General features: G+C 71.5%; 48 protein-coding genes and 1 rRNA gene (1 of these 49 running past the window's edge). 16 read left to right on the top strand and 33 right to left on the bottom strand.

Annotated features, from left to right (window positions below; translation table 11 throughout):
• Both QSK31_RS40425 and QSK31_RS40420 read right to left on the bottom strand, forming a co-directional pair.
• On the bottom strand, positions 1–1,617 hold the 5' portion of the coding sequence (locus QSK31_RS40425) for a ComEC/Rec2 family competence protein (protein WP_285690101.1). It extends 645 nt beyond the left edge of the window; 1,617 of the gene's 2,262 nt are visible here — the first part of the coding sequence; the start codon lies at positions 1,615–1,617; its stop codon lies off the left edge, out of view.
• Positions 1,614–2,522, bottom strand: a complete 909-nt coding sequence (locus QSK31_RS40420; protein WP_285690099.1) for a ComEA family DNA-binding protein — start codon at positions 2,520–2,522, stop codon at positions 1,614–1,616. Before QSK31_RS40420 ends, QSK31_RS40425 begins: the two co-directional genes overlap by 4 nt.
• 107 nt (positions 2,523–2,629) lie before the next feature.
• Here QSK31_RS40420 and QSK31_RS40415 point away from each other — a divergent pair, with 107 nt between their 5' ends.
• Positions 2,630–3,385 (top strand): putative protein N(5)-glutamine methyltransferase, encoded by a 756-nt coding sequence (locus QSK31_RS40415; RefSeq protein ID WP_285690097.1) that lies wholly within the window; start codon positions 2,630–2,632, stop codon positions 3,383–3,385.
• Positions 3,386–3,416: 31 nt separating this feature from the next.
• Positions 3,417–4,589: a DUF1444 domain-containing protein gene (locus tag QSK31_RS40410; RefSeq protein ID WP_285690095.1), complete on the top strand. Its 1,173-nt coding sequence runs from the start codon at positions 3,417–3,419 to the stop codon at positions 4,587–4,589.
• A 523-nt stretch (positions 4,590–5,112) separates the two neighbouring features.
• On the opposite strand, the gene QSK31_RS40405 is transcribed toward QSK31_RS40410, so the two are convergent.
• The 7 genes from QSK31_RS40405 to pepN form a co-directional block, all read right to left on the bottom strand.
• On the bottom strand, positions 5,113–5,958 hold the full coding sequence (locus tag QSK31_RS40405) for a DegV family protein (RefSeq protein ID WP_285690092.1): 846 nt from the start codon (positions 5,956–5,958) through the stop codon (positions 5,113–5,115).
• 23 nt (positions 5,959–5,981) lie between these two features.
• A complete protein-coding gene (locus QSK31_RS40400; RefSeq protein ID WP_285690090.1) occupies positions 5,982–6,392 on the bottom strand; it encodes a hypothetical protein in 411 nt (136 codons plus the stop codon).
• Between the two features lie 135 nt (positions 6,393–6,527).
• On the bottom strand, positions 6,528–7,163 hold the full coding sequence (locus QSK31_RS40395; RefSeq protein WP_285690088.1) for a histidine phosphatase family protein: 636 nt from the start codon (positions 7,161–7,163) through the stop codon (positions 6,528–6,530).
• Positions 7,160–7,558, bottom strand: coding sequence for a ribosome silencing factor (gene rsfS / locus QSK31_RS40390; protein ID WP_285690155.1), 399 nt, complete (start codon positions 7,556–7,558; stop codon positions 7,160–7,162). The genes QSK31_RS40395 and rsfS overlap by 4 nt, the downstream gene beginning before the upstream one ends.
• Before the next feature lie 39 nt (positions 7,559–7,597).
• Positions 7,598–8,206 carry a nicotinate-nucleotide adenylyltransferase gene (gene nadD / locus QSK31_RS40385; RefSeq protein ID WP_285690086.1) on the bottom strand — a complete coding sequence of 203 codons (609 nt, stop codon included), beginning with the start codon at positions 8,204–8,206 and terminating at the stop codon, positions 7,598–7,600.
• A gap of 14 nt (positions 8,207–8,220) precedes the next feature.
• The gene (locus QSK31_RS40380) at positions 8,221–9,354 is read right to left on the bottom strand and encodes an ATP-binding protein (protein ID WP_285690084.1); all 1,134 of its coding nucleotides are present in this window, start codon (positions 9,352–9,354) and stop codon (positions 8,221–8,223) included.
• A gap of 47 nt (positions 9,355–9,401) precedes the next feature.
• Positions 9,402–11,906, bottom strand: a complete 2,505-nt coding sequence (gene pepN / locus QSK31_RS40375; RefSeq protein WP_285690083.1) for an aminopeptidase N — start codon at positions 11,904–11,906, stop codon at positions 9,402–9,404.
• Between the two features lie 243 nt (positions 11,907–12,149).
• Between pepN and trpS the strand changes: the two genes are divergently transcribed.
• Positions 12,150–13,130: a tryptophan--tRNA ligase gene (gene trpS, locus QSK31_RS40370; protein WP_285690082.1), complete on the top strand. Its 981-nt coding sequence runs from the start codon at positions 12,150–12,152 to the stop codon at positions 13,128–13,130.
• 19 nt (positions 13,131–13,149) lie between these two features.
• Here the strand turns inward: trpS and QSK31_RS40365 are convergent, their stop codons facing one another.
• The 7 genes from QSK31_RS40365 to QSK31_RS40335 all read right to left on the bottom strand — a co-directional run bounded on the left by QSK31_RS40365 (position 13,150) and on the right by QSK31_RS40335 (position 20,317).
• Complete coding sequence (locus QSK31_RS40365; RefSeq protein WP_285690080.1) at positions 13,150–13,422, bottom strand: GNAT family N-acetyltransferase; 273 nt, start codon at positions 13,420–13,422, stop codon at positions 13,150–13,152.
• Positions 13,423–13,478: 56 nt separating this feature from the next.
• Positions 13,479–14,972, bottom strand: coding sequence for a GTPase ObgE (obgE, locus tag QSK31_RS40360; protein WP_285690077.1), 1,494 nt, complete (start codon positions 14,970–14,972; stop codon positions 13,479–13,481).
• An 83-nt stretch (positions 14,973–15,055) separates the two neighbouring features.
• Entirely contained in the window at positions 15,056–15,313 is a 258-nt protein-coding gene (gene rpmA / locus QSK31_RS40355) for a 50S ribosomal protein L27 (protein WP_285690075.1), read from the bottom strand.
• 10 nt (positions 15,314–15,323) lie between these two features.
• On the bottom strand, positions 15,324–15,638 hold the full coding sequence (rplU, locus tag QSK31_RS40350) for a 50S ribosomal protein L21 (RefSeq protein ID WP_249608913.1): 315 nt from the start codon (positions 15,636–15,638) through the stop codon (positions 15,324–15,326).
• Between the two features lie 180 nt (positions 15,639–15,818).
• Complete coding sequence (locus QSK31_RS40345) at positions 15,819–16,319, bottom strand: hypothetical protein (RefSeq protein WP_285690069.1); 501 nt, start codon at positions 16,317–16,319, stop codon at positions 15,819–15,821.
• 134 nt (positions 16,320–16,453) lie between these two features.
• Positions 16,454–19,444, bottom strand: coding sequence for an Rne/Rng family ribonuclease (locus QSK31_RS40340; RefSeq protein ID WP_285690067.1), 2,991 nt, complete (start codon positions 19,442–19,444; stop codon positions 16,454–16,456).
• A gap of 132 nt (positions 19,445–19,576) precedes the next feature.
• Positions 19,577–20,317, bottom strand: coding sequence for a TIGR03936 family radical SAM-associated protein (locus QSK31_RS40335; RefSeq protein WP_285690154.1), 741 nt, complete (start codon positions 20,315–20,317; stop codon positions 19,577–19,579).
• 165 nt (positions 20,318–20,482) lie between these two features.
• Here QSK31_RS40335 and QSK31_RS40330 point away from each other — a divergent pair, with 165 nt between their 5' ends.
• Positions 20,483–21,550, top strand: a complete 1,068-nt coding sequence (locus QSK31_RS40330; RefSeq protein WP_285690064.1) for a glucose-1-phosphate thymidylyltransferase — start codon at positions 20,483–20,485, stop codon at positions 21,548–21,550.
• Complete coding sequence (gene rfbB, locus QSK31_RS40325) at positions 21,547–22,497, top strand: dTDP-glucose 4,6-dehydratase (protein ID WP_285690062.1); 951 nt, start codon at positions 21,547–21,549, stop codon at positions 22,495–22,497. The genes QSK31_RS40330 and rfbB overlap by 4 nt, the downstream gene beginning before the upstream one ends.
• Before the next feature lie 40 nt (positions 22,498–22,537).
• Here rfbB and QSK31_RS40320 read toward each other — a convergent pair whose 3' ends face one another.
• From QSK31_RS40320 to QSK31_RS40310, 3 genes are read right to left on the bottom strand one after another with little or no spacing between them, the layout of a single operon-like run.
• Positions 22,538–24,406: a hypothetical protein gene (locus QSK31_RS40320; RefSeq protein ID WP_285690060.1), complete on the bottom strand. Its 1,869-nt coding sequence runs from the start codon at positions 24,404–24,406 to the stop codon at positions 22,538–22,540.
• Positions 24,403–24,819 (bottom strand): GtrA family protein, encoded by a 417-nt coding sequence (locus QSK31_RS40315; RefSeq protein WP_285690058.1) that lies wholly within the window; start codon positions 24,817–24,819, stop codon positions 24,403–24,405. The genes QSK31_RS40320 and QSK31_RS40315 overlap by 4 nt, the downstream gene beginning before the upstream one ends.
• Positions 24,816–25,526, bottom strand: coding sequence for a class I SAM-dependent methyltransferase (locus tag QSK31_RS40310; protein ID WP_285690056.1), 711 nt, complete (start codon positions 25,524–25,526; stop codon positions 24,816–24,818). The genes QSK31_RS40315 and QSK31_RS40310 overlap by 4 nt, the downstream gene beginning before the upstream one ends.
• Before the next feature lie 95 nt (positions 25,527–25,621).
• Between QSK31_RS40310 and QSK31_RS40305 the strand changes: the two genes are divergently transcribed.
• Together QSK31_RS40305 and QSK31_RS40300 are read left to right on the top strand one after the other, a co-directional pair.
• Positions 25,622–26,575: a glycosyltransferase family 2 protein gene (locus QSK31_RS40305; RefSeq protein WP_285690054.1), complete on the top strand. Its 954-nt coding sequence runs from the start codon at positions 25,622–25,624 to the stop codon at positions 26,573–26,575.
• Positions 26,576–26,586: 11 nt separating this feature from the next.
• Positions 26,587–27,024 (top strand): GNAT family N-acetyltransferase, encoded by a 438-nt coding sequence (locus tag QSK31_RS40300; protein WP_285690053.1) that lies wholly within the window; start codon positions 26,587–26,589, stop codon positions 27,022–27,024.
• Here the strand turns inward: QSK31_RS40300 and QSK31_RS40295 are convergent.
• Genes QSK31_RS40295 through QSK31_RS40270 form a run of 6 tightly spaced genes read right to left on the bottom strand, consistent with a single transcriptional unit; the run spans position 27,015 to position 36,182 of the window.
• Positions 27,015–29,495 (bottom strand): hypothetical protein, encoded by a 2,481-nt coding sequence (locus tag QSK31_RS40295; RefSeq protein WP_285690052.1) that lies wholly within the window; start codon positions 29,493–29,495, stop codon positions 27,015–27,017. The genes QSK31_RS40300 and QSK31_RS40295 overlap by 10 nt on opposite strands.
• A complete protein-coding gene (gene rffA / locus QSK31_RS40290; RefSeq protein ID WP_285690051.1) occupies positions 29,492–30,628 on the bottom strand; it encodes a dTDP-4-amino-4,6-dideoxygalactose transaminase in 1,137 nt (378 codons plus the stop codon). The genes QSK31_RS40295 and rffA overlap by 4 nt, the downstream gene beginning before the upstream one ends.
• A gap of 24 nt (positions 30,629–30,652) precedes the next feature.
• Positions 30,653–32,605 carry a TIGR03960 family B12-binding radical SAM protein gene (locus tag QSK31_RS40285; RefSeq protein ID WP_285690050.1) on the bottom strand — a complete coding sequence of 651 codons (1,953 nt, stop codon included), beginning with the start codon at positions 32,603–32,605 and terminating at the stop codon, positions 30,653–30,655.
• A 20-nt stretch (positions 32,606–32,625) separates the two neighbouring features.
• The gene (locus QSK31_RS40280; protein ID WP_285690049.1) at positions 32,626–32,961 is read right to left on the bottom strand and encodes an STAS domain-containing protein; all 336 of its coding nucleotides are present in this window, start codon (positions 32,959–32,961) and stop codon (positions 32,626–32,628) included.
• Entirely contained in the window at positions 32,958–35,372 is a 2,415-nt protein-coding gene (locus tag QSK31_RS40275; RefSeq protein ID WP_285690048.1) for an ATP-binding SpoIIE family protein phosphatase, read from the bottom strand. The genes QSK31_RS40280 and QSK31_RS40275 overlap by 4 nt, the downstream gene beginning before the upstream one ends.
• A gap of 18 nt (positions 35,373–35,390) precedes the next feature.
• Positions 35,391–36,182, bottom strand: a complete 792-nt coding sequence (locus tag QSK31_RS40270) for an alpha/beta fold hydrolase (RefSeq protein ID WP_285690046.1) — start codon at positions 36,180–36,182, stop codon at positions 35,391–35,393.
• A 169-nt stretch (positions 36,183–36,351) separates the two neighbouring features.
• Between QSK31_RS40270 and QSK31_RS40265 the strand changes: the two genes are divergently transcribed.
• Together QSK31_RS40265 and QSK31_RS40260 are read left to right on the top strand one after the other, a co-directional pair.
• Entirely contained in the window at positions 36,352–37,455 is a 1,104-nt protein-coding gene (locus QSK31_RS40265) for a hypothetical protein (protein ID WP_285690044.1), read from the top strand.
• 10 nt (positions 37,456–37,465) lie between these two features.
• Positions 37,466–38,926 (top strand): cryptochrome/photolyase family protein, encoded by a 1,461-nt coding sequence (locus QSK31_RS40260; protein WP_285690043.1) that lies wholly within the window; start codon positions 37,466–37,468, stop codon positions 38,924–38,926.
• Between the two features lie 44 nt (positions 38,927–38,970).
• Here QSK31_RS40260 and QSK31_RS40255 read toward each other — a convergent pair whose 3' ends face one another.
• The 3 genes from QSK31_RS40255 to QSK31_RS40245 all read right to left on the bottom strand — a co-directional run bounded on the left by QSK31_RS40255 (position 38,971) and on the right by QSK31_RS40245 (position 44,686).
• Positions 38,971–39,648: a lysophospholipid acyltransferase family protein gene (locus QSK31_RS40255; RefSeq protein WP_285690042.1), complete on the bottom strand. Its 678-nt coding sequence runs from the start codon at positions 39,646–39,648 to the stop codon at positions 38,971–38,973.
• A 112-nt stretch (positions 39,649–39,760) separates the two neighbouring features.
• Positions 39,761–42,895, bottom strand: a complete 3,135-nt coding sequence (ileS, locus tag QSK31_RS40250) for an isoleucine--tRNA ligase (protein WP_285690041.1) — start codon at positions 42,893–42,895, stop codon at positions 39,761–39,763.
• A gap of 234 nt (positions 42,896–43,129) precedes the next feature.
• Positions 43,130–44,686: an alkaline phosphatase D family protein gene (locus tag QSK31_RS40245; RefSeq protein ID WP_285690040.1), complete on the bottom strand. Its 1,557-nt coding sequence runs from the start codon at positions 44,684–44,686 to the stop codon at positions 43,130–43,132.
• Between the two features lie 69 nt (positions 44,687–44,755).
• On the opposite strand from QSK31_RS40245, the gene QSK31_RS40240 reads away from it, so the two are divergent.
• Genes QSK31_RS40240 through QSK31_RS40220 form a run of 5 tightly spaced genes read left to right on the top strand, consistent with a single transcriptional unit; the run spans position 44,756 to position 48,784 of the window.
• A complete protein-coding gene (locus QSK31_RS40240; protein ID WP_285690039.1) occupies positions 44,756–45,763 on the top strand; it encodes an ArsR/SmtB family transcription factor in 1,008 nt (335 codons plus the stop codon).
• 27 nt (positions 45,764–45,790) lie between these two features.
• Positions 45,791–46,762, top strand: a complete 972-nt coding sequence (locus tag QSK31_RS40235; RefSeq protein WP_285690038.1) for an ABC transporter ATP-binding protein — start codon at positions 45,791–45,793, stop codon at positions 46,760–46,762.
• Positions 46,759–47,529: an ABC transporter permease gene (locus tag QSK31_RS40230; protein ID WP_285690037.1), complete on the top strand. Its 771-nt coding sequence runs from the start codon at positions 46,759–46,761 to the stop codon at positions 47,527–47,529. The genes QSK31_RS40235 and QSK31_RS40230 overlap by 4 nt, the downstream gene beginning before the upstream one ends.
• Entirely contained in the window at positions 47,526–48,311 is a 786-nt protein-coding gene (locus QSK31_RS40225) for an ABC transporter permease (RefSeq protein ID WP_285690036.1), read from the top strand. Before QSK31_RS40230 ends, QSK31_RS40225 begins: the two co-directional genes overlap by 4 nt.
• Positions 48,312–48,346: 35 nt before the next feature.
• A complete protein-coding gene (locus tag QSK31_RS40220) occupies positions 48,347–48,784 on the top strand; it encodes a carboxymuconolactone decarboxylase family protein (protein ID WP_285690035.1) in 438 nt (145 codons plus the stop codon).
• Between the two features lie 9 nt (positions 48,785–48,793).
• Here QSK31_RS40220 and ndk read toward each other — a convergent pair whose 3' ends face one another.
• Positions 48,794–49,216: a nucleoside-diphosphate kinase gene (ndk, locus tag QSK31_RS40215; RefSeq protein WP_285690033.1), complete on the bottom strand. Its 423-nt coding sequence runs from the start codon at positions 49,214–49,216 to the stop codon at positions 48,794–48,796.
• A 140-nt stretch (positions 49,217–49,356) separates the two neighbouring features.
• Here ndk and QSK31_RS40210 point away from each other — a divergent pair, with 140 nt between their 5' ends.
• Positions 49,357–51,933, top strand: a complete 2,577-nt coding sequence (locus QSK31_RS40210) for a VOC family protein (RefSeq protein WP_285690032.1) — start codon at positions 49,357–49,359, stop codon at positions 51,931–51,933.
• Between the two features lie 125 nt (positions 51,934–52,058).
• Here the strand turns inward: QSK31_RS40210 and QSK31_RS40205 are convergent, their stop codons facing one another.
• The 3 genes from QSK31_RS40205 to QSK31_RS40195 all read right to left on the bottom strand — a co-directional run bounded on the left by QSK31_RS40205 (position 52,059) and on the right by QSK31_RS40195 (position 56,591).
• A complete protein-coding gene (locus tag QSK31_RS40205) occupies positions 52,059–52,544 on the bottom strand; it encodes a DUF4233 domain-containing protein (RefSeq protein WP_502873087.1) in 486 nt (161 codons plus the stop codon).
• Positions 52,541–53,866, bottom strand: a complete 1,326-nt coding sequence (locus QSK31_RS40200) for a bifunctional folylpolyglutamate synthase/dihydrofolate synthase (RefSeq protein WP_285690030.1) — start codon at positions 53,864–53,866, stop codon at positions 52,541–52,543. The genes QSK31_RS40205 and QSK31_RS40200 overlap by 4 nt, the downstream gene beginning before the upstream one ends.
• 85 nt (positions 53,867–53,951) lie before the next feature.
• A complete protein-coding gene (locus QSK31_RS40195) occupies positions 53,952–56,591 on the bottom strand; it encodes a valine--tRNA ligase (RefSeq protein WP_285690029.1) in 2,640 nt (879 codons plus the stop codon).
• 91 nt (positions 56,592–56,682) lie between these two features.
• Here QSK31_RS40195 and QSK31_RS40190 point away from each other — a divergent pair, with 91 nt between their 5' ends.
• Positions 56,683–57,480, top strand: coding sequence for a hypothetical protein (locus QSK31_RS40190; protein ID WP_285690028.1), 798 nt, complete (start codon positions 56,683–56,685; stop codon positions 57,478–57,480).
• Between the two features lie 113 nt (positions 57,481–57,593).
• On the opposite strand, the gene rrf is transcribed toward QSK31_RS40190, so the two are convergent.
• Positions 57,594–57,671: ribosomal RNA gene (gene rrf, locus QSK31_RS49320) — 5S ribosomal RNA — on the bottom strand; the annotation flags it as partial.

Raw genomic sequence — 57,671 nt, 5'->3', positions numbered from 1 at the left:
CGGGCCGGCGTCGACCACCACGGCACGGCCGTCCCCCGCGGGCAGCACGACGGCGTCCCCCTGTCCGACGTCGCAGGCCACGACCAGCCAGCCGGGCGGCGGCCAGCCGGAGGCGAGGATCCGGACCGGCAGGGCGCCGAGCACGCCGCCCAGGGCGATCACCGCGACCAGCCGCCGTACGACCGCCCGCCGCGCCGCCACCAGCAACGCCACGGTGATCACGCCGAGAAGCACCGCACCCGTGACGCCGCCCGGCCACGGCAGTGCCCCGGCCGGCACCCGCGCGCCGAAGCCGGCCACCCACACCAGCCACGTCGCCGGCCAGTGCCCCAGCCACGCCACGAACTCCGCGCCGCCCGGCCAGACCGGCGACAGCACCGCGGCGGCGATCCCGAGCAGCGTGGCCGGTGCGATGGCCGGCACGGCGAGCAGATTGGCCGGTACGGCGACCAGGCTCACCGAGCTCGACAGTCCCGCCACCACGGGTCCACACGCGACCTGCGCCGCGGCAGGCACGGCCAGGGCCTCGGCGGCGACGACGGGCCAGCCGCGGCGGCGCAGCGCGTCCCGCCATTTCGGGGCGAGCAGCAGCAGGCCGCCGGTGGCCAGCACGGACAGCGCGAACCCGGCGTCCCCGGCCAGCTCCGGGTCGGCGATCACCAGCACGGCCACACCGGCGGCCAGGGCCGGTAGCGCCGCTCGCGGCCGGCCCGCCGCGAGTCCGATCAGGCCGATCGCGCCCATCGCCGCGGCCCGGACGACGCTCGGCGAGGGCCGCGCCAGGATCACGAAGCCGACCAGCGCCACCGCGCACACCAGCGCCGCGACGACCGGCCCGGCCCGCAGCCGGCGCGCCACGAACAGGACGACGCCCAGGACAATAGCGACATTTGCCCCGCTGACCGCGTTGAGGTGGGTCATCCCGGTCGCCTGGAAGTCCGCTTCCAGGCCCGGATCGAGGCGGCTGGTGTCGCCGACCACCAGGCCGGGCAGCAACCCGCCGGCCTCGTCGGGCAGCGGCTCGCACGCCCGCTGCAGCCCGTCGCGCAGGACGCCGGCCGCACGCTGCGCCCAGGACGGTCTGCCGTGCGGCTGCGGCGGCTCGCGGACGGACAGGACCGCGGCGCTCAGGTCGCCGCCACGCGGGGGCAGCAGCCGGCCGGTCGTCGTGAGGCGCTGGCCGGGAAGCAGGCCGCGCCAGGCCCCGTGGCTGCCGAGGACGATGCCGCGGGCGTTCAGGCGGACATCGCGCACGCGTACGACCTCGACGGCGACCAGGTAGGTCGGCGGCTGTCCCGCCGATCTCGCCAGCGATCGAGGGTCGTCGCGCACGATCAGGTCGGCGGTGACGGTCTCGCCCTCCCCCACCGGAACCGCCTCCTTCGCCAGCACCCGGGCGGCCGTGGCGACGGCGCCGCATCCGGCCCCGAGCAGGAGCCCGATCACGATCCAAGCCATCCCGCGCGGCCGGCGGCGAAAGATCACGGCGCCGCTGGCGGCGAGCACGAAGGCCGCCCCGGCCAGCGCGAAACCGAGTCTCGCCGAGGCGTACAGGCAGCCCAGCGCGGACAGCCAGGTGGCCACCGCGAACCCGGCCAGGCGCAGGTCGGGCGTCACACCGTCACCAGGTCCTTGAGCTGCTCGTACCGGGAACTGCCGATGCCACTCACCTTGCGCAGGTCGCTGACGGCCTTGAAACCGCCCTGCGCGTCGCGCGCCTCGAGGATCCGCTGTGCCAGCACCGGCCCGACGCCGGGCAGAGTGTCCAGGTCAGCGAGGGTGGCGGCGTTCAGATTCAGAGGGCCGCCCGGTGCGTTCAATGCGGCGGCCGCGGACGGTGGCGGCGCCCCGACCATGATCAGCTCGCCGTCGACCACCTTGCGGGCGAGGTTGAGCGGACCCGGGTCGACCCCGCGCAGCGCGCCACCGGCGGCGGTCAGCGCATCCGCGACCCGCGCGCCGGCGGGCAGCGTGACCAGGCCAGGCTTGGCAACCTTCCCGGCCACGGCCACCACGACCTGGGCGGACGCCGACCCGCTCGGTGCCGGGACGGCCATCGGGTCCTGCTCGTCCTGCTTCACCGAGGCGGGCACGGGCGGCTCGCCCGGCGCCACGGTCTCGGTGTGCGGGCGCGCCCGCCAGGCCAGGAAGCCGGCGATGATCACGACCAGTGCGGCGACCGCGGCCAGCGCCTTCACGCCGGGCCGCCCCAGCTCGAACACCGCCAGCCGGCCACCGAACGCCCCGGCTGTCCCCAACGCCGGCGGCTCCGGCTCGGGCTCCGGCTCGGGCGTGGCCTGCCACGGCTCGCGGACCGCCAGGTCGACCGGCGCCGCGCGGGCGGGTGGCGGCGCCACGGAAACGTCGTCGGGCAGGTCGACGTCGTCCGGCCAGCTCGGGATGAGCTCGGACCACGCCACCGGGCTCCGGTCCGCGAAGGCCTCGCTGATGGGCGGGTCGGTGGCCAGCACCGACCGAAGCCGGGCCTCCACCACCTCGTCGTTGTCTTCACGCTTGGGCACGCGGCGAAAGCTAGGCAAGTTTCCGAGACGCGGACGCCGGCCCTGTGGACAACCCTCGACTGTGGATAACGTCGATCGGCTCTTGCCGAGGTGCTAAACCTGTGGCCATGACCGAGGACCAGGTGGTGACCGCGCTGCGGGCGGCGGGGTGCGTGTTCGCGGAGGACGAGGCCGCGGCGCTGATCAAGGCCGCGCCCGACGACTCCGCTCTCGCGGAGATGGTCGCGCGGCGTGCGGGAGGCGAGCCGCTCGAGCAGGTGGTGGGTTTCGCCGACTTCGCGGGGGTACGCGTACGGCTACGTCCGGGCGTCTTCGTCCCGCGGGTCCGCAGCGAGCTCCTGGTCCGCGAGGCGGTCCGGCGCACCGCCGAGCATGCCGTGGTCGTCGACCTGTGCTGCGGCTCCGGCGCGCTCGGCCTGGCCGTGGCCCGGCATCGTCCCGAGGTCACGCTCTACGCAGCCGACGTCGATCCGGTGGCCGTCGCCTGCGCCCGGGACAACCTGGCCGGCCGTGGCGAGGTGTTCCAGGGCGACCTCTACGACGCGCTCCCCGAGCCCTTGCCGATCGACGTCCTGCTGGCGAACGTGCCCTACGTCGCGACCCGGCACATCCCGCTGCTGCCGGCCGAGGCCCGCGACCACGAGCCGCACACCGCGCTGGACGGCGGCGGCGACGGGCTCGACGTCTTCCGCGCCGTGGCCGCCGGAGCGTCGCGGTGGCTGACTCCCGGCGGGGTGCTGCTCTCCGAGATCACCGAGGCTCAGATCGAGGCGGCGACGGCGACGGCCAAGGGGTCCGGCCTGCGTCCGGAGGTGGTGAGCGACGACGATCTGGAGGCGACGGTGATCGTGGCGGTGCGGTAGGGTCTGCGGCCTGTCAGAGAGGGGCCGCGCCGTGGGGCTGTTGCACCGGATCGCCCGCGCCCGGCTGGCCAGCCAGGTCATCCGGCGGCTGCGGCGAGCCGGGGTGGCCGACGCGCGGTACCAGTCGGCGGCGTTCACGGTGCGGTTCACCCGGCCGGGGGCCGACGAGGTCACGGTGCTCCCGCTGGAGCCGCTGCTGAAGTCGCAGTCCGACCGCCGGGTCCAGGCGGTGCCACGGACGGGGAGCAGACGGGCACGGTGGGCCGAGACGCCGCCGGGGAGCAGACGGGCACGGTGGGCCCAGGCGGTGCCGCGGCCGAGAGGCAGGCGGGCGCGGCGGGCCAGGGTGGACGCCTTCGTCGCCGGTTTCCTGAGCGAGCCCAGCCTGCCGCGGGAGTGGTCCGAGGTGTGCCCGATGCTGCGGCCGCTGCTCCGGCCGGCGCACCTGCGCGGCGGCGTCCCGGCCAGTGGGCCGGACGCGCCGCTGCGGCGGTCACGGTTGCCGTTCCTGTCCGAGTTCGTGGTGGTCGATCAGCCCGAGACCATGACGTACGTGGGTGCCGACCAACTCGCCGGGTGGGGCGTGACCGCCGACGAGGTGTTCCGGGCGGCGCGCGGCAACCTGTCCGGGGCGGTGCTGCACGGTGTCACGGACGAGCCGGTGATCGTGCAGTTCGCCGGGGACGACAACGCGTACTGGACGTCGCACCTGCTGCTGGACGGCTGGCTGGCGAAGCTGTCCGGGCAGGTGGGCGGGGAGCCGGTGGCGTTCGCGCCGGACCACGCGACGTTGATCGTGGCGGCGGACGGGAGCGCGCACCTGCCCGAGCTGTTCGCGCGGGCCGAGGTGATGTACCTGGCGTCACCGCGGGCGATCACCCCCATGGCGTACGTGAGTGACGGCGACGGGCGCACGGTGCCCTATCGCGCGGCGCCCGGGCATCCGCTGCACGACTGTGTGCGGCGGGCGGAGACGATCCAGCGGGTCCAGGAGTACGCGCGGCAGGCCGAGACGCTGCCCGGCGCGGCTTCGCTGACGCTGGTGGACGGCCTGCGCACGCGGACGGTCGCCGCTGTCGGCGCGCTGCTGCCGTCGGCGGACGAACTCGACTGGGACGGCACGACCCGCCCCTGGTCCGACGCCGTCGACGACCTGGACCCGGTCCCCGACCTCGACCCGCCCCGCTGGACCCGCCCGTCCTAGGCCGGTCCCAAGCCAGATCGGTCCCGGGCCAGATCGGTCCCGGGCCAGATCGGTCCCAAGCCAGATCGGTCCCAAGCCAGATCGATCCCGCGCCAGATCAAATTTCGCCGCGCATCAAATTTCGCCGTGAGGGCGCCGCCACCTCCCCCACCCCGGCACTGGGTGGGCATGAAGGTAGCGCTCGGGTACGACATTTTTCGGGCTTGTCCACAGGCTCAGTGCGCGATGGACGACCACGCCCGCGGCGCGGCCGGCGTGACCAGCGCGCAACGGGCCACCACGCCCACGGCGCAGCCGGCGTGACCAGCGCGCAACGGGCCACCACGCCCACGGCGCGACCGGCGTGACCAGCGCGCAACGGGCCACCACGCCCACGGCGCGGCCGACGTGACCAGCGCGCAACGGGCCACCACGCCCACGGCGCGGCCGACGTGACCAGCGCGCAACGGGCCACCACGCCCACGGCGCGGCCGGCGTGACCAGCGCGCAATGGGCCACCACGCCCACGGCGCGGCCGGCGTGATCAGCGGCGGTGGACGACCACGCCGGCTACACCGGGGCCTACGTGGGCGGCGACCACCGCGCCGATCTCGGTGAGGTAGCAGTCGCGTAGGCGGTCGCCGAGGCGCATCGAGACGGCGTCGGCCAGCGCCGCCCCGCGGTCCGGCATGCCCAGGTGGTGCACGGCGATGTCGACCTCGCCGGTGCCGGAGGCCTCGACGGCCAGGTCGACCAGCTTGGCCAGGGCGCGGCCGGCCGTGCGGACCTTGTCGCGCATGACGATCGCGCCGTCGACGACGTGCAGGATCGGCTTGACCGAGAGGGCCGTGCCCACCAGGGCCTCGGCGGCGCCGATGCGGCCGCCCCGGCGGAGGAACTCCAGCGAATCCACGTAGAAGAGGGTGCTGGTCCGGGCCGTGTGGTCGACCGCGCACCGGCGGACCTCGGTCAGCGAGCCGCCGGCGCGCGCCACCGTCGCCGCGCCGAGGGCCACGAAGCCCAGGCCCATGCCGGTCGTCTTGCTGTCCACCACCTGGACCTGGTCGCCGACCTCGGCCGCGGCCAGGCGGGCCGCGTCGTAGGTGCCGGACAGCTGCGCCGACAGGTGGATCGAGACCACGCCGTCGGCGCCCGCGTCCAGGAGTTTCCGGTACGCCTCCGCGAACTGCGCGGGTGACGGCCGGGACGTGCTCACGTCGGACCGCCTCGCGTGCAGCGCGCGGGCCACCTGGGCGGGGGTTATCTCGCTGCCCTCGAGACCCGAATCGCCGTTGATCACCACGGTCAGGGGCACGACGGTCAGGTCATACGTGCCGCTCAGCTCGGCCGGCAGGTACGCGGTGGAGTCGGTGACGACCGCGACGGTCATGCGGGCACGGTAACCGATGAACCTCAGGCCGGCCGGACAGCGGTCACCAGGAAGGGCGTGCCCTGCTGGCAGGTGGTCATCAGGCCGGGGTCGCTGCGGCCGGTGACGACGACCGTGGCGCCCTCCTTGGCCTCCGACTTCAGCGCCGCGTCGTCGAAGATCAGCAGGTGGCTCTTGCCGCCGCCGGTCAGCACCACACAGCCGGGCTCGACGCCCGCGGACACCGTGCCGGTGATGGTCTGCGCGCCGGTGTCGCCGGGCTCGGCGCCCTTGCTCGGCTGGGGCAGGTCGGAGGAGGTCGGCAGCTCGGGGGACGCCGACCCGGCCGGTGCGGCGCCGGGCTGGGTGGACGAGGTGTCGCCGTCGCGGGCGCAGCCGGAGGTGGCCAGCGCCGCCACGACGGCGACCAGAAGAAGGGATCGAGTGATCTTCATCGGGATGAGACGCTACGGCACGGACGACGGTTCCGCCCGAGAGCGCCGGGCGGAAGCGGGCCGGGGAAGCAGGCCGGGCGGAAGCGGGCCGGGGAAGCGGGCCGGCCGGAGAGGGCCGGGCGCAAGCGGGTGGGGTCAGACGGGCGGCGGGACGGGGCGGTCGGAGAAGACCCCCACGTTGTACGCGGCCAGCTGCCAGCCACGCGAGCCGCCGTCGTGGGTCAGCTCGACCCAGTGGCAGTTCTGCAGGGCGCGCCACGTGCGGAGCTGCTCGCGCGGCCAGCCCAGCAGGTGGCCGACGCCGGAACGGGCCGCCGCGCCGTGCGTCGCCACGACCACGGTACCGCCGGCCGGCGCCAGGGCGGCCGCGTCACGCAGCGCCTCGCTCATGCGTTTGCCCAGGTCGTCGAGGGTCTCGACGTCGCCGCCGACGACGTCCTCGCCGGCTTTCCACCGGGCGTACTCCTCGGGGCGCTGCTCGGCGACCTCGGTCATCAGCAAACCCTCCCAGAGCCCGAAGAAGCGCTCCCGGAGACGTGGGTCGTAGCTGACCGGCAGGTCGGTCACCGCCGCCAGCGCCGCCGCCGTGTCCGAGGCACGGCGGAGGTCGCTGGCGACGATGGCGTCGGGCTTGAAGCGGACGAGGAGCGCCGCGGCGTCGACCGCCTGCTGGCGCCCGAGCTGGTTGAGCGACACGTCGCTCTGGCCCTGGACGCGATTTCCCGCGTTCCAGTCCGTGTTGCCGTGGCGCCAGACGATGAGCCGGGTCACGCCGCGCCGGTGGCCTCGGCGTCGGCCATGTCACGGTCGACGTAGTTCAGCGACGGGCAGTCTTTCCACAGCTTGTCGAGGGCGTAGAACTCGCGCTCCTCGGCGTGCTGGATGTGCACCACCACGTCGATGAAGTCGAGGAGAACCCAGCGACCCTGCCGTTCGCCCTCACGGCGGACCGGTTTCGCCTTTTCCGGAAGGTTGAGAAGTGCCTCCTCGACGGCGTCCACGATCGCGGACACCTGCCGTTCGTTGGAGGCCGAGGCGATCACGAAGGCGTCGGTGATGGCGAGCTGTTCGCCCACATCGATGATGACGATGTCTTGCGCCTTCTTGTCCGCGGCGGCCTGGGCGGCCGCCATGGCGAGTTCCAGAGCGCGTTCGGTGACGGGCAAGAGCATCCCCTCTGATAAAGGTCCAGGGGAACAAGCGTCTCACACGGGTGTGACATTCCCCGAGTCCCGATACAGCCCGCGCTTGGCGATGTATTGAACGACACCGTCCGGCACCAGGTACCACACGGGTTTCCCGGACCTCACCCGGTTGCGGCAGTCACTCGAAGAGATGGCCATCGCGGGCACCTCGACCAGCGTCACCTTCCCCGGCGGCAGGTGTTTGTCGGTCAGCTCGAACCCCGGCCGGGTGACGCCGACGAAGTGCGCCAGGGAGAAGACCTCCAGCGCGTCCTTCCAGGAGAGGATCCGCGCGAGGGCGTCGGCGCCGGTGATGAAGAACAGCTCCGCCTCGGGACCGTAGACGGCCCGCAGGTCACGCAGGGTGTCGACGGTGTAGGTCGGCCCGGACCGGTCGATGTCCGCCCGGCTGACCTGGAACTGCGGGTTCGACGCGGTGGCGATGACCGTCATCAGGTACCGGTCCTCGGCGGGTGTCACGTCCGGTGGTTTCTGCCACGGCTCGCCGGTGGGCACGAAGACCACCTCGTCCAGCCGGAACCGGGCGGCGACCTCGCTCGCCGCGACCAGGTGACCGTGGTGGATCGGGTCGAACGTGCCGCCCATGATCCCGATCCGCTTGCCGCCCACGCACGAAGAATAGATCAACCATCGAGACGCTTGCGTACGGCGCTGAGCAGGTCACCGGCCGTGAAGGGCTTCTCCAGCAGCGCCACGCCCGGGTCGAGCGTCCCCTGCGAGGCGAGCACCGGCTGGGCGTACCCGGACATGAAGAGCACCCGGGTGCCGGGCCGGATGTCGGTCAGCCGCTCGGCCAGCTCGTTGCCGAGCATCCCGGGCATCACCACGTCGCTGACCAGCAGGTCGATGTCGCCCTCGTGCAGCGCGGCCAGTTCCAGCGCCTGCCGGCCGCCGTCCGCGCTGAGCACCCGGTAGCCGGCGCCGGCCAGGATCCGCCCGGCCACGTCGCGCAGGCCCGCCTCGTCGTCCACGACCAGCAGCGTCTCGCCGTGCCCGTTGGTCGTCGGCGGCGCCGAGGTCAGCGGGTCGGCCTGCTCGGAGGAGCCGACGGGCAGCAGCACGGTCACCGTGGTGCCGACGCCCGGCTCGGAGGTCAGCGTCACGATGCCACCGGCCTGACCGGCGACGCCGTAGACGGTGGCCAATCCGAGCCCGGTCCGCTCGGGCCGGGTGCTGTAGAACGGCTCGAACGCGCGCTCGGCCACCTCGGGCGGCATGCCGGTGCCGGAGTCGCCGACCCGGAGCCGTACGTAGTCGCCGGGGTCCAGCTCGGGGTGTCCCTCGCTGATCCTCTGGTACGCGGTGTCGATCACGAGCTCGCCGCCGTCCGGCATGGCGTCCCGGGCGTTCGCCGCCAGCTTGGTGACCATCTGCTCGATCTGGCCGGGGTCGCAGGTCACCGGCGGCACGCCCGGACCCGGGCGTACGGTCAGCGTGATCCGGTCCCCGATCACCTCGTGCAGGGTCGCCTCGAGGCCGGTGATCACCTCGTTGAAGTCGACCACCCGCGGGCGCACCACCTCGCGCCGGGCGAAGGCCAGCAGCTTGGTGGTGAGGTCCTTGCCGCGCTCGCCGGCCCGGACCACCTGCCGCGCGTCGTCGGCGATGGCGGCCAGGTCGGGCTGGGGCGAGGTCGCCTCCTCGACCACGAAGCTCGCGTAGTTGAGGATCACGCCCAGCAGGTTGTTGAAGTCGTGCGCGATGCCACCGGCCAGCCGTCCAAGACTATCCAGGCGCTCGGCCTTCTCATTCGCCACATAATCAGCGTAAAGGTCGGAACCGGGCGGAATGGGAGAAACGCTGATCAACCTCGCGCGAGCAGCGCCTTCCGCATGTCGTCGTCGCTGTCGATCACCGTGCGGCGCAGGGTCGCGTTCAGGTCGGGCTCGGCGAGCAGGCCCGCCGCCAGGTCCCGGGTGGACTCCGCCACGGCGAAGGACGGGTACAGCGAGATCGAGATGACCTCCGCCCCGATGCCCCCGCGCACCCGGAACATCTCCGGCATCTCCGCGAAGTAGCGGGCCACGTAGGGATCGGTCAGCGCGGTCTGCTCCGGCTGCCAGAAGCCCGCCGCGGCCGCCTCGGCCATCCGCGCCGAGGTGCCGTCCGCGTCGGCGATGATCTTGTGCCACGCGGCGGCCTTGGCCTCGGCGGTGGGCAGCGCCGCCCGGCAGCGCAGGGAGAACCGCTCGCCGGTGGCGGTGCGGTCGCGGGCGTACTCCGCCTCGATCTCCGCCTCCGCGGCGGCGCCCAGCTTCACCAGGCGGTAGAGGATCAGCCAGCGCAGCTCGGCGTCGACCGCCAGGCCCTCGGGGGCGCCCTCGTCCGACAGCCAGCCACGGATCCGGGCGGTGTCCACGGTCGACGCGATCAGCGCGCGGGCGGCGGCGAGCTGCTGGGAGCCGCCCGCCTCGGCGACGGTCAGCAGCCGGTCACATGCCTGCGCCAGCAGCTCCAGCGCGGCCGGGCGGGTCTCCGGGGTGGCGTACCGGTCGACCAGGTTGCGGGTCATCGCCAGCACGTCCTCGACGACCACCACCTCGGTCTCCATCGGCAGCGCGGCCAGCACCAGCGTGACCAGCTCGGCCACCGGGCGCTCGCCGTCCTTGACCGCGTCGATGATCGCGCTCCAGATGACCGCGCGGGCCAGCGAGTCGCCGAGCAGCGGCAGCATCATCGGCACGTTGGCCAGTGAGGCGTCGTCCAGGCGGATCTTCGCGTACCCGAGGTCGCCGTCGTTGAGCAGCAGCAGGTCGGCGGCCGGCGCCCCGGTCAGCTCGGGCAGCACGGTCCGCTCGACGCCGGCCGGCAGGTCCACCTCGATCAGCTCGCGGCGGCCGACCGTGCCGTCGGCGGCCCGGTCGTAGACGCCCAGCGCGAGCCGGTGCGGGCGCAGCACCGGGTACTGCTCGTGCGCGGTCTGCACCACCGCCACCTCGGCGTACGTGCCGTCGTCGGCGAGCGACACCTCGGTACGCAGGACGTTGACCTGGGCGGTGCGCAGCCAGGCCTCGGCCCAGGCGGAGAGGTCGCGGCCACTCGCCGTGGTCAGGGCGTCGAGCAGGTCGGCCAGCGTGGCGTTGCCGAACCGGTGCGCTCCGAAGTGCGCGTTCACCCCGCTCAGGAAGGCCTCGTCACCGAGGAAGGCGACCAGCTGCTTGAGCACGCACGCGCCCTTCGCGTACGAGATGCCGTCGAAGTTGAGCAGCGCCAGCTCGGTGTCGTCCACCCGGGACGGCGCCACCGGATGCGTGGACGGCCGCTGGTCGGCGCGCAGCCCCCAGGACTTCCGCCCGACCGCGAAGCTGGTCCACGCGCCGGAGAACCGGGTCGCCTCGGCGGTGATCCGGCTGCCCATGTACTCGGCGAAGGACTCGTTCAGCCAGAGGTCGTCCCACCAGGTCATGGTCACCAGGTCGCCGAACCACATGTGGGCCATCTCGTGCGCGATCACGTTCGCCCGCATCGCCCGCTCGCTGTCGGTCACCGCGGACTCGTAGATGAACTCGTCCCGGAACGTGACCAGGCCCGGGTTCTCCATCGCGCCCGCGTTGAACTCGGGGACGAACGCCTGCTGGTAGTGGCCGAACGGGTACGGGATCTCGAACAGCTCGGCGTACCGGTCCAGGCACTGCTTGGTGATCTCGAAGAGCTCGGCGGCCTCGGCGTCCAGGTGCTCGGCCAGCGACTGCCGCGCGTAGATCGCCAGCGGCAGGCCGGCGTGCTCGTCGCGCGCCACGTGGTACGGCCCGGCCAGCAGCGAGACGAAGTAGGTGGCCAGCGGGGCGGTCTGCACGAACTCCCAGCGCCCGTCGGCCGACCGGGCGACCTCGCCGTTGGCGGCCACTGTCCACTCCGGCGCGGCGGTCACCCGCAGCGTGTAGGGCGCCTTCAGGTCGGGCTGGTCGAAGCAGGCGAACACCTTGCGGGCGGCGTCCAGGAACAGGTTCGCGTAGAGGTAGGTGCGCTTGTCGCTGGGGTCGACGTACCGGTGCAGGCCCTCGCAGTCGTTCGAGTACCGCATCCGCGCCTCGACCACGAGCTCGTTGGCGGCGGCCAGCCCGGTCAGCGGCAGGCGCTTGTCCGCCAGCGTGGCCGGGTCGATCGGCGAGCCGTTGAGCGTGGCCGCCACCAGCTCGGCCGGTTCCAGGTCGGCGAAGGTCGAGCTGCCCGGGGTCGCGGTGAACCGGACCGTGGTGCGGGACAGGAACGAGCCGGCGGGATCGGTCAGATCAAGGTCGATCTCGTACGACTCGACATCGATCGTCGCGGCCCGCTCGGCGGCCTCGGCACGGGTCAGGCTCGGCATGCCGACCATCATGCCGGTACGGCGGGTCACCGGCGCCGGGCCCGGCCCTCGCCACGCCCGCGAGTTACGAGATACCCTCTTCGGTCATGCGCGTGTGCATGTTCGCTTGGTGGCTGCCCTGAGGGCGGCCCACCTCCACACGCGAAACTGACGCATCGGCCGCCTCACGCAGGCGGCCGTCCCTGTGTCACAAGCCGGTGCCTTTCGTGAGGACGTCCTCCGTACCTCAGAAAGGTTTTGATCATGAGAAGGCTGACCGGTTTTCAACCCACGGGGCGCCTCCACCTGGGCAACCTCCTCGGCGCGATGCGGCCGTTGATCGCGGCGCAGCGCACCACCGAGTCCCTGGCGTTCATCGCCGACCTGCACGCGATGACCGTCGACCACGATCCGGCGCGGCTGCGCGAGCTCACGCTCGAGACCGCGACCGTGCTGCTGGCCGCGGGCGTCGACCCGGAGCGCACCGCGCTGTTCACGCAGTCGTCGATGCCGGCCCACTACGAGCTGCACTACCTGCTCGAATGCACGACCGGCTACGGCGAGGCGGCGCGGATGATCCAGTTCAAGGAGAAGTCGTCGGCTAGCTTTTCCGGTCGCCCGGGGGCCGGCGGGCCGGTGCGGCTCAGCCTGCTCACCTATCCGGTGCTGATGGCCGCCGACATCCTGGTGCACGACAGCGACGAGGTGCCGGTCGGCGACGACCAGAACCAGCACCTCGAGCTGGCCCGGACGGTCGCGCAGCGGTTCAACCGGCGGTACGGCGAGACGTTCCGGGTGCCGGCCGGTGTGCTGCCGGACGGCGTCGCGCGGGTCATGGACCTGGCCGAACCGAGGAGGAAGATGAGCAAGAGCACGAGCACCGACGCGGGCCGGATCGGGCTGCTGGACCCGCCGGGCACGGTGCGGAAGACGATCATGCGCGCGGTCACCGACACGATCGGCACGGTTCGCCACGACCCGGCCGGCCAGCCGGGAGTCACCAACCTGCTGACCATCCTGGAGGCGTGCGGCGGCTCGGCGGACGACTTCACGTCCTACGGAGCGCTCAAGACGGCGGTGGCCGACGCGGTCGAGGAGGTCCTCGCGCCGATCCGGGCGCGGCACGCCGAGCTGGTCAAGGACCCCGGCCACGTCCGCTCGGTCCTCGACGCGGGGCGCGAGCGGGTGCTTCCGAGAGCAGAGGCGACGGTACGCCGGGCGCGAGAAGCGATCGGCCTGATGTAGGCCGTGTTCAGAACCCGGCTCAACCCGGGACCGCTTCGAGCGCGAGGGTCAGCGCCCCCGCGACGTCCTGGCCGCGGAAGGACGGGCGGACGTACAGCCGCTTGATCTCGGCGACACCGTCCTCGGTCGGCTGCCACGCCGCGCAGCCGACCGCACGGCCGCCGACCACCGCGACCAGATAGCGCACATCGCCCGGCTCGGGGAACACACCGGACTCGGCCAGCTCGCGCTGCTGCGCCGTGACCAGCGCGACGACCTCCGGGTCGAGCGCCTCGCGAGCCTGGATCAACACACCCGCAGTCTAGGTCTCGTCCCTTTCGCGCGGGTTGCGCCGAGCTGACCGGGAATCTATTCCTCGGTGTCGTCGCCCTCCACCAGGACCGGCCGGTTCGCGTTCGCCACGGTGCTGACCTTGCCGTCCGCGGACATGTGCAGCAGTTCGTCGTCGGAGCGCACCCGGCGCGCCTTGCGGGCGGCCAGGCGCTGGGCGGCGGTCAACCGGCCGGTCTTCTCCTCCAGGCGGGCGTCGGTGCCGCGCGGGCCCTGCACGAAGTCGCCCGACGTCGGGTGCCAGTCGAACTCCTGCTGGCCGATGCGCACCGGGTCGCCGGGCTGCGCGCCCTTCTTGGTCAGGGCGGCCTCCACGCCGAGGCGCTCCAGCCGGTCGCCCAGGTAGCCGACGGCCTCGTCGTTGTCGAAGTTGGTCTGCAGGATCCAGCGCTCGACCTGCTTGCCGCGGATGACGTACACGCCCTCGGCGTCCTGTTCGAGCGTGAAGCCCTGCTCGTCGATCGCGCGGGGCCGCACCACGACGCGGGACGGCTCGGCGGGCGGCGTGGCCAGCCGGTGCTCGTCGACCGCCGCGGACAGGGCGAAGATCAGCTCCTTGAGCCCCTCGCGGGTCACCGCGCTGACCATGAACACCTGGTAGCCGCGGGCCTCCAGGTCGGGTTTGACCATCTCGGCCAGATCCCGGCCGTCCGGGATGTCGATCTTGTTGAGCACCACCATGCGCGGCCGGTCCTCCAGCCCGCCGTACGCGGACAGCTCCGCCTCGATCGCGTCCAGATCGCCGACCGGGTCGCGCTCGATCTCCAGCGTGGCGGAGTCGAGCACGTGGAGCAGCACGGAGGTCCGCTCGATGTGCCGCAGGAACTGCATGCCCAGCCCCTTGCCGGTGGCCGCGCCGGGGATCAGGCCGGGCACGTCGGCGACCGTGAAGGTCTTCTCGCCGGCCTGCACCACGCCCAGGTTGGGCACCAGGGTGGTGAACGGGTAGTCGGCGATCTTGGGCTTGGCCGCCGAGATCACCGAGATCAGCGACGACTTGCCGGCCGACGGGAAGCCGACCAGGCCGACGTCGGCGACGCTCTTCAGCTCGAGCACGACGTCGAAGCTGTCGCCCGGCTCGCCCAGCTCGGCGAAGCCCGGCACCTTGCGCCGCGCGTTGGCCAGCGAGGCGTTACCTCGCCCGCCGCGCCCGCCGCGGGCCACGTCGAAGGTGGCGTCCGCGCCGATCAGGTCGGCCAGCACCTCGCCCTCGGTGCTCAGCACGACCGTGCCGTCCGGCACCGTGAGCACCAGGTCCGAGCCGTTCGCGCCGTCCCGGTTGGCGCCCGCTCCGCCGGCACCGTTGGAGGCCTTGACGTGCGGGCGGAAGTGGAAGTCGAGCAGCGTGTGCTGCTGCGGGTCGACCACCAGCGTGATGTTGCCGCCGTGGCCGCCGTCGCCGCCGTCCGGTCCGCCCAGCGGCTTGAACTTCTCGCGCTTGACGGAGACACAGCCATGGCCGCCGTCACCCGCTTGCAGATGCAGCACGACCCGGTCGACGAACGTAGTCACTTCTCACTCCTGCTACTTCAAGAAAAACCACAACGGGCCGCGGACCCGAAGGTCGCGCGGCCCGTTGGAGAAGAAAAAGCTGGTTACTCTCCAGCCGGAACAATGCTGACCGTCTTGCGGCCACGCTTGATGCCGAACAGGACGTTGCCGTGCGCCAGAGCGAACAGCGTGTCGTCGCCACCGCGGCCGACCAGGTCGCCCGGGTGGAACTTCGTGCCGCGCTGGCGGACGATGATCTCGCCGGCGTTCACCAGCTGGCCGCCGAAGCGCTTGACGCCGAGCCGCTGGGCGGCGGAGTCACGGCCGTTGCGCGAGCTGGAAGCACCCTTTTTGTGAGCCATGGCAGCGCCCCTACTTCCCCGAAGAGATGCCGGTCACCTTGACGAGAGTCAGCGGCTGACGGTGCCCCTGGCGCTTGTGGTAGCCGGTCTTGTTCTTGAACTTGTGGATCCGGATCTTCGGACCCTTGGTGTGCTCGGCGATCTCGCCGGACACCGTAACGTTGGCAAGCTTGGCAGCGTCGGTCACCAGGTTGTCACCGTCGACGAGGAGGACTGCGGCGAGCGTCAGCGAGTCGCCGGGAACACCCGCGAGCTTCTCGACCTCGATCACGTCGCCCTCGGCAACCTTGTACTGCTTGCCGCCGGTCTTGACGATCGCGTACATCGGACGCGGACTCCCTGACACTTACGCAGCCCAGTGGTGCGCTGCTTGGCGGATGTAACACGTCTTACCCTCGGTCCCGAAAGAGGACCGGTCAGGAAGAGGGCGCCTGGAAATGCGCCGTTGAATAGCCTACTTCATCGGCGTGGCGAGCCCAAATTGGGGGCTGGCCGCGACGCTCTCTTACCGTCCGCAGGCCTTGTCCAGGGTACCGCTGAGCTCACCGAGCTTGTCGGCGTCGAGCTTGCGCACATCACCGTTCAGCGCGGTGACCTCCTTGCCCATCCCGGCCAGCGCCTTCTTCACGTCGGCGTCGCCGGCCAGCCCGGAGAGGTCCTTGAGCGCGAACGAGTAGTTCTGCACATCACGCTTGGTCTTCGACTCGACCTCCGCCCGCAGCTTCGGATCCTTGGCCGTCGAGGCGTCGATGAGCTGCTTGAGGTCCCGGGTGAAGGTCGCGCTGAACTGGGAGGTCAACCTGTCCGCCTGGGCACAGATCGCCTTGGTGTCCTTGGCGAGCCCCGCGTCGCCCTTCGCGCCCGGAGCGACGCTCGGCGCCGCGCTCACCGCGGCCGACGCTCCCGGGGCGGGGATGGTGGCGGGCGCGGCCGAGGAAGACCCGCCGCCCGAACTCGAGCACGCAGCAAGAGACGAGATCAGAAGTAGGGGGACCAGGCGTCGCATCGGGAGAGAGTAACCGACGTCGATGGCGATGGCGGCTCGGCTGTTAACTTTCTTTACCAAACCGCCATCACACTGTGCCGGCTACCGACGTCTGGTCCTCCGAACGGCGTGGAGGACCAGACGCTCGACAAGCGTTACGGACGCGTACGCCGCCGGGCTCCCCCACGGCGCGACCGTCGCCGGCCGCCCGCACCGGCGCCTACCGGCTCGTCGCCGTCCTCGTCGTCCTCTTCGTCGTCACCGGCCGCGTCCGGGTCGCCGGCGCCCGCCAGCTGCGCGGTGCCGTTCGACTCGAAGCGGGACAGGTCGTACCCGCTCATGTCGTAGTCGTCGTCGTTCTCGTTGGTGGTCAGCGCCGCCCTCTTGGCCGTGATGACCCCCGAGCCGGTCACCGGGGCGATCGGCGGCGTCTCCTCCTCGACCGCGGCGGCGACGGGCTCTTCCGCCACGACCGCCTCGACCGGGGCGGACTCTTCGACCGGCACGGATTCCTCGACCGGCACGGCAGCGGGCTCGCTGCCACCCCGGCGCCGCCGGGACTTCGCCGGAGCCGGCGCCTGAGCCTGAGCCGGCGCTGGGGCCGGCGCAGCGGCCACCGCCTTCACCTGGTTGACCGCGCCGGACGACCGCTTCTCCGGCACCGGCTCGGTGTGGATCATCAGGCCGCGGCCCTTGCAGTGGTCACAGGTCTCGCTGAACGCCTCCAGCAGGCCCGCGCCGATCCGCTTGCGGGTCATCTGCACCAGACCCAGCGAGGTGATCTCGGTGACCTGGTGCTTGGTCCGGTCCCGGCCCAGGCACTCGGTGAGCCGGCGCAGGACCAGCTCCCGGTTGCTCTCCAGCACCATGTCGATGAAGTCGATCACCACGATGCCGCCGAGGTCGCGCAGCCGCAGCTGACGCACGATCTCCTCGGCCGCCTCCAGGTTGTTGCGGGTGACCGTCTCCTCGAGGTTGCCGCCCGCGCCGGTGTACTTGCCGGTGTTCACGTCGACCACGGTCATCGCCTCGGTGCGGTCGATCACCAGGTGGCCGCCGGAGGGCAGGAAGACCTTGCGGTCCAGGCCCTTGAGGATCTGCTCGTCGATACGGCGATCCAGGAAGACGTCGGAGGTCCCGGTGTGCCGGTGCAGCCGCTCGACCAGGTCCGGCGAGACGCTGTTCAGGTAGTTCTCGATCTCGCCGTACGCCTGGTCGCCCTGGACGACGAGGTCGTTGAAGTCCTCGTTGAAGAGGTCACGGACCACCCGGATGACCAGGTCGGGCTCCTCGGAGAGGGCGACCGGGGCATGCCCCTGCGCGGCCCTCGCCTGGATGTCCTCCCACTGCGCCTGGAGCCGCTTCACGTCGCGGGCCAGCTCGTCCTCGCTGGCGCCCTCGGCGGCGGTCCGCACGATCACGCCCGCGCCGTCCGGCACCATCTTCTTCAGCACGTCCCGCAGGCGCTTGCGCTCGGTGTCCGGCAGCTTGCGGCTGATCCCCGAGGCGTTGCCGTTGGGCACGTAGACCAGGTGCCGGCCGGACAGCGCGATGTGGCTGGACAGCCGGGCGCCCTTGTGCCCGATCGGGTCCTTGGTGACCTGGACCAGCACCGAGTCGCCGGAGCGCAGCGCCTGCTCGATCGAGCGGGCCCGGCCCTCCAGCCCGGTGGCGTCCCAGTTGACCTCGCCGGCGTAGAGCACCGCGTTGCGGCCCCGGCCGACGTCCACGAACGCCGCCTCCATGCTGGGCAGCACGTTCTGGACCTTGCCCAGGTAGACGTTGCCGACCATGGTGCCGGAGGTGGACCGGGACACGTAGTGCTCGACCAGGACCCCGTCCTCGAGCACGGCGATCTGGGTGCGGTCCGGCTTCTGGCGTACGACCATCACCCGGTCGACCGCCTCGCGGCGGGCCAGGAACTCCGACTCGCTCAGGATCGGCGGGCGGGTGCGGCGCTGCTCGCGGCCGTCCCGGCGGCGCTGGCGCTTGGCCTCCAGCCGGGTCGAGCCGGACACGCCCTGCACCTCGTCGCGGGTACGCGGCTCGCGAACCCGGACCACGGTGTGCACGCCGTCCTCGACACCGCCGGCGTCCTCGCCACCGGAGCCCTTCCGGCGGCGGCGCCGACGCCGGCGGGTCACGCCGTCGCCCTCGGCCTCGTCGTCGTCCTCACCCTCGGCCTCGGCGGCCTCCGCCTCGGGCGAGTCGGCGGAGCCGTCCTCGTCACCCTCGTCGGACGGGCCCTTGCCACGGCCACGGCCACGGCGGCCACGGCGGCGCCGGCGGCGGGCGTTACCGGCCTCGTCGTCGTCATCCTCGGCGGCGTCGTCCTCGACGTCGTCCGCACTCTCGTCGATCTCGTCCAGCGGGGGCAGCTCGACGACCGCGGCCGCGGGGGCCTCGGTCTCGGCGGGCGCCTCGTCGGCGGCCGCACCGCGGCGACGGCGGCGGCTCGTCCGGCGCGGAGCCTCCTCGGCCTGCTCGTCCTCGACGGCGGCCGGCGCCTCGGCGGGCACCTCGGGAGCGGTCACGTCGGCGATCGCCGGCACGGCCTTCTTCCGGCTCCGGCGGACCGGGGTGGCCTGCTCGTCCACCGGGTCCGGGGGCATGAACAGCACGGCCGGGGGCAGAGCGGCGGCACGCGGACGGCTGGGCGCCTTCTCCTCCTGGACCGGCTCCTCGACCAGCTCGTCGTCGAGCGGGACGACGATGATCGAGGCCTCTTCCTCTTCCTCCTCGACCGGCTCCTCGAGAACCGGCTCCGGCGGCGGCGCGGCCTTCTTCCGGGCGCGGGTGCGCTTCACCGGGGCCGGCTCCTCGGAGACGACCGGGGCAGGCTCACCGGCAGCGACCGGCTCCTCGGCGGCCGGCGGGACCGCGGCGACCTCTTCCACCGGGGACGCGGCTTCCACCGGGGACGCGGCGGCCGGGGCGGCCTTCTTCCGGGCGCGGGTGCGCTTGACCGGGGCCTGCGTGGCGGCAGCCTCGATCGCGGCGCCCGGCTCATCGGCCGGAGGCGCCGCGGACGGGACAGCCTTCTTACGCGGGGCCCGCTTGCGCGGGGTAGTGGTGCTCTCGGTGGTTTCCGCGGACGGGGATGCGACCTCGCCGCTCTCTCCACCCTGTGGCTCGTTTTCGAGCATGGGCGCACTCCAATTCTGGCCACCCCGGGCGCGTGTGAGCGCTGCCACGCAGGGTTGCCGCAAGTTTTTCGGGCCCGTCCGCCTGCTGGCGGGCGAGTCGCCGAAGTCTCCGACGGACGCCAGCCGAATCGGCTAACGCCCTCCGATGGGTACGTCCTCGCGATCCGCGTCCAACGGATCGACGAAATCCCCCTGCGCGGCGAGATCTCCCTGCGCGGCGAGTGAACCCTGGGCAAGCCGGGTCGCTCGAGGCGGCGCCGGCGGCACCAGAGCGGCCACCACGCGTAGACCGGACAGGACGTCATCGGGCCGCACGGCGGGCGTGACCTGCCGTACGACAAGGTCGAGTATCGCACATGGCGACGCATCGGCCCCGGAAGGTGCGGCAGGTTCGTCGATCACCGTGGCGGATGCCACCGCGACCCGCGCGTCGAACTCGCGGAGACCCTGCTTCGTCATGCGCTCGACCAGCACTTCCGGAGCGTCCATGAACCGTTGCAGAGCGTCCCGGGCGACGTCCGGCTCGACACCCGGAAGCTCCAGGCGCCAGCGCGAGGCGTTGATCCGGTCGGCCAGGCTGGTCCCCTCGCGGGCGATCACCGCGTCCAGCACGTCCAGGCCTGGCGACAGGGCCGCGTCCAGGGCGGCGCGCAGCTCGGCCGGGTCGACCGGGGCCTGCAGGGCGATCTCCAGGTACTCGGCCTCGCTCGCCACGCCGGTGGGTGCCGCGCTGGCGTACGAAATCTTGGGGTGGGGGTGAAAACCCTGGGAGAAGGCGATGGGTACGGCGGCACGGCGCAACGCCCGCTCGAAGGCGCGAGCGAAGTCCCGGTGTGACGTGAAGCGCAGCGGGCCGCGCTTGGCGTACCGGATCCGAATCCGCTGGACCACCGGCGCTTGACCACCGACGGGTTGGTTCTTGGCGATGATCTGCTCCAATACGCTTGTCTATGCGCCGGGTTCTCCGCGCCGTCCGAAGGACCAGGCGTCGGTAGCAGGCACCGAGAACCCCATCCTTGCACTCTCGTTGAGTCGGGCATGAAGGCACTCGTCCTGGCCGGTGGCAGAGGCACCCGCCTCCGTCCGCTGACCAACACATCCGCCAAGCAACTCTTCCCGGTCGCCAACAAGCCGGTCCTGTTCTACGGCCTGGAGGCGATCCGGGACGCCGGCATCACCGAGGTGGGCATCATCGTCGGGGACACCGGCGCCGAGGTCCGCGCGGCGGTCGGTGACGGTTCCCGGTTCGGCCTGCGTATCACCTACATCCCGCAGGAGGCGCCGCTCGGGCTGGCGCACTGCGTGCTGATCGCGCGGGAGTTCCTCGCCGACGACGACTTCATCATGTATCTGGGCGACAACTTCCTGGTCGGCGGCATCCAGGAGCTGGTGGCGTCGTTCCGCCCACAGGACTACGCGGCGCAGATCCTGCTCACCCCGGTGGACGACCCCCGGTCGTACGGCGTGGCCGAGCTCGGCCGCAGCGGGCAGATCGTCGGCCTCGCCGAGAAGCCGGACGACCCGGCGAGCGACCTGGCCATCGTCGGCGTCTACATGTTCACCCCGGTGGTGCACGACGCGGTCCGGGCGATCCGGCCCTCCGCCCGCGGCGAGCTGGAGATCACCGACGCGCTCCAGTGGCTGATCGACAACGGCCACCACGTGCACTCGCACCTGATCACCGGCTACTGGAAGGACACCGGCCGGGTGCGGGACATGCTCGAGTGCAACCGGATCGTGCTGGAGTCGATCGAGACCCGGATCGGCGGCACGGTCGACGAGGGCACCGAGATCACCGGCCGGGTGGTGATCGAGCCGGGCGCCGTGGTGGAGCGGTCGGTGCTGCGCGGGCCGGCGGTGATCGGGGCCGACACCAAGATCATCGGCTCGTACGTCGGCCCGTTCACCTCGATCGGTGACGGCTGCGAGGTGTCCGACGCGGAGATCGAGTACTCGATCGTGATGAACGCGTCCACGGTCCGAGGCGTGTCCCGCATCGAGTCGTCGCTGATCGGCAAAGGTGTAGAGGTGACACCGGCCCGTACCACCCCGAACACCCATCAGCTGGTCATCGGCGACCACAGCACGGTCCGGCTGCGCGCATGAACATCCTGGTCACCGGCGGTGCCGGCTTCATCGGGTCACAGTTCGTCCGCGACCTCGTGGACCATGACGAGGGCGCTCGGATCACGGTTCTGGACAAACTCACGTACGCGGGAAACCAGGCCAATCTGCCCGACGGCGGTCACCACTTCGTGCGGGGCGACATCGCCGACCGGGACATGCTCGCGATGCTGATGCCCGGCACCGACGTGGTGGTGAACTTCGCCGCCGAGACACACGTCGACCGATCCATCACGGACTCGGCCGGCTTCCTGCGGACCAACGTGCTCGGCGTGCAGACCCTGCTGGAGGCGGCCCGGGCCGCCGACGTCACCACGTTCCTCCAGGTCAGCACCGACGAGGTGTACGGCTCGATCGCCGAAGGGTCGTGGCCGGAGACGGATCCGCTGCTGCCCAACTCGCCGTACGCCGCGGCCAAGGCCGGCGCCGACCTGCTCTGCCGGTCCTACCACCGCACGTACGGGATGGACGTGCGCGTCACCCGGTGCTCGAACAACTACGGCCCGTACCAGTTCCCCGAGAAGGTCATCCCGCTCTTCGTCACCAACCTGCTCCGCGGCGTGCCGGTCCCGCTCTACGGCGACGGCGGCAACGTCCGGGACTGGCTGCACGTGGCGGACCACTGCCGCGGGATCCGCCTGGTCCTGAGCAAGGGCGAGCCCGGCGAGGTCTACAACATCGGCGGTGGCGTCGAGCTCAGCAATCGCGAGCTGACCGAGCGGTTGCTGGAGGCGTGCGGCGCGGACTGGTCGATGGTGCGGCAGGTGCCGGACCGGCTCGGCCACGACCGGCGTTACTCGGTCGACCATTCCAAGATCCAAAGTCTGGGGTACGCCCCGGAGGTCGATTTCGCCGCCGGTCTGACCGAGACCGTCCAGTGGTACCGCGACAACCCGTCCTGGTGGGCGTCCTCGGTCAAGCCGGCGTGACACACCGCAGTTGCGGCCGGGCCGGCGTGACACACCGTGCTCAGGCCGGCACCAGCACCGTGAGGCCGGCGGGCCGGTCGCTCAGCGGCCGGTAGTCCCGCCGCAGGTCCAGGCCGCACGACGCCAGCACGGTCGCGTCGGCGGCCCGGACCGGGCGGTTCAGGATCACGATCGGCGCCTGGTCCGGCGGGCCGTCCGCGCAGGCAGCGGCGATCCCGGCCCGGGTGCGGTCCGGGTCCTCGGGGGCGTACCAGCCCTCGCCCAGCGTGCGCCCGTCCAGCAGGAAGACGACGCCGGCCATCTTGTCCAGGCCGACGATGCGGCGGCCGGGCGTCAGGTAGGGCGCCAACGCGGTGTGCAGGTCGCGGTAGTCCCGCGCCTGGGACGGCCGCAGCTCCAGGCCGGACAGCGCGGGCACGCCGGAGGCCACCGTCGCGCCGTCGTAGGTCTGCTCGCGGTACGGATTCCGCCAGATGCCACCGGTCGCCACACAGGCCGTGACCAGCAACGACCCGGCGGTCACCGCGCCCACCAGGCCGCGCGCGACCACCGCGCCGCGGTCGATCCCGGTCAGCACCGCGATCAGCACCGCCACCCACGCCGCGAAGGCCGGCGCGGCCATCTTGAGCGGCGCGTTGCTGGTGCCGAAGGCGGTGACCACCGGCATCGCCGTGACCGCGCCGAGCAACACCCAGTCCCGCTCGCGCAGCAGCCAGGCGGCGCGGCGCGCTAAACGAACGCGGCACGTTAGGCGAACACGCCGCGCCAGGCGAACACGACGCGCCAGGCGAACACGACGCGGGAGATCACCGCGGCCTGAAAGATCGGCGCAGCCGCGGGCGATCCGGGCGGCGGCGCCGACCAGCACCCCCATCGCCAGGGCGGCGAGCATCGGCACGATGAAGCGCATCGTGTTGGGCGGGCCGCCACCGAGGCCGCCGTCGCGGATCGTGACGATCGTCGCCCAGGTCAGGCCGGCCAGGCCGAGGACACCGGCGGCGGCCTGCGGCACGAGGCGGCGGGCCAGGACGGCGGCTACGCCGGCGATCAGCAGGAGGCCATAGTCGCGCCCGGTGGCGACGAGCGTCGGCCGCGTGCTGGTCGCGTACCGCTGAAGGAGGTCTTGGATCGCGAAGGAACGCTCGCTGAGCAGGCGGTTGACCGTGACGATCGGCGGCACGGCCACGGTGAGCGGAACGATCAGGAGATGAACGGCCCCGATGGTGAGAACACCACCCACCGAGGCCCACGCCACGATCCGCAGACGATGACGGGTGAGCGTCACGACGAGGATCACCAGCCAGAGCACCGTCGACCACTTGGTCAGGACCATTGCGACGGCGACGACGCCGAGCACGATCGGCCAACCCGGACGGAAGCCCGGGCGGTCCATGGCGAGCACCGCGGTCAGTGTGAGCAGGCCGCCGAGCAGGACCACGTCGTTGTAGCCGGGCGTGTGCGGCAGCCAGCTGAACATCGCCCCGCCGGCCGCCACCACGCACGCGGCGCCGGCCGCTTCCCACAGGCGGGTGGGCGGGGCGGCCGGGCGGCGGGGCCTCAGCCAGCGCATGAACGCCCACCCGAAGATCAGATGTGCGGTCAGGACCGTGCCCAGCCGGACCAGCCGCAGGCCCGCGACGTCGTGGCCGAGCAGCGCGAACACCGGCCCGTACAGGTACTGGACCCCGCTGAACGTGCGGTGGTCGGCGTTCCACCAGCGGTAGCTGAGCAGGTAGAAGCCTTCGTCGGTGAGGTCGAAGCCGCGATCGGCGGCGCGCGCGGCGGTGACCGCCCACACCACGGTGACCGTGGCGGCGAACGCCAGGACCAGCGCGGGCCCGGTTCGGCGGCGCGGCGGCGGCAGGTCGGTGCTCGAGGCGACCGGCTCGGCGAGAACGGCCGCGGTCATGGGGCTTCGGCGGTGCGGGCCCGGAACGCCCACAGTCGCGACGCCTGGTAGTTGATCAGTGGTCCGAGCACGATCACGATCGCCTGGGCGACCAGCACGTGCAGGCCGGCCACGTCGACCAGCAGCCAGAGCCCACCCAGGTTGAAGGCCATCGCCCAGACGCACACCACATAGAACCGCAGGAAGCCGGAGATCACCGGACCGCCGGTTCGGAAGACGACCGAGCGGTAGACCGGGTAGGTGACGATCGCGGTCAGCGTGCTGGAGAGGACGGCGATCACCAGGTACGGGATCCAGCGGGAGAGGGTCAGCCAGCCCGCGGCGAACAGCAGGTAGTAGACGACCGAGCTGAGCCCGCCGGTGGCGACGTACCGCACCCGGCGGTCGGCGGCGAGCCGCGCGAGCACCCTCATGAGGGCCGGTGGGCGCGCAGCATCAACGACACCCCGGGCAGCGAGCGGACCGGCAGGTAGCGCTCGGCGATCACCACCCCGCGCAGGGCGGCGTTGAGCGGGGCGGACATCAGCGACAGCTCGTTGCCCGCGGCCCGTTTGCGGGTCAGCACGACCGCGGGACGCAGCAGCACGTTCCAGCTCCACAGCTCGTCGACCACGAGGCCGGCGCCCTGGATGACGTCGAGCAGCCCGCTGCGGTCGTACCGCCGGAAGTGATGCCCCGCGACGTCGTGCGCCGACCAGAGCCGCATGTCGCACGGCACGGTGACCAGCAGCGACCCGCCGGGGCGCAGCGCCCGGTGGATCTCCGCCGCGGCCAGTTGGTCGTCCTCGATGTGCTCGATCACGTCGAACGCGGTGATCAGGTCGACGGTCCCGGCCCTGGCGGGCAGCCGGGTCGCGTCGCCGCGGACCACGTCCAGGCCGCGTTCCCGGGCGACCCGGGCGCCGTCCGCGCTGTACTCCAGCGCGACCGGGCTCCAGCCGTGCCGGCGCAGCACCCGGGTGTTGCCGCCGGCCGCGGCGCCGATGTCCAGTGCCCGGCCGGGTGACACGCCGGCCCGCGCGAGACCGCGCAGCCAGCGGGCGAGAATCGACCGTCGCTCCTGGAACCACCAGTGGCGGTCCTCGAGGGCGGCGAGTCGCTGAATGTCGCTGGCGTCCATTTTTCCCTAATTCAGGTACGGCGGCGTGAAGTAACGGCGGCCTGGTCCATGCGTTTGCTTACCTGACGAACGAGCCAACGCCTTCAGGAGTCGCTGTGTCACTCTCCATCGTCATTCCGTGCTTCCGTTCGGCCGCCACGCTTCCGACGCTCGTCGGCGGGATCGCCGCGGCCGTGTCGGGCCCGTACGAGGTGATCCTCGTGGTGGACGACGACCGGGACGACACCTGGCAGGTGGCGACCGCATGCGCGAACACCGATCCCGCGGTGCGCGCCCTGCGGCTGTCCCGAAATTACGGCCAGCACAACGCGATCGTGGCGGGTGTCCGGGCGGCCCGGCACGAGGTGATCGTCACCATGGACGACGACCTGCAGCATCCGCCGGCCGAGATACCGGTGCTGCTGGCCGCGCTGACGCCGGGCGTCGACCTGGTCTACGGCGTGGCCGAGCGGGAGGAGCACCGGGCGTTGCGCAGCTTCGCGTCACGCTCGGTGAAGTGGCTGCTGGCCCGCACGCTGGGCTTCCGCGACGCCCGTACGGTGAGTGCTTTCCGCGCCTTCCGCTCGCATCTGACGCCCGCCTTCGACCGGGTGGCCGGCCCGCACGCCTCGATCGACGTGACCCTGACCTGGGCGACGGCCCGGATCGCCGCGGTGCCCGTCCAGATGCGCCGCCGGGAGGAGGGCAAGTCCGGATACACGCTGCGCGGGCTGCTGCGGCACACCGGGAACATGGTGCTCGGCTTCTCCACCGCCCCGCTGCGGCTCGTCACCTTCCTCGGCCTGGCGATCGGGCTGTTCGGGCTGCTGCTGTTCGGCAAGCTCACCTGGTCGTACCTGACCGGGGTGACCACGGTGGCCGGCTTCACCACCATCGCGTCGCTGATCGCGCTCTTCGCCTCGGCGCAGCTCGTGGCGCTGGGCGTGCTCGGCGAGTACGTGGGCCGCATCCACACCGCCGGCCAGGGCCGGCCGACCTACCTGATCCGCGACCGGGTCGAGGAGCCGCAGTCCGGCACTCGGGTGCCGCTGGTCCGGACCGGAAACTGAGGATTTTTCTGATGGACGGCTACCACTTCGACGACAGCCCCGCCCGGATCGACCGGGACGTGGTCTGGCGGTTCATGACCGAGCAGGCCTACTGGGGCCGGTGGCGGGACCGGGCGGTGCTGGACCGGCAGATCGACGCCTCCTGGCGGACGGTCGGCTGCTACGACGACGCCGGCGCGATGGTCGGTTTCGCCCGGGCGATCTCCGACGGCGTCTCGCTGGCCTACCTGGCCGACGTCTTCGTGCTGCCCGAGCACCGCGGCCGCGGGCTCGGGGTCGCGCTGGTCAAGGCCATGATCGACGACGGGCCGGGCGCGCACTTCCGGTGGATGCTGCACACCGGGGACGCGCACGGCGTGTACGCGAAGGCCGGCTTCCGGGCCCCGGACGTGACCATGATGGAGCGGCCTGGGCGGGCGCCCGCCCAGGCCGTCCCGGCTCACAGCTGATAAACGGCCACCGAGCCACTGCTGAATCGGAGCGTCGCGTACCGGGCCAGCTGATCAGGTTGGATCAAAGGGTCACGCAGGTCGGCGAAGAGCCACCGGACCTGGTGACCGGTGCGCAGCCGGTCGACGGTCGCGGCGGTCGGCCGGTGGAAGGCCGCGTCGTTCTCGGCCAGCAGAGCCTCGTTCCAGTACGGCACCAGGTTGCCGCGCATCCCGGTCTCGGACTGGATCCGGTTGGCGGTCGAGGTGTAGCCCCAGCCCTCCAGCAGGAACCGCCGCTCGGCGAACGCGGCGAACCAGAAGTGCAGGTTGTCGCAGCCCTTGCCCAGTTTGCGGCGGCAGTGCGCGTTGGTCGCCACCAGGTCGTCGGGGCCGGTGTGGGCGCGCATCCAGGCCGCCGCCTCCCGGGTGCCGACCGGCCACAGCGGATCCGGCTGCGGTTGCGGCTCGAACTTCGCGTCGGCCGCGGCCCGGACGTGGCCGCCGACCACGGTGGTGGACGGGAACAGGCTGATGCCCGCCAGCATCGCCGCCCCCACGGCGAGGGCGCTTCCCCGCAGGGCGGTCACCGAACGACAAGCGATCACCAGAGCAAAGACCGGGATCAAGAGCCTCAGGAGGGCGTACGCGATCTGCAGGAAAACCTCGCGCCGGCCGTCCTCACCGACCGTGGGCGCGGTCGGCGGCCCGAGTCGCGGCACCACCCAGGCCACCGCCAAGCCCGCGCCGACCGCCACCGGCAGCAGCCAGCGCGGCGCTGATCTGCCGGGCGGCGCTGAGATACTGGGCGGCGCCGAAATACTGGGCGGAACTGAACTACTGGGCGGAACTGAACTACCGGGCGGAGCTGAAATGCTGGGCGGAGCTGAAATGCTGGGCGGCGCCGATCTGCTGGGATGCGGCCGGCGGGCGAGCGCGGCCAGCCCGGCGACCGCCGCGACCGCCAGGTACGGCCGGGCCGCCACCAGGAACCAGGTCTGGCTCACCCCGTAGTGGTTGAGCAGCAGCACCGCCGCGATCCCGGCGACACCCATCCCGGCCAGCAGCTGCACCGCCGGGTCGCGCCACCGCCCCTGGACGGCCAGCCCGGCCGCGCCGCCCCACATGACCAGCCAGGACAGCAGCGTGACGGCGGTGATCACGACCAGGGTCCGTCCGGTGGCCGGCATCTGGCCGAACGTGAACGTGCCCAGCTCGGTGGCGGCGGCGAGGCCGTAGCGGCTGAGGCCGCCGAGCGGGTCGAGGACCATCCCCTGCGACTCGCCGCCAAAGAGCACGAACTGGGCGAACAGCACGCCCGGCACGGCGACGGCCAGGCCGAGCAGGGCCGGGCGCAACCGCCGGCGGTCGGTCAGCACGGCCAGCCCGGCGACCAGCAGCAGCCCGCAGATGACGATCGGCAGGTAGGTGGCCTTGGCGCCGCAGATCACCGCGACAGCGGCGGCGACGCCGATCAGCGTGCGCCGCGACCCGTCGCCGCGCAACAGGTCGATCGTCAGCATGACCAGCGCGATCGCCACCAGCGCCGCGAACGTCTGGGTGGGGCTGGAGAACAGGCCGAAGCGCAGCACCGTGGCGTCGTCGACCGGGCCCAGTCCGTTGGCCGTGTAGGTCTCCGGCATCGGCCAGCCGTACGGGTAGGGCGCCACCCCGGCGAAGGTGAGCAGGGCGGCGAGCGGGCCGGGCCACCAGCGGCCGGTCACCTGCCGGGCCAGCGAGGCGACCGCGAACGGCGTCACGGCCAGCAGCGGCACGAAGAACAGCCGGAGCAGCAGGGTGGCCGGGGCGATGCCGGTGGTCCAGCTGGTCGCGGCCAGGTCGGCGTACGAGAACCAGTGGTAGTTGAGCGACTCGCCGCGCAGCCACGGCACCTCGGGCGGCAGGTGGTGCCGGAGCTCGCCGATCAGGGCCAGCTGGAACGGCAGGTCGGCGTCGCTGAACGAGTAGTCGACGCCCCGGGTCCGCATGAAGTAGACGGCCGCCCAGGCGAGCAGCGCCGCGCCGAGGGTGGCGTTCGCCCAGATCCAGGCCAGCGGCGCCCGCTCCGCGCCGGGCGCCATGCGCCAGTGGCGGCGCAGGGACGGCACGGCGGCGAAGGCGATCAGCACGGCGACCGGGGCGAGCACGACCAGTCGCGGCTGCCCGGCCGCGCGAGCGGCCAGGTAGGCGAGCACCTCCAGCACGTAACCGAAGGCGAGGCCCGGCCCGATGTCCTCGGCGAGCGAGCGCCCGCCCCGCCGGACCAGGCGCCACAGCAGCAGGCCGGGCACGGCGACCAGGGCGATCACGTACCCGCCGAACAGCGCCAGGTCACCCCAGCCGGCCCCGTACCGGTGAAGAAGCCAGACCACCGGAATGCCGAGCAGCAGCGGGAGGACCGCGGCGAGCCGCGGTCTCGATCGGGCCGGGGCGGGCACGTCGACGAGCGACCGGCGATCGGGCTGGGTGACGAGCCCGGTGGCGACGCTCATCGGACGGCCACCACGGAGACCGGCCGGAACGACCGCACCGCTGCGATCACCGTCGCGGCCTCCCGGTCGGACAGTCCCGGGTAGAGCGGCAGCCGGACCAGCCGTTCCGCCACGTCCTCGGTGACCGGGCAGCCACCCGGCCCGGTCCGCCCGAACCGCAGCCCGGCCGGCGAGTCGTGCAGCGGCTGATAGTGGAACGTCGCCTGCACCCCTGCTGAGGCCAGGTGCTCGATCAGCCGGGAGCGCTCGGCATTCGACGTGGCGAGCACGTAGAAGAGATGAGCGGCGTGCTCGGTGTCCGACGGCACGGTCGGCCGGACGAATTCGTCACAAGCCTCGTAGTAGGCCGACCAGATCTCGTGCCGCCGCCGCTGGATCTCGCCGAACGCCTCGAGCTGCGCGGTCAGCCCCGCCGCGAGAACGTCCGACGGCAGGTACGACGAGCCGACGTCCCGCCAGGTGTACTTGTCCACCTGGCCGCGCATGAACCGGCTGCGGTCGGTGCCCTTCTCCCGCAGGATCTCGGCACGCTCACGCAGCCCGGCGTCGTTGACCAGCAGCGCGCCACCCTCACCGCACTGGACGTTCTTGGTGGCGTGGAAGCTCTGCGTGGCCAGCGCGCCGAGCGAGCCCAGCGGCCGCCCGCGGTACGAGCCGCCCAGCCCGTGCGCGTTGTCCTCGATCACCGGAACGCCGTGCCGCCGGGCGATCTCGGTGATCGGGTCCATCGCGCAGGCCACGCCGGCGTAGTGGACCACCACGATCGCCTTGGTGCGTGGCGTGATCGCGGCCTCCACCGCCCGCTCGTCCAGGTTGAGCGTGTCCGGCCGGCAGTCCACGAAGACCGGGACGGCGCCACGCAGCACGAACGCGTTGGCGGTCGAGACGAACGTGAACGACGGCATGATCACCTCGTCGCCCGGTTCCAGCTCGAGCAGCAGGGCGCTCAGCTCCAGCGCGTGCGTGCAGGAGGTGGTGAGCAGCGCGTACGGCGACGAGGTAATGCCGGTGAGCAGGTGGGTGGCCCGCCGCGTGAACGGGCCATCACCCGACGTGGCCCCGGAGGCGGCGGCCGTGGTCAGGTATTCCAGCTCCCGGTCGGCCAGGGAGATGCGATTGAACGGGATTAACACGTCCCGTTCAACGCGAACCCGCCCTTAATGGGTGTGCGCGGGCACCTTCAGTCCGTTCACCGGCGTCAGCGGCAGCAGCTTCTTACCGGTGGGCCCGATCTGGATCTCGGTGTCCATGGACGGGCACACGCCGCAGTCGAAGCAGGGCGTCCAGCGGCAGTCGTCCTGCTCGTACTCGGACATCGAGTCCTGCCAGTCCTGCCAGAGCCAGTCCTTGTCCAGCCCGGAGTCCAGGTGCTCCCAGGGCAGCACCTCGAGCTGCTCGCGCTCGCGGGTGGTGTACCAGTCCAGGTCCACGCCGAAGTCCGGCAGCACCTCGGCGCACGCCTCGACCCAGCGGGAGTACGAGAAGTGCTCGGACCAGCCGTCGAACCGGCCGCCCTTGTCCCAGACCCGCTTGATGACCGCGCCGACCCGGCGGTCGCCGCGCGACAGCAGGCCCTCGATCAGCGACGGCTCACCGTCGTGGTAGCGGAAGCCGATCGCCCGGCCCAGCGACCGGTCCGAGTTGATCTCCGCCTTGAGCATCTTCAGCCGGGCGTCGATCACCTCGGGCCGCTCCATCTTGGCCCACTGGAACGGAGTGTGCGGCTTGGGCACGAACCCGCCGATGGAGACCGTGCAACGGATGTCCTTGGTGCCCGCCGCGGTCCGGCCGGCCTTGATCACCTCGTGTGCCATCCGGGCGATCTGCAGCACGTCCTCGTCGGTCTCGGTGGGCAGGCCGCACATGAAGTACAGCTTCACCTGCCGCCAGCCGTTCGAGTACGCCGTGACGACCGTCCGGATCAGGTCCTCCTCGGTCACCATCTTGTTGATGACCTTGCGGATCCGCTCCGAGCCACCCTCGGGCGCGAAGGTGAGGCCGGTGCGCCGCCCGTTGCGGGACAGCTCCTGGGCCAGGTCGATGTTGAACGCGTCCACCCGGGTCGAGGGCAGCGACAGCGAGACGTTCGTGTCGGCGTACTGCTCGGCCAGGCCGGAGCACATGTCGCCGATCTCGGAGTGGTCGGCGCTGGACAGCGAGAGCAGGCCCACCTCGTTGAACCCGGAGAACTCCAGGCCCTCCTTGACCATCTGGCCCACCGTGGTGATCGACCGCTCACGCACCGGCCGGGTGATCATGCCCGCCTGGCAGAACCGGCAGCCGCGCGTGCAGCCGCGGAAGATCTCCACCGCGTACCGCTCGTGGACCGTCTCGGCCAGCGGGACCAGCGGCTTCTTCGGGTACGGCCACGCGTCGAGGTCCATCGTCGTGCGCTTGTGCACCCGGAACGGCACGTCCGGCCGGTTGGGGACGATGCGCTGGATCCGCCCGTCCGGCAGATAGTCGACGTCGTAGAAGCGAGGGACATAGATGCTTTCGGTACGCGCGAGGCGCAGCAGCAGCTCGTCCCGGCCGCCCGGGCAGCCCTCCGCCTTCCACTCCCGGATGATCCCGGTGATCTCCAGGACCGCCTCCTCGCCGTCACCGAGCACGGCGGCGTCGATGAAGTCGGCGATCGGCTCCGGGTTGAAGCTGGCGTGCCCGCCGGCCAGCACGATCGGGTGGTTGTCGCCCCGGTCGGCGGCCATCATCGGGATCTGGGCGAGGTCGAGCGCGGAGAGCAGGTTGGTGTAGCCCAGCTCGGTGGCGAAGGACACACCCAGTACGTCGAAGGCATGAACCGGGCGGTGCGCCTCGAGGGTGAACTGCGGGACGCCGTGTTCCTTCATCAGCGCCTCGAGGTCCGGCCAGACCGCGTACGTCCGCTCGGCCAGCACGTCGGGCTGCTCGTTGAGCACCTCGTAGAGGATCTGCACGCCCTGGTTGGGCAGGCCCACCTCGTAGGCGTCCGGGTACATCAGTGCCCAGCGGACGGTGGTTTCGTCCCATTCCTTGACGACGGCGCCGAGCTCGCCACCCACGTACTGGATCGGCTTGCTGACCCGGGGCAGCAGCTGCTCGAGCTTGGGGAAGACGGAAACGACGCTCATGACAGATCAGGGTACGCGCGTCAGGCGCCCAGCTCTGCCGCGGCCTTCTCCAGGTCGGTGGAAAGCAGGTCGTCGCGGAAGGCGCACAGCTGGAGCGTCATCCGGGCGGCGCCGGTCTCGCCGACGACCAGCCGGATCGCCCGCCCCCGGTCGTCCATGTCGCCGACGATGAAGTCGAGCAGCCGCACTCCGGCGCTGTCCAGGAAAGACACCTTGGTCAGGTCGATCAGCAGAGCGTCGTCGCCGACGTTCCCGGCGATCGCCTTGCCGATCAGAGGCGCGTTGGCCAGGTCGAGCTCGCCGGACAGCGTGACCACCGAGGCGGGCCCGCGGCGGGCGAAGGCGACGTTGTTCACGAGTCCCCCTTGCGTGTGCGCCGCATGGTCACCACCGTCCCGGCGCTCCGATCGAAAGACACATGATCCATCACCTGGCGGATGAGTTGCAGACCGCGTCCGCGCGCCACGTCGGTGCGCGCCGGTCGCCACACACCCCGATCGGCCACCACCACCTCGACCGCCTCGGCGGACACCGTCGCGGAGACCTCGACCTGGCCGAACGGGTCGTTGCGGTAACCGTGCTCGATCGCGTTGGCCACGGCCTCCGAGCAGGCCAGCAGCACTCCCTGGATGCTCTCCTCGTCCACCTGGTGCGAAGCCAACCAGGCGCGCATCTCCTTGCGCAGCAGGGCGATCTGCATCGGGTCGGCGCCGATGGACCGCTCCATCCGGTCGTCGGTGCCCAGCGTCAGGCAGAGCAGGCAGACGTCGTCGGCGTGCTCCTGGCCGACCATCAGGTCGGCGAACCCGGAGGCCAGCCCGGTCGTGGGCGCGTCACGGCGGCGGGCCCACTCGCGGGCCATCAGGTCCAGGCCGCGGTCGATCGTCCGGTTACGCCGTTCCACCAGGCCGTCGGTGTAGAGCAGCAGGCGGCTGCCGGAGGCCAGCTTGACCTTGTCCTCCACCCGCTCGCGGCGGCCGGCCCGCGAGCCCAGCGGCGCGGACCGGGCGCCCATCAGGTAGCGGGCCTGCGTGGCGGGCTCGTGCAGCAGCGGCGGCAGGTGGCCGGCGCAGGCGTACGTCATGGTGCCGGAGGCCAGGTTGACCTCGCAGTAGGCCACGGTCGCCATCCGCGCCGAGATCACCCGGTCGACGAACCGGTCGAGTTTCTTGAGCACCTTGGCCGGTCCGGCGTCCGCCGAGGCGACGGCCCGGATCGCGCTGCGCAGCTGGCCCATCGTGGCGGCCGCGTCGATGCCCCGGCCGACCACGTCGCCGACCGCGATGGCCAGCCTGTCCGGCGTGATCATGAAGGCGTCGAACCAGTCCCCGCCGACCTCCAGGTCCTGCGCGGCCGCGTGGTAGTGGGTCTCGACCACGAACCGCGAGTCCTGTGGCAACGTACCGGCGAGCAGGCTGCGCTGCAGCGTCCGCGCGACGGCCCGCTCCTGCTCGTACAGCCGGGCGTTCTCCAGTGCCAGGGCGGCCCGGTCGGCGAGGTCGATGAGGAAGCCGGGCTCGGCGCCGGTCCGCAGCGCCAGCGTGCCGAGCACCCGGCCACGGACGACGAGCGGAAGCACAGCGTTGCCGGAGCCGGCCGCCGGCCACAGCGCCTCGCCCGCGGTGGTCACCTCTTCGATCTGCGCGGTCAGCAGGTCGGCGTCCGGCGCCGGCCCGCCCGACTCGGCGAGCAGCCCGGCCGGTCCCACCTGCAGGCGCACCGAGGCCCACTCGGCGACATCCGGCACCAGCCGCTCGACCAGGCGTTTCGCCCGCGCGGTGAGCCTGGGCTCCTCGTCCATCTCCCGGGTGGTCGCGGCCAGCAGGATGGCCCGCTCCTCCCGCTGCCGCGCCGCGTCGTAGAGCCGGGCCCGGTCCAGCGCCTGGCCGCCCTGCTGGCCGAGCAGCCGGACCACGCGTAGTTCGCTGTCGGACAGCCGGCGCGGCTCGGCGAAGCCGAACGCGAGCACCCCGCGCACGTCGGCGTCGTCCGCGGCCGGTCCGGTGGTCAGCGGCAGCAGCACGACGGTGGCCCGGCCGGCCTCGCGCATCGCCTCGGCCAGCCCGGGGAGCTGCCCGTCCGCCTCCTCCGGCGCGCCCACCACGTGCAGGTCGCCGCGGCGGGCCACCTCGGCCGCGGCCGCCTCGCTGACGCCCTGGTCGGTCGCCGAGACGGCGACCAGTTCGCCGGGACGCGCGCCGGTCAGCCAGACGCTGCCGCCGCTCGCGCCGAAGGCGGGCGCGGGCGCGCGGACCAGGGCCTCGGCGACCCCGGTTTCGGTGGGTGCGGCGGCCAGCTCCGCGACGATCTCCTGGAGTACGCGGACCCGTCGCTCGGAGTCCTCGGCGGCGCGGCGGGCGTTCAGCAGTTCCCGCTCGTACCCGCGTCGCTCGGTGGCATTGAAGATCGTGGTCCGGATCAGCCGGGGCAGTCCGTCCGGGTCGCGGCCGAGCACCGAGTTGACCAGGGTGGGCAACCGGTGGCCGTCCGCGCAGACCATGTCGAAGGCGACCTCGTGGACGTCGTTCTGCATCCGCAGCAGCGGCGCGTAGTGCGTCTCGTGGTAGATCTGCCCGCCGGAGCTGAGCAGGTCGCGGAACCGGCGGAGACCGATGAGGTCCTCGCGGGTGTAGCCGGTCCACGCGAGGAACGTCTCGTTGACCTTGACGATCGTGCCGTCGGGAGTCGTGGTCAGGTATCCACATGGTGCGTGCTCATACAACTCGCCGGGATCCTCCTCCCACGGCACGCGCAGATCCTGGGTCACGTCCCGCTCTCTCATGACCTACAAGTAGGCCTTGATGGCGGCGATCGTCTCGTCCGGCGCGCTGAGGTTCGGACAGTGACCGGTCGCATTCATGTAGAACAGTGTGCTACCCGAGAGCTGGGCATGCACGTACTCCCCCACCGGTGTCGGCGCGATGACGTCGTCCGTGCACTGCAGAACCAGGGCCGGCGTACGCAACCGGGGCAGGTCGGCGCGGTTGTCGGAGAGGAATGTGACCCGGGCGAAGTGGCGGGCGATCTCCGGGTCGGTCCGGCAGAAGCTGTTCTTGAGCTCCTCGCCGAGCTCCGGCCGCTCCGGGTGGCCCATGATCACCGGGGCCATCGCGGCGGACCAGCCCAGATAATTGCTGTCCAGCGCGTCCAGCATCTCCTCGAGGTCGGAGCGCTGGAAGCCGCCGACGTAGCCCTCGTCGTCGATGTACCGCGGCGAGGGGCCGATCAGCACCAGCCGGGCGAAGCGCTCGGGCTCGCGGATCGCGGCCAGGATGCCGATCATCGCGCTCACCGAGTGCCCGACGAACACCACGTCGCGGAGATCGTGCTCGTCGATGATCTCCAGCACGTCGTCGGCGTACCCGTTCAGCGTGGAGTACTTCTTCTCGTCGTACTGACTGAGGTCGGATTTCCCGTTGCCGACGTGGTCGAAGAGCACGATCTTGTACTCGTCGGCGAAGGCCGGCGTGACGTATCGCCACATGTTCTGATCACAGCCGTAGCCGTGTACGAACATCATCGGCTGCCCGGTGGGATTCCCGGTCACGGTCACGGCGTTGCGCTCGGTCGTATTCATCGTGGGGTCACCTTACGACTCCGGAGCGTTCCGCACGACGGTCATGTTGTCCGGCATTTGTGAGCCAGTGTCTGATTCGGTGCCCGTCTACGGGCTGGCATACCCCGGATAACCTGGGATAAGGCCTCGCGCTGAGGTGCGGAGCCGATGCTGAGGAGGGTGCGGACGGATGGCCGAACAGCCGGGCGAAAATCCCCCGGATGCCCGACTGCCCGACCCGACCAGGGTCGTGGCGGACAGCGGCGAACTGTCGACCGTGGACGCTCCGGCGCGCTGGAGCGGGTCGGCGGTCGTGCCGCCGCCACAGCCGAAGAAGCCTCTCTGGAACCGCCGCAGGGCGGAGCCGGAGCCGGAGGACGACTGGGGCACCACGCCGGCCGTGGATCCGTGGGCCGGGCAGGACACCCCCTGGGATCCGCTGCAGATCCCGGTTCCCGAGCCGGTGCAGATGCCGCCGACACGCATCGACGCCCCCGCGCCCCCGCCACCCCCGACGCGCGTGGAGACGCCCCCACCGCCGCCACCTCCACCTCCACCACCGCAGGCCAACCGCCTGCCGGTGCAACCGCGGCCCGCCTACGTCCCGCCGAAGTACGCGAAGCAGGCGGTGAAAACGCCGCCGGGCCCGAAGCCACCCGGCCCGCCGCAGGGACTCCGGCCACCCGGCCCGCCGCAGGGACTCCGGCCACCCGGCCCGCCGCAGGGTGAGAAGCCTCTGCCACCGCGCCCGAAGAAGCGCCGCCCGCTGCGCAAGCTCGGCATGTTCACCCTGCTCACGCTGGTCTTCTGCCTCGGCGTCCCGGCATTCTTCCTGTGGCCGGCGGCAGGCCAGTACCCGGTCTCCGCGGTGCTGCCCGACTCGGTCTCGGACCTGAACCTGCGCGACGACTCGTCCAGCCGCCGCGCCGCCGAGAACCTGGCCGCCGAGCTCGGCGACGGCCGGGCCTTCGCCGGGATCTACGCCGACGGCAACGGCAAACGGGTCACCATCTTCGGCACCACCGGCCTGCGGCTCACCCCCGAGCAGGACGTCGAGGCGCAGATCCAGCAGCTCACCCCGGACTACGACATCAAGGACGTGCGGGCGTTCGACACCGGCGAGACCGGCGTGCACGAGCGCTGCGGCACCGGCAAGGCGGGCCGCAACACGGTCGTGGTGTGCGCCTGGGCCGACCACGGCAGCCTGGTGACCGTGCTCATGACCAGGCGTTCCGTCGCCGACAGCGCCGATCTCACCGCGGTTCTGCGGAGTGCGGTGCTCTCCCGGGGGTAGAAAAAGGCGCATGACCCGCCGCTGGCTGTTCGCCGATCAGCTCGGCCCGCACTTCCTGGACGCGCCGGACCAGCCGGTCCTGCTGATCGAGTCGAAGGCCGTGTTCCGGCGGCGCCGATTCCATCGGCAGAAGGCCCATCTGGTGCTCTCGGCGCTGCGTCACCGCGCGGCCGAGCTGGGTGACCAGGTGCGCTTCGCGCAGACCCAGACGTACGCGGAAAGCACCGCGACCGAACGTCTGAGCGTCTGTCACCCCACCTCGCGTGCCGCCCGCGGCCTCGTACAGAAGCTGGGCGTGGAGATCCTGCCGCCACGCGGTTTCGTGACCGGCCCGCAGGACTTCACGGCGTGGGCGGGCGACCGGAAGTCGCTGCGGCTGGAGGATTTCTACCGGGACGCGCGGCGCCGGCACGACGTGCTGATGGACGGCGCCGAACCGGCGGGCGGCCGGTGGAACCTGGACGCCGACAACCGGGAGTCACCACCGAAACAGCCGGCGCTGGGTGTGCCCGATCCGCCCGCGATCGTCGAGGACGAGATCGACGAGCAGGTCCGCGCCGACCTGGACCGCTGGGAACGCGAGGACGGCATCACGTTCCTCGGCAACGACGGCCCGCGGCTGTTCCCGGCGACCCGGCGCGAGGCGCTGGCCCGGCTGGGGCACTTCGTCGAGCACCGGCTGCCCACGTTCGGCCGGTACGAGGACGCGATGCTCGCCGGCGACCCGTGGATGGCGCACAGCATGCTCTCCGCGCCGCTGAACCTGGGCCTGCTCGACCCGCTGGAGATCATCCACCGGGCCGAGGACGCCTACCGCGACGGCAGCGCCCCGCTGGCCTCCGTCGAGGGCTTCGTCCGGCAGATCCTCGGCTGGCGTGACTTCGTCTGGCATCTGTACTGGTATTTCGAGCCGGACTACCGCCGGGCCAACGAGCTCGGCGCCGCCGGCCGCGTTCCGAAGTGGTTCGCCGAACTGGACGCCGATGCGGTGGACGCGGCCTGCCTCTCCGACGTGCTGGCCGGGGTCCGTGACCGCGGCTGGGTGCACCACATCCCGCGGCTGATGGTGCTCGGCAACTACGCGATGCAGCGCGGCTGGCGGCCGGGCGCCATGGCCGACTGGTTCCACCGGGCGTTCGTCGACGGCTACGAGTGGGTGATGACCGCGAACGTGATCGGGATGAGCCAGTTCGCCGACGCCGGCCGGATGAGCTCGAAGCCGTACGCCGGCGGCGGCGCCTACATCGACCGGATGAGCGACTACTGCGGTGGCTGCCGGTACGACCCCAAGGTCCGGGTCGGCGACAACGCGTGCCCGTTCACCGCGGGTTACTGGGCTTTCCTGCAGCGCAACGAGCCGAAGCTGCGCGGCAACCACCGCATGCGCCAGCCGTTGCGCGGCCTGGACCGGTTGCGGGACCTGGACGAGCTGGTCGAGCAGGAGGCCGCCCGGGGCAGCCGCGCCCCTTAGTCGCTGCCGGGCTCAGTCGCTGCCGGGCTCAGTCGCTGCCGGGCTCAGTCGCTGCCCGGCTTGGCGGGGGCGTAGCGCGGCACGTACTCCTGGCCGGTCAGCTTCTGGATCTCGGCCATCACCTCGTCGGTGAGCTCGCGCAGCGAAGTCCGGTCGTCCGGCCGGCCATCGGTCTCGATCGGCTTGCCGAACTTGATCGTGGCCTTGCCCCAGCCGACCAGCTTGGGGTACGGCTGGCCGATCGGCTGGATCCGCTCGGTGCCGATGACGCCGACCGGGATGATCGGCACGCCCGCGGCGACCGCGAGCCGGGCCGCGCCGGTGCGCCCGCGGTAGAGCCTGCCGTCCGGCGAGCGGGTGCCCTCGGGGTAGACCACCACCATGTCCCCGTCCCTGAGTTTGGGGATGGCGGCGTCGAACGCGGTCAGCGCCGCGCGCCCACCGGCGCGCTCGACCTTGATGGCGCCGAGGCCCTCCATGATGAAGCGGTTGAACCGCCCGCGGACGCCGGTGCCGTTGAAGTACTCCGCTTTCGCCCAGAACGCCAGGTGCCGGGGCACGACCGCGCCGAGGAACAGCTCATCGGCGACCGACAGGTGGTTGCTGGCGAAGATGGCGCCCCGTGTCGCCGGGATGTTCTCCAAGCCCTCGACGCGCGGCCGCCAGCCGACGATCATCGCCGTGCCGACGGTGAGCTTGCCGAATGTGTAGAGCGGCGGCAACGAGGTCCTCCGGGAGGAAGTGGTGGGGGCGTGGAAAGACTAAACCACGTCCACCTGAAAGTCCCCGCGGATCCCGGCCCGGGTGAACCCGGACCGGGATCTCAACCTGCGGTTACGCGCGTGCCACCGCCACGGTGACCGGCTCGCCGTCGCCCACCTCGCCGGTGAATCCCTCGACCGTGCCGAACGTCACGGCGTCCGCCAGGGTCTCCGATGACAGGAACGGCAGGTGCGCCCGCGTCGCGGAGACCACCGCCTCGGACCCCGACACGGTCAGCGTGATCCGGTCCGAGACGTCGAGATCCGCGTCCCGGCGGGCCTGCTGCACCACCCGGATCAGGTCGCGGGCGAGCCCCTCGGCGGCGAGTTCGGGCGTCACCGCGGTCTCCAGGACGACCACACCGCCGGCCAGCGGGGCCGAGTTCTCCGCGTCCGTGGCGACCAGCTTCAGCTCGTACTCGCCCTCTTGCAGGGTGACCCCGGCGGCGGTGGGAGAGCCGTCGACCAGCTGCCAGTCGCCCGCCTTCACCGCCTTGATCACCTGCTGGACCTGCTTGCCGAGGCGCGGCCCGAGAGCCCTCGGGACGACGGTCAGCACCTGCTCGCAGTAGCTCGCGACGTCGCCGGTGAAGACCACCTCCTTGACGTTGACCTCGTCGGCGAGCAGGGCCGCGAACGGCCGCAACGCGTCCGCGTCGGAGGTCGCCACGGTCAGCTTCGCCAGCGGCAGCCGCACCCGCAGCGCCTTCGCCTTGCGCAGCGAGAGCGCCGCCGAGGCCACGTCGCGGATGCCGTCCATGGCGGTGACCAGCGCGTGGTCGGCCGGGAAGGCGTCCGGCGCGGGGAAGTCGGTCAGGTGCACCGAGCGTTCCCCGGTCAGGCCACGCCAGATCTCCTCGGCGGTCAGCGGCGCCAGCGGGGCCAGCACCCGGGCGAGGGTCTCCAGCACCGTGGCGAGCGTGTCGAACGCGTCCACGTCGCCGGTCCAGAACCGGTCCCGCGAGCGGCGCACGTACCAGTTGGTCAGCGCGTCGAGGTAGGACCGGACCGACTGGCAGGCGCCGGAGATGTCGTACTCGTCCATCTGCCGCCGCACGTCCGAGACGAGCTCGCCGGTCTTGGCCAGCACGTACCGGTCGAGCAGATGCCCGCCGCCGGAGGCGGCTTCGGAAAGCGCCGCGCCGGTTCCGATTCTGGCCTCGTGGCCGGACGCGTTGGCGTACAGGCTGAAGAAGTACCAGACGTTCCACAGCGGGAGCAGCACCTGCCGGACCGCGTCGCGGATCGCCACGTCGGTGACCGGCATGTCCCCGCCGCGCAGCACCGGCGACGACATCAGCATCCAGCGCATCGCGTCGGACCCGTACGTGTCGAAGATCTGGTAGACGTCCGGGTAGTTACGCAGCGTCTTGGACATCTTCCGGCCGTCCTCGCCCAGCAGGATGCCGTGGCTCAGGCAGTTCCGGAACGCCGGCCGGTCGAACAGCGCGGTGGCCAGCACGTGCATCGTGTAGAACCAGCCGCGGGTCTGCCCGATGTACTCGACGATGAAGTCACCCGGGTAGTGGTGCTCGAACCAGTCCTTGTTCTCGAACGGGTAGTGCACCTGGGCGAACGGCATCGACCCGGACTCGAACCAGCAGTCGAGGACCTCCGGCACGCGCCGCATGGTCGACTGCCCGGTCGGGTCGTCCGGGTTGGGCCGGGTCAGCTCGTCCACGTACGGCCGGTGCAGATCGGTGACCTTGACCCCGAAGTCGCGCTCCAGCTCCTCGAACGAGCCGTAGACGTCGACCCGCGGGTAGTTCGGGTCGTCCGACTTCCACACCGGGATCGGCGAGCCCCAGAAGCGGTTCCGGGAGATCGACCAGTCGCGGGCGTTGGCCAGCCACTTGCCGAACGAACCGTCCTTGATGTGCGCCGGCGTCCAGGTGATCTCCTGGTTGAGCTCGACCATCCGGTCACGGAACTTGGTCACCGCCACGAACCACGACGACACCGCCTTGTAGACCAGCGGGGTGTCGCAGCGCCAGCAGTGCGGGTAGGAGTGCGTGTAGCCGTCGTGCCGCATCACCACGTCGCCGCGCTCCTTGAGCGTGGCGATCACCGGCTTGTTGGCGTCGAAGACCTGCAGGCCCTGGTAGTCCGGGACGAGCGCGGTGAACCGGGTGTGGTCGTCGACGGTCACCACGGTCGGGATGCCGGCCGCGTTGCAGGCGAGTTGGTCGTCCTCGCCGAAGGCGGGCGCCATGTGCACCACGCCGGTTCCGTCCTCGGTGGTCACGAAGTCCGCGCCGAGCACCTGGAACGCGTTCGGCCCGCCCTGCTCGACCAGGAAGTCGAACAGCGGCGTGTAGCGACGGCCGACCAGCTCACTGCCGAGGACCGTGCCGACCCGCTCGAAACCTTCGAGCTCTTTGGCGTACGCCGAGACGCGCGCCGCCCCGACGAGGAGCTTCTGGCCGTCCTTCTGCAGCACCGCGTACTCGATGTCCGGGCCGACCGCGAGCGCCAGGTTGGACGGCAGCGTCCACGGCGTGGTGGTCCACACCGCGATGTCCTCCCCCGTCTCCAGCCGGAACTTCACCGTCAGGGCCGGGTCGGTGCGGTCCCGGTAGACGTCGTCCATCCGGGTCTCGGTGTTGGACAGCGGCGTCTCGCACCGGAAGCAGTAGGCGAGCACCCGGAAGCCCTCGTACACCAGACCCTTCTGGAACAGGGTCGAGAACGCCCACATCACGGACTCCATGTAGTCCGGGTCGAGGGTCTTGTAGTCGTTCGAGAAGTCCACCCAGCGGGCCTGGCGGGTGACGTAGCGCTCCCAGTCCTGGGTGTACGCCAGCACCGACGTCCGGCAGGCCTCGTTGAACTTCGCCACGCCCAGGTCGAGGATCTCGGCCTTGGTGTTGATGCCGAGCTGCTTCTCGGTCTCGACCTCGGCCGGCATGCCGTGGGTGTCCCAGCCGAACCGGCGCTCGACGCGCTTGCCCCGCATGGTCATGTAGCGCGGGACGACGTCCTTCACGTACCCGGTGAACAGGTGCCCGTAGTGCGGCAGGCCGTTGGCGAACGGCGGGCCGTCGTAGAAGACGTACTCGTTGCTGCCGTCGGTGCCGGCCGGGCGCTGGTCGACGCTGGCCTCGAACGTCTTGTCCGCCCGCCAGTGATCGAGAACCGCGCGCTCGACGGCGGGCAGGTCCGGGCTGGCCGGAACGCCGGCCGCGTCGGTGTGTTTCGGGTAGCTCATGACTCTCCTCGCAGTTCGATGACTGCGAGGACGAGCTGGTGAAGGCCCGCGGTACCACCTCGCTTGACGGTTTTCACGCCGCCCGCTCATTGCCCCGACTGGTGCGCGTGTCGGTCGTCCGCCCGGTTCTACTAGGGCTGAGGGCCCGTTCTTCCGGAGGCTCCCCGGTGATGGCCGGTTCGTCGCCTGCGTGGGCTCAACGATACCGGCCACCCCGGGATTCCCTGAATCGGATTACCGAGCTTGCAGCGTGGTGGTCCAGAGCGACACACCGTCACGGTCACGCAGGTTGACCGTGAACGCCTTGGTCCGCCCGTCGATCTCCACCTCGCCGAAGTGCTGGAAGCCCTGCGCGGGCGAGGTGTTCGCGGCCGGCGGGGTGTTGCTGAAGACCACCTGCGGGCCGAACGTGGCGTCCATCGCGTTCGGCCCGAACGCCCCGGCGTGTGCGGGACCGGACACGAACTCCCAGAACGGGGTGAAGTCCTGGACCGCCGCCCGGGCCGGGTCGTAGTGGTTCGCCGCGGTGTAGTGCACGTCCGCGGTGAGCAGGACGATCCCGGTCACGCCCGCCCGGTGCGCGGACTGCAGGACCTGCGCGAACTCCAGCTCGCGGCCCTTCGGAGCACCCGGGTCGCCCTGCGCCACACCCTCCTGGGCTCCTCCGCCGTCGGGCACCACGATGCCCAGCGGCAGGTCGTTGGCGATCACCTTCCAGGTGGCGTTGCTGCGCCTGAGGCCCTTGATCAGCCATTCGCGCTGTTCCCGGCCGAGCAGCCCGCGGTCCGGGTCGGCGTACGTGTTGCCGTCGTTGACGTCCTTGAACGTCCGCATGTCGAGCACGAAGATGTCCAGCAGGGGCCCGTACGACAGCTTCCGGTAGACGGTGCTGTGCCCGCTACCGACGACTGGTCCTTCGGACGGCGCGGAGATCCCGCCCCTTGACAAGGGTATCGGCGTAGGCACCCATTCGTGGTAGGCCCGCATCGCCCGCGCCGCGAGCACGTCCACCCGCTTCTCGGTGTACCGGGCGTCGTCGAGGATCTCCCCCGGATACCAGTTGTTGGTGACCTCGTGGTCGTCCCACTGGTTCAGCTGCGGCACCTGCGCGGCGAAACGCCGGTAGTTCTCGTCCAGCAGGTTGTAGGCGTACTGGCCGCGGTACTCCTTGAGGGTCTCGGCGACCTTGGACTTCTCCTCGGTGACCAGGTTGTTCCAGACCCGGCCGTCGGGCAGGGTCACGCTCGCGACCAGCGGGCCGTCGGCGTAGACGGTGTCACCGGAGTGCAGCAGGAAGTCGGGGCGCCGCTGCCGCATCGATTCAAAGATCTTGAGGCCGCCGTACGCCGGATCGATGCCCCAGCCCTGACCGACGACGTCGCCGGTCCAGACGAAGCGCACGTCCCGCCGCCCGGTCGGCGCGGTGGTCAACCGGCCGCGCTCGGATGCGCTGAACAGTCCGTGCCGCTCCAGGCTCTCCACCCGTACCCGGTAATGAAGGTCTTGACCGGCCGGCAGGCCGCGCAGCCGCACCTTGCCGGTGAAGTCGGTGTCCGGCGTGACCACCGGACCGCGGACCAGCCGGGCGCCTTTGAAGTCGGGACGGCGGGCCACCTCCACCCACATCCGGCCGGGCCGGTCGGCGCGGGTCCACACCACGGCGGACTCGGCCGCCGCGTCGCCGCTCTGCACACCATGGGTAAGCACCGGCCGTCCCTGGGGCAAAAAGGCAAGAGCCGCCGGCGCGGCCAAGCCGGCTCGCAGCAGGGTTCGTCTGTTGATCGAGGTCATGATGATGGCCTATCGAACCGATGTGACCAGCGTCCCCTGATCAGGCCAACGGCACCTAAACTCGGACGGGTGATCCGCATCGAGATCGACGAGCCGACGCTGGCTCGCACCCGGATCGCGATCAGCCCGCTCTGCGAGCTCCTCTGCGGCCTCTTCCTGCTGGAGCGCAACCCGGGCGAGGTGCCGTGGCCCTACCAGGACTGGGCGGCGCGAGCGCGCGAGATCCTGCGCACCGACCCGGCCGTCGATCCGGTGCACCTGTACTTCCGGCTCGGATCGGTGTGGCCCGACTTCCTCGGCCCGCACCCGCCGAGCGCCCTGCCGACGCTCGACGAGGAACTCGCCGGCCTCCGCGCGACACCGGCCGAGGTGATCGAGGCGCAGTTCGCCAAGCACTATCCGGACGGCGAGCCGGAGATCCTGCGGCCGTTCCGCACCGACCGGGCGGCGGCGCTCACCCGGCTGTCCGACGGCCTGGCCGCCTACTGGGACGCGGCGCTCGCGCCTTGCTGGCCGGCCATGCGCGCCGCGCTGGAGGAGGAGGTGCTGCTCCGGGCCCGGGCGCTGGCCGCCGACGGGCCGGACGCGCTGCTGGCCAAGCTGCATGACCGGGTCCTCTGGGAGCGTCCGATCCTCACCCTGGTCAAACCCCTGGAGCAGAGCTTCGACGCGTTCGACAAGCGGCTGCTGCTGGTCCCGCTGATCTTCTCCCGCGGCGCGCTGCTGTGCTCCAGCGACGACTCGGACGTGATCATGGTGACGTACCAGTCCCGGGGCGCCGCCGTCCTCGCTGAGCGCCGCACGCAGCCGGCTCCGGAGGATCGGCTCGCGATCCTGATCGGCCGCGGCCGCGCCACCGTCCTCCGGGCGCTGACCACCCCCGCCACCACGACCGGGCTGGCCACCGCACTGGGCCTGGCCCCGTCGACCGTGTCGGAACACCTCAGCGCGTTGCAGGCGGCGGGCGTGATCCACCGCCGGCGGGCCGGGCGCCGGGTGCTCTACGGGCTCGAACCGGCCGGCACCGCGCTCGTCACCCTGCTGGATTCGGGAGCGGCCGAATTCGTTTCCGGATGACCGTGAAACTCTTTAGCGTTCCGGGCCATGGGGGATGCCATCGAGGCCGCGCGGCTGCGGCGCACGTACCGAAGTCGCACGGGTTTCATCCGGCGCCGGACCACCGAGATCGAGGCCGTCCGCGGTGTTGATCTGACCGTGGCGCGCGGTGAGCTGTTCGGCCTGCTGGGCCCGAACGGCGCCGGCAAGACGACCACGATCAAACTGCTCAACACGCTGCTGATCCCGACCTCGGGCACGGCACGGATCTGCGGCTTCGACGTCGAACGCGAGACCCGCGAGGTGCGCCGGCGGATCGGGTACGTGTTCGGCGGCGACCGCGGCCTCTACGACCGGCTGTCCGGCCTGGACAACCTGCGCTACTTCGCCGAGCTGTACGGGGTGCCGCCGCGCGACCAGAAACGGCGCATCGCCGAGCTGCTCGACCTGGTCAAACTGGCCGGACGCGAGCGGGAGCGGGTCGAGGGCTACTCCCGCGGCATGCGCCAGCGCCTGCACATCGCCCGCGGCCTGCTGCACTCCCCCGAGGTGCTGTTCCTCGACGAGCCGTCGATCGGCGTCGACCCGGTGGCCGCACGGGAGCTGCGCCGGACCGTCGCCGACCTGGCCGCGACCGGCACCACGGTGCTGCTGACCACGCACTACATGGCCGAGGCGGACGAGCTCTGCGACCGGATCGCGGTGATCGCGGACGGGCGCATCCAGGCCCTCGGCACACCCGCCGAGCTGCGTACGCACGCCGACGGGCGCCGGGTCGTCGAGATCGAGGCGTACGGGGTGCCGGACGACACCGTGGCCGGCCTGCAGCGGCTGTCCGGGGTGAGGGAGGCCGCGGTCGAGGCGCGCGGGGCGTTGCAGATCCTCACCGTCCAGTCCGACGCCGGGGTGGACGTGCAGGGTGAGGTGCTGCATGCGCTCGGGGGCGTGCGCCTCGGCCGGGTGTCCACCCGGGAACCCACCCTGGAAGACGCGTACGTGGCGATTGTGAGCGGCTCTTGAAGACGTTGCGCATGATCGCGATCGGCACGCTCCTGCACGTGAAACAGCTCAGCCGCTCAGGGCTCGAGCTGACGATCAGCCTCTTCATCCCGATCGTGCAGGCTACCCTGGCGGTGTACCTGTTCCGCTCCGGCGGCGAGTCACATCGGCTGCTGGACGCCGCGGTCGGGGCCGGGATGATGGGCGTCTGGTCCTCGGTGCTGTTCGGCTCCGGCGGCGCGATCCAGAGCCAGCGCTGGCAGGGCACCCTGGAGATGATCATGCTGGCGCCGCGGCGGCCGGTCCTGGTGCTGCTGCCGATCACCCTCGCCACCGCGCTCACCGGCACGTACGCCCTGCTCGCCACGCTGCTCTGGGGCCGGCTGCTCTACGGGATCCGGCTCGATTTCGTACACCCGGCCGCGTTCGTCGCCGCGGCGCCCGTGGTGATCCTGTCGCTGGGCATGTTCGGGCTGCTGCTGGCCGCCACGTTCGTGCTGCTTCGGAACGCCAACGCGCTGGCCAACACGCTCGAGTACCCGGTGTGGCTGGTGTCCGGGATCCTGGTACCCATCACGGTCCTGCCCACCTGGACCACCCCCCTCGCCGCCGCCCTGCCGACCACCTGGGCCGCACGCGCCCTGCGCGAGGCCACCGCCGGCGGTCCGGTGTGGCCGTCGGTCGGGATCTGCGCCGGCATCTCGCTGATCTGCCTGGCCCTGGGAGCTTTCGCCTTGACCCACGTCGAACGCCGTGCCCGCGCCGCCGCCACCCTGGCGCTCGCATGAGGACGCTCCGGCTCCTGACCGTCGGCGGCGTGATCGCCTACCGCGCGCTGTTCAACTGGACCTCGCCCGGCATGTTCGTCGGCACGCTGCTCGTCGGGCCGCTGTTCCAGCTGCTCTTCTTCGCCTACCTGGGCCGTGAGCTGCAGGTCGGCGACGACCGCTTCTTCATCGTCGGCAACGCGGTGCTGGCGTCGTCGCTGGCCTGCGTGTTCGGCGGCACCATGGCGATCGGCAACGAGCGGCGCTTCGGGACGCTCGGGCACGTGCTGCTGTCGCCGCGCAGCCGGACCGCGGTGTTCCTCGGGCGCGCCCTCCCGTACGCCGGGAACGGCCTGCTCATCGCCGCGTTCACGCTCACCGGCGGCGCGCTGCTGCTCGGCCTGCGCATCCCGCCGGGCGCCCTGCCCGGGATGGCCCTGGCGCTCACCGTGGGGTCGCTGTCCTGCGGCTTCTTCGGGCTCGCCCTGGGTGCGCTCGGCCTGCGGTTCCGGGACATCTGGGTGATCTCGAACGTCTCGGTGGCCCTGATGCTGCTGCTCACCGGCGTGAACGTGCCCCCGTCCGCACTCCCCGGGTGGCTCGCCGCGATCGGGCAGGGGCTGCCGATCACGCACGCCGCCGCGGCCGCGCGGCTGCTGGCCGGGGGTGCGGATCTCACCGAGGCGCTGCGCCCGCTCGGAATCGAGGTGCTGGTCGGCGCCGCCTGGGCGGTTCTGGCGGCTCTGCTCCTGAAGGTCTTCGAGGTGGAGTCGCGTCGGCACGCGTCGCTCGACACCCTGTGATGTCACGTTCTGCGGAGCTGTCTCGTCCCCCTTACATGAGCAGACTGAACCTGAACGATGTCGCGCCCGACGCCTACAAGGCCGTCATGGGCATGGAGATCTACGCCCGGCAGAGCAACGATCCACAGCTGTACCTGCTGGTCAAGCTGCGCGCCTCGGTGGTGAACGGCTGCGGTTTCTGCGTCGACATGCACGCCGCCGACGCGCAGAAGGCCGGCGAGTCCACCCGGCGCCTGTTCGCGGTGTCGGCCTGGCGCGAGGCCGCCCAGCTGTTCACGGCGAAGGAGCGGGCGGCGTTCGCCCTGACCGACGCGGTGACCAGGCTGGGCGAGCACGGCGTGCCCGACGACGTGTGGGACGAGGCCGCCGGCCACTTCGACAAGACCGAGCTGGGCAACCTGCTGATGGCGATCGTCACGATCAACGTGTGGAACCGGCTCGCCATCGCCACGAAGATGGATCTGCCCGGTTGAGCCTGGGCGTCAGACCAGCTCGGGGAACCAGAGCTGCAGCTCACGCTTGGCGCTCTCCGGCGAGTCGGAGGCGTGCACCAGGTTCTCCCGGTTCGACAGCGACAGGTCACCGCGGATCGTCCCCGCGGCCGCCTTGCGCCCGTCGGTGGCGCCGAGCATGCCCCGGACCACCTCGATCACCTCGTCGCCGGACAGCACGAGCGCCACCAGCGGCCCCGAGGTCATGAAGTCCTTGAGGGGAGGATAGAACGCCTTCTCGACGTGGTCGGCGTAGTGCTGGTCGGCCAGCGCGGCGTCCATCGACCGCAGCACCATCGCGTCGACCGCGAGCCCCTTGCGCTCGAACCGGCCGATGATCTCGCCGACCAGGCCTCGGCGCACAGCGTCAGGCTTGATCAGCACGAGCGAGCGCTCGCCGGACGGGCTGGTCACGGTGGGTTCCTCCCAGGGTCGACACGCGGAATGTCAGCCTATCGGTACCGCTCCCCCCGCGAGCGGCAACCTCGGGTAACCACACTTCCGCTCCACCCCCGGCTCGCCATAGCCTGACAGGGACAAAAGGGGGGTCCACTGTGGCGAACCAAACCGGCCGACCCGTCGCACCGGCGCGCAAGCTTGTCGCGGCGGTGCTGGGCACTTTCGCGGTGTTCGTGATGGTGTTCGGGCTCGGCCTGTCCAGCTGGCCGATCGTCGCCCTGGGCGCCGCACTGCTCGCGCTGGCGATCGCGCTCGGCATGGTCAACGTGGTGCGCCGCGGTGCCCGCGCGTGGGTGACCGGCCACGGCCAGGTGAAGGCGATCTCCGAGCCGCCCCCGTCCGGCGCCTACGGCCGCGCCGAGCTGCAGCTGGTGGTGGTCGCCCCCGGCCTGCCGGTCACCGAGGTCCTGGTCCGCGACCCGCGCGTCCCGGTCGGCAAGTGGCCCCGGGTCAACGAGACCCTGCCCATCTCGGTGGACGTCGACGACATGCGCCGCGTCAAGATCGAGTGGGCCGACGTGGAGGACCGGGCCGACGACGGCGACCCTCCGCCGCCCGCGTTCGAGCAGCCCGAGGAGTTCCTCGACGACGACCTGCTGGGCGAGCCCGAGGCCCCGCCGTGGGTGACCCGCGACCGCTCGTGGGGTCGCGGCCCCGACGAGCCCATGTCCCCCGCGGCCGCCGCAACGTCGGTGGCCACCGAGGAGCGCCCCGGCTCGGCCATAGTGGTCCACGACACACCAGGCGGCCCGGTCCTGGAGGGCGAATACGTAGACCACGACGACATCCCCGCCGTCCTCCCCCAGCGCGCGGCCCGCAGCCCGCACGCCGAGGCCCAGGCAGCCGCGACGTCCCTGACGGACGACCGTCCGACTCCCGAGGCCCCCCTGCTGGACGACCCCGAACCCGAACGCCGGCCCGAGCCCGACCCCGAGCCGGCCCCAGCGCCCGAGGATCGCCAGCCGCCTCCCGTGGCCGACGAACCCCCGCCCGCGGCCCCTCACTCCACGACCTACTACGAGCAGCCCACCCCCGCACCCCACCAGCGCACGGCGTCCCCCACCACCGAGGCGACCCCGTCGTCCTACACGCCCACCACGGACCAGACCCACCCCGCGTACCAGCCGGTCCCGCCGACCACGACGGAGAGCGACGAGCCCACCGAGCGCCGCCGCCCCAGCCCACGTCCCCGCAAACCGTCAGAACCAACTTCAGAAACCCTTTCGGGTACGCCCTCCCACTCCCCAACCGCAACACCGGCTCCCGCCGGCCCAAAGGCAAGCGTGGTCCCGGAGCAACGTGCCGCCGGCGTGCCCGGCTCCGACTCGCCGGATCTCGAGACCCCGCCCCGCCCAAGGTCACCCGAGTCCTTGCACGAGCCGACGGACCACGACATCGACCTCCCTCTGGACAGCAACCTGGACTCCCCACCGGAGTTCGCTCCCGCCTCCCGCGAAAGCCTGTCCAGCGACGTCATAGCCCCACCCGCGGACGCCCCCGACGACCCTCGCGCCTGGGCCGCCGGCGCAACGGCCGCGACCCCTCCCTCGGAGATCCCGACAGCGAAGCGCCCCCCTTCCCCCCGCGAGGACACCGTCACTCCACCGGAGCAGGTGGCCGCGGCGGCAGCCGCCGACCGAGCAGCCGCCACAGGCGACACATCGCCCCGCCCGTGGGAGGCGAGCCGCCTCCCCGACGAGCCACCGCCGCCTCCCACAGCCAGCGCCGCGACCACCCGCCCGTGGGAAGCCAGCCGCCCCACCACCGACCCCTCGCCCAAGCCTCCCGCCAACGAGCCCCCGTCCAGGCCCGCCGCCTACGAACCCCCGTCTCCGTCTGAGCCGCCCGCCGCCGATTCCCTCCTGGAGGACCCCCTCCTCGACGACATCCTCGGCGACCCCGGCCCACCCCCGTGGGAAACCCGCGAGGCAGCCAACCCTCGCCCCACCATCACCGGCGTAGACCCCACGACACCGACCAAAACCCCCGCCGCTTCAGCCCCCACTCCCGAAGCGACCCACCCCACCGAGCCACCAGCCGCGACCTCCCAGCCACCGACCGCCCCCACCGAGGTTCCGGCCGCGACCTCCCAGCCACCGACCGCCCCCACCGAGGTTCCGGCCGCGACAGCCACCGACGCCGCACCCACGCCCGGCCAGAAGCCGATCGTCGTCTCGGCGACCGCCCGCCCGGTCAGGCCCGGCCGCCCCTGGGCCGACCTGGAGGGCTCCGGCTACGAACCGGACGAGCGCACCGACGAGATCATCACCGCCTACCCCAGCGCCCGCCCCGGCCCGGCCGGCGCGATCCACGGCGTAGGCATCACGGTCCTGGTGACCAACATGAACCGCTCGATCGACTTCTACCGCGACACCCTGGGCTTCTTCCAGATCGACACCGGCACCGGCAGCGCGGTCCTGGCGTCCGGCGACACCCGCCTGGTGCTGCGCGCCGTCCACTCGTTGTCCCCGGACATCGGCCGCCTGATATACCTCAACCTGGAGGTGGGCGACGTCGACGCCGTATACGAGGAACTGAAGACCAAGGGCGTGAAGTTCCTGCACGGCCCCCGCCCGGTCAACCGCGGCGACAAGCTCGAACTCTGGGCCGCCACCTTCTACGACCCGGACGGCCACAACATCGCCATCACCCAGTGGCGCGCCATCCGCTGACGCCTCGCAGAGCCCGGCCGCACCCCACCGGCCGGGCTGAGCCCCAGAGTCGCAGCCAGCCGAGCCGAGCCCCAGATTCCGCGGCTCGCAGACCGGGCTCAGCCCAGAGTCACGGCCGGCCGGGCTCAGCCCAGGATCTTGCGACGCACGTGCGTCGCGTACACCCAAGCGGCCCCGAAGATCAGGCCGACCGCCGCGAGCGACCAATGCAGCAGCCCACTGACCAGCAGCAAAACCTGCAGCACCGACCCCGCGGTCCAGGCCCACCGCCGCTTCATCACCCCGGCGATGAGGATGCAGAGCACCGCCAGCGTCACCACCACGCCGATGCCCCACCCGCTCAAATTCCCGCCGAACACCCGGATCGGCTGAATCGCCAGCAGCAGCACGATCGCCTCGAGCACCAGCGTCCCCGCCCCGAGGCCGCGCACCGCGGCCCCGGGGTTGCGCAGCCCGGACTGCCTCGGCTCACCCGGAGCCGCCGGCTCGGAGGACGAAGCCGCCGAGTCTGAGGCCGCCGGCACCGAGTCTGAGGACGGCGGCACCGGGTCGGAGGACGGCGGCGCTTGCTCGGCGGACGAAGCCACCGGGTCGGGTGTCGGCGAGGTCACCGCTTCAGCAGCTTCCGCGCGTCCGCCACGGTCATGATCGACCCGGTGACCAGCACGCCGACCCCGCTGAGCTCGCCGTCGGTGTCGGACTCGGCCAGCACGACCGCTTCCTCGATCGCGTCCGGCATGTTCTCCGCGACGGTCACCCGGTCCTCGCCGAAGATCTCGGTGGCGATCTGCGTCAGTTCTTCCAGCGGCATGGTCCGGGGCGAGCTGTTGCGGGTGACGACGATCCGCGCGGCGATCGGCTCGAGCAGGTCGAGCAGCCCGGACGCGTCCTTGTCGCCCAGCACCGCCACGACGGCGACCAGGTGCCGGAAGGTGAACTCCTCTTCCAGCGCCGCCACGGTCGCCGCCATGCCGTGCGGGTTGTGGGCGCCGTCGAGCAGGATCGTCGGCGCGCTGCGTACCCGCTCGAGACGGCCCGGCGAGTCCACCCGCGCGAACCCGTCCCGCACGACCTCGGGCTCGAGCTGCTTGTCCTTGCCGGCGCCGAGGAACGCTTCGACCGCGGCGAGCGCCAGGACGGCGTTCTGTGCCTGGTGCGCGCCGTGCAGCGGCAGAAAGATCTCGTCGTAGATCCCGCCGAGCCCCTGCAGCGTGATCATCTGCCCGCCGACCGCGATGTCCCGTTGCACCACCCCGAACTCGCTGCCCTCCCGGGCCAGCGTCGCGCCCACGCTGACGCTGCGTTCGAGCAGCGGGCGCATCGCGTCCTCGGTCTGCAGCGCGCTGATCACGGTGGCGCCCCGGTGGATGATCCCGGACTTGGCCCAGGCGATGTCCTCGATGGTGTCGCCGAGCCACTCGGTGTGGTCCAGTCCGATCGGCGTGATCACGCAGATGCCGGCCTCGATCACGTTGGTGGCGTCCTCCTCGCCGCCCATCCCGACCTCGACGACCGCCACGTCCACCGGTGCGTCGGCGAATTTCGCGTACGCCATGGCCGTGGTCATGTCGAAGTAGGTCAGCGGCTCGGACACCCGCGCGTCGATCAGGTCGGCGAGCGGCTCGATCTCCTGGTAGGTCGCGACCAGCTCTTCCTCGGAGATCGGCTCCCCGTCGAGGCTGATCCGCTCGCGGACGGTCTCCAGGTGCGGGCTGGTGTAGCGGCCGGTGTGCAGCCCGTGCGACCGCAGCAGGGAGTCGATCATCCGAGCGGTCGACGTCTTGCCGTTGGTGCCGGTCAGATGGATCGACGGGTAGGCCCGCTGCGGGCTGCCCAGCACGTCCATCAGGTCCCGGATCTTCGCCAGGTCGAAGTCCATCCGGGTGAAGCCGCGCTTCAGCAGCGCGGCATCAACCTCGTCGTATTCGCTCATGCTGAGCCTTCCTTTGGCATGCGCTTCTGGCCCTCGCGTGCGAGGCCGTTCGCCGGCGCCATGCGGTGCCGCTCGGTGCAGTCGCTCATGCCGTGGGCAACGCCGACAGGGAGGCTGCAATTCGCGTGAGATCCGCCTCAGCCGTGGCCAGGCGATCCTTGATCTTCGCGACCACCTGCTCGGGTGCTTTGCCGACGAACGCCTCGTTGCCGAGCTTGGCCCGGCACTGCGCGGCTTCCTTCTCCGCGGCGGCGCGGTCCTTCTCCAGCCGGGCCCGTTCGGCCGCGACGTCGATGGTCCCGCGGGTGTCCAGGTCGACGGTGGTCCCGCCGGCCACGGTCAGCGTGGCGGTGGCCGTGAAGTCGTCGCCGGGCGCGTCCAGCCGGGCCAGCGCCCGGATCAGCGGCTCGTGGACGTCGATGCCCACGTTGCCCAAGCCGGTGAGCGCCGCGCTGACCCGCTGACCAGGTCGCAGTCCCTGGTCGGAGCGGAAGCGCCGGACCTCGGTCACGACCCTCTGCAGCGCGGCCAGCTCATCCTCGGCGGCGTCGTCGATCCGGGCCGCCTCGGCGACCGGCCACGCCGCGGTGACCACGGTCGTCTCGCCGGTCAGGCTGGTCCAGAGTTCCTCGGTGACGAACGGGATGACCGGGTGCAGCAGCCGCAGCAGCTGGTCGAGCACGTGCCCGAGCACCCGCCGCGTCTTGTCCGCCTCGGGCCCACCGGCGGCTAGCACCGGCTTGCTCAGCTCGACGTACCAGTCACACACGTCGTCCCAGGCGAAGTGGTAGAGCGTGTCGCAGAACTTCGCGAACTCGTACGTCGACAGCTCCTCGTCGACTTCGCCGATCACATGCTGCAGCCGGGACAGCACCCACCGGTCGACGGCGTTGAGCTCGCTCTGCGCGGGCAGCTCACCGGCGACCGTGGCACCGTTCATCAGCGCGAACCGGGTCGCGTTCCACAGCTTGTTGCAGAAGTTGCGGGAGCCCTGGCACCACTCCTCGCTGATCGGCACATCGGTGCCCGGGTTGGCGCCGCGCATCAGCGTGAAGCGGGTGGCGTCCGCGCCGTACCGGTCGATCCAGTCCAGCGGGTCCACCACGTTGCCGAACGACTTCGACATCTTCTTGCCGTGCCCGTCGCGCACCATGCCGTGCAGCGCGATCACGTCGAACGGCTGTTTGCCGTCCATCGCGTAGAGCCCGAACATCATCATCCGGGCGACCCAGAAGAACAGGATGTCGTACCCGGTGACCAGCACCGACGTCGGATAGAACCGCTCCAGCTCAAGCGTGGAGTCGGGCCAGCCCATGGTCGAGAACGGCCACAGCGCCGACGAGAACCACGTGTCCAGCACGTCCTCGTCCTGCCGCCAGCCCTCGCCGGTGGGCGCGTCGTCCTCCGGGCCGACGCACACGACCTCGCCGTCCGGCCCGTACCAGACCGGGATCCGGTGCCCCCACCACAGCTGGCGGGAGATGCACCAGTCGTGCATGTTGTCGACCCACGCGAAGTAGCGCTTGGCCAACTCGGCCGGCTCGACCGCGACCCGCCCGTCGCGCACCGCGTCACCGGCCGCCTTGGCCAGCGGCCCGGTCCGCACGAACCACTGCAGCGACAGCCGCGGCTCGACCGTGGTCTTGCATCGCGAGCAGTGCCCCACCGAGTGCTGATAGGGCCGCTTCTCCGCGACGATGCGACCCTGCTCACGCAACGCCGCCACGATCGCCGGCCGGGCCTCGAACCGATCAAGACCTTCAAACGGCCCGGGTACGGTGACCACGGCGCGCTCGTCCATGATCGTCAGACTCGGCAGGCCGTGCCGCTGACCGATCTCGAAGTCGTTGGGGTCGTGCGCCGGCGTGACCTTGACCGCGCCCGTGCCGAAGGCGGGGTCGACGTGCTCGTCGGCCACGATCGGGATGCGACGCCCGGTCAGCGGCAGCTCCACCTCGGTGCCGATCAGGTGCCGGTACCGCTCGTCATCCGGGTGCACGGCCACGGCGGTGTCGCCGAGCATCGTCTCGGCCCGGGTGGTGGCGACCACGATCGAGTTGTCACCCTCGCCGTACCGGATCGAGACCAGCTCACCGTCGTCGTCGGAGTGCTCGACCTCGATGTCGCTCAGCGCCGTCAGGCACCGCGGGCACCAGTTGATGATCCGTTCGGCGCGGTAGATCAGCTCGTCGTCGTACAGCCGCTTGAAGATCGTCTGCACCGCACGGGAGAGCCCGTCGTCCATCGTGAACCGCTCGCGCGACCAGTCGACCGAGTCACCGAGCCGGCGCATCTGCCCGAGGATCGCCCCGCCGGACTCCGCCTTCCACTGCCACACCCGCTCGACGAAGGCCTCCCGCCCCAGGTCGTGCCGGGACTGGCCCTGGCCGGCGAGCTGCCGCTCCACGACGTTCTGCGTGGCGATGCCGGCGTGGTCCATGCCCGGGAGCCACAGGACTTCGTACCCCTGCATCCTCTTGAGCCGGGACAGCGTGTCCTGAATGGTGTGGTCGAGCGCGTGACCGACGTGCAGCGAGCCGGTGACGTTCGGCGGCGGGATGACGATCGAGAACGCCGGTTTGTCGCTCTTGGGGTCGGCGGTGAACACCCCGGACGATACCCACGACTCGTACCGCCGCTGCTCTACCTCGCCCGGCTGGTACTGGGCGGAGAGTTCACCGGTGGGACGGCCGTCGGGGGCGCTGGTCTGGGTTGTTTCGCTCACCGGTCAATTCTACGGACGTCGCGTACGTGGGCGGCCACGGGATTGCCTGGTTGTGGATAACTCCGCTCTCGTGGATTGCTAGGCTGCCCCGATGTCCGAGCCCAGCGGCCGCCCGACCGAGTCCGAGCCTGTCGCACAGGCCGCCTCCGGAGAAGCATCCGCGCACCTCAAAGCCGCTCCCCCGGCCGATCCGGTTCAGCCGGTCGACGCCGCACAGCCGATCGATTCGGGCCAGCCCGTCGGCGGAGCACGGCCGATCGAGGTGGGCGACGGTCCTTTCCAGCTGAGCGGCTCCGCCGACGAAGACGAAGCGGACACCCCCAAGCCGAAATCCCGCACCCGCACCGTCGTCCTGGCCGGCCTCCTCGCGGTGGGCGTGGCCGGCGCCGCGGCCCTGAGCGTCACCGGCTGGCGAGTGATGTCGCAGAAGGACGCGACGCTCACGGCACCCGCCGAGCTCGGCGGCTTGAAGGCCGACGACAGCGAGAACGGCCGCGGCACCGCGGACTACCTGACCACCGCCCTCGCCGCGGAGATCGACTTCGACAAGACGGTCGGCGCCGTCTACCGCGACGGCGCGAACCCCAGCAGGGGCGTGCTCTTCTTCGGCGGCACCTCGCTGATCTGGAGCCCGGACACCGAACTCGAGTCGGCCTTCGATCTGATCGCCGACGACCAGGGTTCGGTCACCGACGTCCACGACGTCGAGGCCGGCGACCTGGGCGGCACCATGAAGTGCGGAGCGACGGCCACTGCCGAAGGCGACATGAGCGTCTGTGGCTGGGCCGACCACGGCAGTCTCACCGTGGGCCTCTTCCCCGGCCGCCCCGAGGATGAATCCGCCATACTCCTCCGCACCTTCCGCGACGTCGCCCAGAAGCGCGATTAACCGCCGGCCCCAGAGACGCAAAATGGCCCGCCCCGGTCGGGGCAGGCCATAAAAGCATTGTCTAGGAAAACAGTTGAGGCCCCACCAGTGGTGGGGCCTCAACCATACGTTTAGTCCGGCGGCGTCCTACTCTCCCACACCCTCCCGAGTGCAGTACCATCGGCGCTGGCAGGCTTAGCTTCCGGGTTCGG

The sequence above is a fragment of the Actinoplanes sp. NBRC 103695 genome (assembly GCF_030269485.1).
In the GTDB taxonomy this organism is placed as follows: domain Bacteria; phylum Actinomycetota; class Actinomycetes; order Mycobacteriales; family Micromonosporaceae; genus Actinoplanes.
This window is presented reverse-complemented; position numbering and strand designations above follow the sequence as displayed.

Bases quoted from the DNA above. Each gene is read 5' to 3' on its own strand.
- QSK31_RS40415 (WP_285690097.1), top strand. From the start codon at position 2,630: ATGACCGAGGACCAGGTGGTGACCGCGCTGCGGGCGGCGGGGTGCGTG.
- QSK31_RS40405 (WP_285690092.1), bottom strand. From the start codon at position 5,958: ATGACCGTCGCGGTCGTCACCGACTCCACCGCGTACCTGCCGGCCGAG.
- QSK31_RS40400 (WP_285690090.1), bottom strand. From the start codon at position 6,392: ATGAAGATCACTCGATCCCTTCTTCTGGTCGCCGTCGTGGCGGCGCTG.
- pepN (WP_285690083.1), bottom strand. From the start codon at position 11,906: ATGCCGAGCCTGACCCGTGCCGAGGCCGCCGAGCGGGCCGCGACGATC.
- trpS (WP_285690082.1), top strand. From the start codon at position 12,150: ATGAGAAGGCTGACCGGTTTTCAACCCACGGGGCGCCTCCACCTGGGC.
- rpmA (WP_285690075.1), bottom strand. From the start codon at position 15,313: ATGGCTCACAAAAAGGGTGCTTCCAGCTCGCGCAACGGCCGTGACTCC.
- rplU (WP_249608913.1), bottom strand. From the start codon at position 15,638: ATGTACGCGATCGTCAAGACCGGCGGCAAGCAGTACAAGGTTGCCGAG.
- QSK31_RS40345 (WP_285690069.1), bottom strand. From the start codon at position 16,319: ATGCGACGCCTGGTCCCCCTACTTCTGATCTCGTCTCTTGCTGCGTGC.
- QSK31_RS40340 (WP_285690067.1), bottom strand. From the start codon at position 19,444: ATGCTCGAAAACGAGCCACAGGGTGGAGAGAGCGGCGAGGTCGCATCC.
- QSK31_RS40330 (WP_285690064.1), top strand. From the start codon at position 20,483: ATGAAGGCACTCGTCCTGGCCGGTGGCAGAGGCACCCGCCTCCGTCCG.
- rfbB (WP_285690062.1), top strand. From the start codon at position 21,547: ATGAACATCCTGGTCACCGGCGGTGCCGGCTTCATCGGGTCACAGTTC.
- QSK31_RS40320 (WP_285690060.1), bottom strand. From the start codon at position 24,406: ATGACCGCGGCCGTTCTCGCCGAGCCGGTCGCCTCGAGCACCGACCTG.
- QSK31_RS40315 (WP_285690058.1), bottom strand. From the start codon at position 24,819: ATGAGGGTGCTCGCGCGGCTCGCCGCCGACCGCCGGGTGCGGTACGTC.
- QSK31_RS40310 (WP_285690056.1), bottom strand. From the start codon at position 25,526: ATGGACGCCAGCGACATTCAGCGACTCGCCGCCCTCGAGGACCGCCAC.
- QSK31_RS40300 (WP_285690053.1), top strand. From the start codon at position 26,587: ATGGACGGCTACCACTTCGACGACAGCCCCGCCCGGATCGACCGGGAC.
- QSK31_RS40295 (WP_285690052.1), bottom strand. From the start codon at position 29,495: ATGAGCGTCGCCACCGGGCTCGTCACCCAGCCCGATCGCCGGTCGCTC.
- QSK31_RS40285 (WP_285690050.1), bottom strand. From the start codon at position 32,605: ATGAGCGTCGTTTCCGTCTTCCCCAAGCTCGAGCAGCTGCTGCCCCGG.
- QSK31_RS40270 (WP_285690046.1), bottom strand. From the start codon at position 36,182: ATGAATACGACCGAGCGCAACGCCGTGACCGTGACCGGGAATCCCACC.
- QSK31_RS40265 (WP_285690044.1), top strand. From the start codon at position 36,352: ATGGCCGAACAGCCGGGCGAAAATCCCCCGGATGCCCGACTGCCCGAC.
- QSK31_RS40260 (WP_285690043.1), top strand. From the start codon at position 37,466: ATGACCCGCCGCTGGCTGTTCGCCGATCAGCTCGGCCCGCACTTCCTG.
- ileS (WP_285690041.1), bottom strand. From the start codon at position 42,895: ATGAGCTACCCGAAACACACCGACGCGGCCGGCGTTCCGGCCAGCCCG.
- QSK31_RS40245 (WP_285690040.1), bottom strand. From the start codon at position 44,686: ATGACCTCGATCAACAGACGAACCCTGCTGCGAGCCGGCTTGGCCGCG.
- QSK31_RS40235 (WP_285690038.1), top strand. From the start codon at position 45,791: ATGGGGGATGCCATCGAGGCCGCGCGGCTGCGGCGCACGTACCGAAGT.
- QSK31_RS40225 (WP_285690036.1), top strand. From the start codon at position 47,526: ATGAGGACGCTCCGGCTCCTGACCGTCGGCGGCGTGATCGCCTACCGC.
- QSK31_RS40220 (WP_285690035.1), top strand. From the start codon at position 48,347: ATGAGCAGACTGAACCTGAACGATGTCGCGCCCGACGCCTACAAGGCC.
- QSK31_RS40200 (WP_285690030.1), bottom strand. From the start codon at position 53,866: ATGAGCGAATACGACGAGGTTGATGCCGCGCTGCTGAAGCGCGGCTTC.
- QSK31_RS40190 (WP_285690028.1), top strand. From the start codon at position 56,683: ATGTCCGAGCCCAGCGGCCGCCCGACCGAGTCCGAGCCTGTCGCACAG.